This is a genomic window from Micrococcus sp. LASM2_SD2, from assembly GCF_057364565.1.
This window is the reverse complement of sequence record NZ_JBNFOB010000001.1, coordinates 1-44,663: the sequence shown is the minus strand read 5'-3', so window position 1 is coordinate 44,663 and position 44,663 is coordinate 1. Positions and strand designations below refer to the sequence as shown.

Annotated in this window: 47 protein-coding genes and 5 pseudogenes; 46 read left to right on the top strand and 6 right to left on the bottom strand. The window is 69.0% G+C overall.

Going from position 1 to position 44,663, the window contains the following annotated elements:
• From AC2W7A_RS00260 to AC2W7A_RS00250, 3 genes and pseudogenes are all read left to right on the top strand, one after another.
• On the top strand, positions 1-1,132 hold a 1,132-nt coding region (locus AC2W7A_RS00260; RefSeq protein WP_485989588.1), incomplete at its 5' end, for an acyltransferase family protein.
• Between the two features lie 240 nt (positions 1,133-1,372).
• Positions 1,373-4,878: pseudogene (gene rpoB, locus AC2W7A_RS00255) on the top strand (DNA-directed RNA polymerase subunit beta).
• 80 nt (positions 4,879-4,958) lie between these two features.
• Positions 4,959-8,852 carry a DNA-directed RNA polymerase subunit beta' gene (locus tag AC2W7A_RS00250; protein ID WP_485989587.1) on the top strand — a complete coding sequence of 1,298 codons (3,894 nt, stop codon included), beginning with the start codon at positions 4,959-4,961 and terminating at the stop codon, positions 8,850-8,852.
• Positions 8,853-9,145: 293 nt separating this feature from the next.
• Here the strand turns inward: AC2W7A_RS00250 and AC2W7A_RS00245 are convergent, their stop codons facing one another.
• Positions 9,146-10,321 carry a lipid II:glycine glycyltransferase FemX gene (locus tag AC2W7A_RS00245; protein ID WP_485989586.1) on the bottom strand — a complete coding sequence of 392 codons (1,176 nt, stop codon included), beginning with the start codon at positions 10,319-10,321 and terminating at the stop codon, positions 9,146-9,148.
• A 323-nt stretch (positions 10,322-10,644) separates the two neighbouring features.
• Here AC2W7A_RS00245 and rpsL point away from each other — a divergent pair, with 323 nt between their 5' ends.
• The 39 genes and pseudogenes from rpsL (at position 10,645) to rpsI (ending at position 35,898) form a co-directional block, all read left to right on the top strand.
• A complete protein-coding gene (gene rpsL, locus AC2W7A_RS00240; RefSeq protein WP_017487844.1) occupies positions 10,645-11,019 on the top strand; it encodes a 30S ribosomal protein S12 in 375 nt (124 codons plus the stop codon).
• Positions 11,019-11,488, top strand: a pseudogene (gene rpsG, locus AC2W7A_RS00235) (30S ribosomal protein S7). The gene rpsL and the pseudogene rpsG overlap by 1 nt, the downstream one beginning before the upstream one ends.
• A 128-nt stretch (positions 11,489-11,616) precedes the next feature.
• Positions 11,617-13,731, top strand: a complete 2,115-nt coding sequence (gene fusA, locus AC2W7A_RS00230; protein WP_485989585.1) for an elongation factor G — start codon at positions 11,617-11,619, stop codon at positions 13,729-13,731.
• A gap of 290 nt (positions 13,732-14,021) precedes the next feature.
• Positions 14,022-15,210: pseudogene (tuf, locus tag AC2W7A_RS00225) on the top strand (elongation factor Tu).
• Positions 15,211-15,339: 129 nt separating this feature from the next.
• Positions 15,340-15,477 carry a hypothetical protein gene (locus tag AC2W7A_RS00220; protein WP_485989584.1) on the top strand — a complete coding sequence of 46 codons (138 nt, stop codon included), beginning with the start codon at positions 15,340-15,342 and terminating at the stop codon, positions 15,475-15,477.
• Positions 15,474-15,938 (top strand): DUF3817 domain-containing protein, encoded by a 465-nt coding sequence (locus AC2W7A_RS00215; RefSeq protein ID WP_485989583.1) that lies wholly within the window; start codon positions 15,474-15,476, stop codon positions 15,936-15,938. Before AC2W7A_RS00220 ends, AC2W7A_RS00215 begins: the two co-directional genes overlap by 4 nt.
• Before the next feature lie 354 nt (positions 15,939-16,292).
• Positions 16,293-16,601 carry a 30S ribosomal protein S10 gene (gene rpsJ, locus AC2W7A_RS00210; protein ID WP_002857463.1) on the top strand — a complete coding sequence of 103 codons (309 nt, stop codon included), beginning with the start codon at positions 16,293-16,295 and terminating at the stop codon, positions 16,599-16,601.
• A gap of 20 nt (positions 16,602-16,621) precedes the next feature.
• A complete protein-coding gene (gene rplC, locus AC2W7A_RS00205; RefSeq protein WP_485989582.1) occupies positions 16,622-17,272 on the top strand; it encodes a 50S ribosomal protein L3 in 651 nt (216 codons plus the stop codon).
• A 5-nt stretch (positions 17,273-17,277) separates the two neighbouring features.
• A complete protein-coding gene (rplD, locus tag AC2W7A_RS00200) occupies positions 17,278-17,910 on the top strand; it encodes a 50S ribosomal protein L4 (protein WP_485989581.1) in 633 nt (210 codons plus the stop codon).
• A complete protein-coding gene (gene rplW / locus AC2W7A_RS00195; RefSeq protein ID WP_485989580.1) occupies positions 17,907-18,215 on the top strand; it encodes a 50S ribosomal protein L23 in 309 nt (102 codons plus the stop codon). The genes rplD and rplW overlap by 4 nt, the downstream gene beginning before the upstream one ends.
• Before the next feature lie 36 nt (positions 18,216-18,251).
• Positions 18,252-19,091 (top strand): 50S ribosomal protein L2, encoded by an 840-nt coding sequence (rplB, locus tag AC2W7A_RS00190; protein WP_485989579.1) that lies wholly within the window; start codon positions 18,252-18,254, stop codon positions 19,089-19,091.
• 15 nt (positions 19,092-19,106) lie between these two features.
• The gene (gene rpsS, locus AC2W7A_RS00185; protein ID WP_067188440.1) at positions 19,107-19,388 is read left to right on the top strand and encodes a 30S ribosomal protein S19; all 282 of its coding nucleotides are present in this window, start codon (positions 19,107-19,109) and stop codon (positions 19,386-19,388) included.
• 51 nt (positions 19,389-19,439) lie between these two features.
• A complete protein-coding gene (gene rplV / locus AC2W7A_RS00180; RefSeq protein WP_485989578.1) occupies positions 19,440-19,805 on the top strand; it encodes a 50S ribosomal protein L22 in 366 nt (121 codons plus the stop codon).
• Between the two features lie 4 nt (positions 19,806-19,809).
• Positions 19,810-20,607, top strand: a complete 798-nt coding sequence (gene rpsC / locus AC2W7A_RS00175) for a 30S ribosomal protein S3 (protein ID WP_485989577.1) — start codon at positions 19,810-19,812, stop codon at positions 20,605-20,607.
• Positions 20,607-21,023: a 50S ribosomal protein L16 gene (gene rplP / locus AC2W7A_RS00170; RefSeq protein WP_485989576.1), complete on the top strand. Its 417-nt coding sequence runs from the start codon at positions 20,607-20,609 to the stop codon at positions 21,021-21,023. The genes rpsC and rplP overlap by 1 nt, the downstream gene beginning before the upstream one ends.
• 4 nt (positions 21,024-21,027) lie before the next feature.
• Positions 21,028-21,300, top strand: a complete 273-nt coding sequence (gene rpmC / locus AC2W7A_RS00165) for a 50S ribosomal protein L29 (protein ID WP_067188433.1) — start codon at positions 21,028-21,030, stop codon at positions 21,298-21,300.
• A complete protein-coding gene (gene rpsQ / locus AC2W7A_RS00160; RefSeq protein WP_485989575.1) occupies positions 21,297-21,578 on the top strand; it encodes a 30S ribosomal protein S17 in 282 nt (93 codons plus the stop codon). Before rpmC ends, rpsQ begins: the two co-directional genes overlap by 4 nt.
• Positions 21,579-21,916: 338 nt before the next feature.
• Positions 21,917-22,284: pseudogene (rplN, locus tag AC2W7A_RS00155) on the top strand (50S ribosomal protein L14).
• Between the two features lie 4 nt (positions 22,285-22,288).
• Positions 22,289-22,621 (top strand): annotated as a pseudogene (gene rplX / locus AC2W7A_RS00150) (50S ribosomal protein L24); the annotation flags it as partial.
• A gap of 7 nt (positions 22,622-22,628) precedes the next feature.
• Positions 22,629-23,204 (top strand): 50S ribosomal protein L5, encoded by a 576-nt coding sequence (gene rplE, locus AC2W7A_RS00145; RefSeq protein ID WP_485989574.1) that lies wholly within the window; start codon positions 22,629-22,631, stop codon positions 23,202-23,204.
• 73 nt (positions 23,205-23,277) lie between these two features.
• Entirely contained in the window at positions 23,278-23,676 is a 399-nt protein-coding gene (gene rpsH / locus AC2W7A_RS00140; protein ID WP_485989573.1) for a 30S ribosomal protein S8, read from the top strand.
• Positions 23,677-23,706: 30 nt separating this feature from the next.
• Positions 23,707-24,240, top strand: a complete 534-nt coding sequence (gene rplF, locus AC2W7A_RS00135) for a 50S ribosomal protein L6 (RefSeq protein ID WP_485989572.1) — start codon at positions 23,707-23,709, stop codon at positions 24,238-24,240.
• The gene (gene rplR, locus AC2W7A_RS00130) at positions 24,240-24,614 is read left to right on the top strand and encodes a 50S ribosomal protein L18 (RefSeq protein WP_485989571.1); all 375 of its coding nucleotides are present in this window, start codon (positions 24,240-24,242) and stop codon (positions 24,612-24,614) included. The genes rplF and rplR overlap by 1 nt, the downstream gene beginning before the upstream one ends.
• Entirely contained in the window at positions 24,611-25,357 is a 747-nt protein-coding gene (gene rpsE, locus AC2W7A_RS00125; RefSeq protein ID WP_485989570.1) for a 30S ribosomal protein S5, read from the top strand. The genes rplR and rpsE overlap by 4 nt, the downstream gene beginning before the upstream one ends.
• A gap of 3 nt (positions 25,358-25,360) precedes the next feature.
• The gene (rpmD, locus tag AC2W7A_RS00120; protein WP_485989569.1) at positions 25,361-25,585 is read left to right on the top strand and encodes a 50S ribosomal protein L30; all 225 of its coding nucleotides are present in this window, start codon (positions 25,361-25,363) and stop codon (positions 25,583-25,585) included.
• On the top strand, positions 25,578-26,030 hold the full coding sequence (gene rplO, locus AC2W7A_RS00115) for a 50S ribosomal protein L15 (protein WP_485989568.1): 453 nt from the start codon (positions 25,578-25,580) through the stop codon (positions 26,028-26,030). The genes rpmD and rplO overlap by 8 nt, the downstream gene beginning before the upstream one ends.
• Before the next feature lie 159 nt (positions 26,031-26,189).
• Positions 26,190-27,497, top strand: a complete 1,308-nt coding sequence (gene secY / locus AC2W7A_RS00110) for a preprotein translocase subunit SecY (RefSeq protein ID WP_485989567.1) — start codon at positions 26,190-26,192, stop codon at positions 27,495-27,497.
• Positions 27,498-27,546: 49 nt separating this feature from the next.
• On the top strand, positions 27,547-28,167 hold the full coding sequence (locus AC2W7A_RS00105; RefSeq protein ID WP_485989566.1) for an adenylate kinase: 621 nt from the start codon (positions 27,547-27,549) through the stop codon (positions 28,165-28,167).
• A gap of 4 nt (positions 28,168-28,171) precedes the next feature.
• Positions 28,172-29,014 (top strand): type I methionyl aminopeptidase, encoded by an 843-nt coding sequence (gene map / locus AC2W7A_RS00100; RefSeq protein WP_485989565.1) that lies wholly within the window; start codon positions 28,172-28,174, stop codon positions 29,012-29,014.
• A 230-nt stretch (positions 29,015-29,244) separates the two neighbouring features.
• Positions 29,245-29,466 carry a translation initiation factor IF-1 gene (infA, locus tag AC2W7A_RS00095; protein WP_224356596.1) on the top strand — a complete coding sequence of 74 codons (222 nt, stop codon included), beginning with the start codon at positions 29,245-29,247 and terminating at the stop codon, positions 29,464-29,466.
• A 33-nt stretch (positions 29,467-29,499) separates the two neighbouring features.
• A complete protein-coding gene (gene rpmJ, locus AC2W7A_RS00090; RefSeq protein WP_158496587.1) occupies positions 29,500-29,613 on the top strand; it encodes a 50S ribosomal protein L36 in 114 nt (37 codons plus the stop codon).
• Positions 29,614-29,898: 285 nt separating this feature from the next.
• Entirely contained in the window at positions 29,899-30,267 is a 369-nt protein-coding gene (gene rpsM / locus AC2W7A_RS00085; RefSeq protein ID WP_485989564.1) for a 30S ribosomal protein S13, read from the top strand.
• Positions 30,268-30,351: 84 nt separating this feature from the next.
• Complete coding sequence (rpsK, locus tag AC2W7A_RS00080) at positions 30,352-30,753, top strand: 30S ribosomal protein S11 (protein WP_485989563.1); 402 nt, start codon at positions 30,352-30,354, stop codon at positions 30,751-30,753.
• 131 nt (positions 30,754-30,884) lie between these two features.
• Positions 30,885-31,883: a DNA-directed RNA polymerase subunit alpha gene (locus AC2W7A_RS00075; protein ID WP_485989562.1), complete on the top strand. Its 999-nt coding sequence runs from the start codon at positions 30,885-30,887 to the stop codon at positions 31,881-31,883.
• A gap of 69 nt (positions 31,884-31,952) precedes the next feature.
• Complete coding sequence (gene rplQ, locus AC2W7A_RS00070; RefSeq protein ID WP_485989561.1) at positions 31,953-32,696, top strand: 50S ribosomal protein L17, sunset domain variant; 744 nt, start codon at positions 31,953-31,955, stop codon at positions 32,694-32,696.
• 220 nt (positions 32,697-32,916) lie between these two features.
• Positions 32,917-33,714: a CPBP family intramembrane glutamic endopeptidase gene (locus AC2W7A_RS00065; protein ID WP_485989560.1), complete on the top strand. Its 798-nt coding sequence runs from the start codon at positions 32,917-32,919 to the stop codon at positions 33,712-33,714.
• Positions 33,714-34,898 (top strand): tRNA pseudouridine(38-40) synthase TruA, encoded by a 1,185-nt coding sequence (truA, locus tag AC2W7A_RS00060; RefSeq protein WP_485989559.1) that lies wholly within the window; start codon positions 33,714-33,716, stop codon positions 34,896-34,898. Before AC2W7A_RS00065 ends, truA begins: the two co-directional genes overlap by 1 nt.
• 29 nt (positions 34,899-34,927) lie before the next feature.
• On the top strand, positions 34,928-35,371 hold the full coding sequence (gene rplM, locus AC2W7A_RS00055) for a 50S ribosomal protein L13 (RefSeq protein WP_067188578.1): 444 nt from the start codon (positions 34,928-34,930) through the stop codon (positions 35,369-35,371).
• A gap of 38 nt (positions 35,372-35,409) precedes the next feature.
• Positions 35,410-35,898, top strand: a complete 489-nt coding sequence (gene rpsI, locus AC2W7A_RS00050) for a 30S ribosomal protein S9 (protein ID WP_485989558.1) — start codon at positions 35,410-35,412, stop codon at positions 35,896-35,898.
• 171 nt (positions 35,899-36,069) lie between these two features.
• Here the strand turns inward: rpsI and AC2W7A_RS00045 are convergent, their stop codons facing one another.
• Both AC2W7A_RS00045 and AC2W7A_RS00040 read right to left on the bottom strand, forming a co-directional pair.
• Positions 36,070-36,849 (bottom strand): amino acid ABC transporter ATP-binding protein, encoded by a 780-nt coding sequence (locus tag AC2W7A_RS00045; RefSeq protein WP_485989557.1) that lies wholly within the window; start codon positions 36,847-36,849, stop codon positions 36,070-36,072.
• Positions 36,846-38,324 carry an ABC transporter substrate-binding protein/permease gene (locus tag AC2W7A_RS00040; protein ID WP_485989556.1) on the bottom strand — a complete coding sequence of 493 codons (1,479 nt, stop codon included), beginning with the start codon at positions 38,322-38,324 and terminating at the stop codon, positions 36,846-36,848. Before AC2W7A_RS00040 ends, AC2W7A_RS00045 begins: the two co-directional genes overlap by 4 nt.
• A gap of 382 nt (positions 38,325-38,706) precedes the next feature.
• Between AC2W7A_RS00040 and ppk2 the strand changes: the two genes are divergently transcribed.
• Positions 38,707-39,648, top strand: a complete 942-nt coding sequence (gene ppk2 / locus AC2W7A_RS00035) for a polyphosphate kinase 2 (RefSeq protein ID WP_485989590.1) — start codon at positions 38,707-38,709, stop codon at positions 39,646-39,648.
• Between the two features lie 76 nt (positions 39,649-39,724).
• Here ppk2 and AC2W7A_RS00030 read toward each other — a convergent pair whose 3' ends face one another.
• On the bottom strand, positions 39,725-40,558 hold the full coding sequence (locus AC2W7A_RS00030; protein WP_485989555.1) for a peptidoglycan recognition protein family protein: 834 nt from the start codon (positions 40,556-40,558) through the stop codon (positions 39,725-39,727).
• A 245-nt stretch (positions 40,559-40,803) separates the two neighbouring features.
• Here AC2W7A_RS00030 and glmM point away from each other — a divergent pair, with 245 nt between their 5' ends.
• The 3 genes from glmM to AC2W7A_RS00015 all read left to right on the top strand — a co-directional run bounded on the left by glmM (position 40,804) and on the right by AC2W7A_RS00015 (position 43,082).
• On the top strand, positions 40,804-42,159 hold the full coding sequence (gene glmM, locus AC2W7A_RS00025; protein ID WP_485989554.1) for a phosphoglucosamine mutase: 1,356 nt from the start codon (positions 40,804-40,806) through the stop codon (positions 42,157-42,159).
• 1 nt (position 42,160) lies between these two features.
• Positions 42,161-42,385: a hypothetical protein gene (locus AC2W7A_RS00020; RefSeq protein WP_485989553.1), complete on the top strand. Its 225-nt coding sequence runs from the start codon at positions 42,161-42,163 to the stop codon at positions 42,383-42,385.
• A gap of 256 nt (positions 42,386-42,641) precedes the next feature.
• Positions 42,642-43,082 carry a TetR family transcriptional regulator gene (locus tag AC2W7A_RS00015; protein WP_485989552.1) on the top strand — a complete coding sequence of 147 codons (441 nt, stop codon included), beginning with the start codon at positions 42,642-42,644 and terminating at the stop codon, positions 43,080-43,082.
• 212 nt (positions 43,083-43,294) lie between these two features.
• On the opposite strand, the gene mscL is transcribed toward AC2W7A_RS00015, so the two are convergent.
• Together mscL and AC2W7A_RS00005 are read right to left on the bottom strand one after the other, a co-directional pair.
• Entirely contained in the window at positions 43,295-43,717 is a 423-nt protein-coding gene (gene mscL, locus AC2W7A_RS00010) for a large conductance mechanosensitive channel protein MscL (protein WP_485989551.1), read from the bottom strand.
• Between the two features lie 10 nt (positions 43,718-43,727).
• Positions 43,728-44,360 (bottom strand): M15 family metallopeptidase, encoded by a 633-nt coding sequence (locus tag AC2W7A_RS00005; protein WP_485989589.1) that lies wholly within the window; start codon positions 44,358-44,360, stop codon positions 43,728-43,730.
• Positions 44,361-44,663 lie beyond the last annotated feature (303 nt).

Genomic DNA, 44,663 nt, shown 5'->3' with positions numbered 1-44,663 from the left:
GCCGGGCCCGTCGCCCCGGCGCCCCCACGGCTGGCCCCTGCTCGACGTCACCCGACTCGCGGCGGCCCTGTCCGTCGTCCTCTACCACTGGACCGCCTGGCACCACACGCGGTTCAGCACGGACGGGCGCGTGGCGCTCGAGGTGTGGCCGGTGCTGGGGCGTCTCACCGCCCTGGGCGCGCTCGGTGTCCAGCTGTTCTTCCTGGTCTCGGGGCTTGTGATCGTGCTCTCCGTCGTCGGACGGACCCCGGCCCAGTACGTGGGCTCCCGGATCGGACGTCTGTACCCGGCCTACTGGGCCGCCGTCCCGGCGGCGGCACTGCTGGTCTTCGTCCTCTGGCCCGAGGTGGGCGCCGCGCGCAGCCCCGCCGAGATCCTGCCCAACCTGACCATGCTGCAGGGCGGCATGGGCGGTGTGGGCCACCTCGACGGGGTCTACTGGACGCTCTGGGTGGAGCTCAAGTTCTACGCCACCGTGCTCGTGGTCATGCTGCTGCGGTGGACCACGCCCGGCCGCCTGCTGGCCTTCGCGGTGGGGTGGCCGGTGCTGGGCACACTCCTCGCCGGGCTCGCCTCGGCGGTGGGTACGGGGGAGGAGGCGGTCTCGCACGTGCTGTTCCCGGAGTACTCGGCCCTCTTTGCCGCCGGGATCGTGCTGTACCTGCTCCACCGCCGCGGACACACCCCGCCGCGCTGGGCGGCGCTGCTGGTCTGCTCCGGGCTGGCCGCGGCGTGGAGCGCGCCGATCCAGGCGCGGGAGACGCTCGAGACCACGGGCCTGGACGTGTCGGTCCCGCTGGTCGCCGGAGTCGTCCTGGCCATGGTGGCGTGGGTCGCCGTCACGGTGCTGAGCCCCGCGGCCCGGTGGCGCATCCCGGGTGCGAAGGCGGCGGGAGCGCTCACCTACCCGCTCTACCTCTTCCACCAGCTGTGGGGCTGGTGGCTGATCGGTCTGCTGGTGCCCCTGTTCGGCCCCCGCTGGACGATGCCGCTGGTCCTCGCCGTCCTGCTCGCCTGGTCCTGGGCTGTGCACCGGTGGATCGAGCGCCCCCTGGGGCCGGGCCTGCGCGATGCCGTCACCGGCGCCCTCGAGAGGGTGCCGGGCCTGCGGAGGCGCGTGCCGTCGTCGTGAGGGGCGCCGGTGCCACGCGCACCGGTGTGACGCGGACGCGGTGGACAATCGTGGTATGGGGCGATACTCTGGACCTTTGCATCTCCCTGCTTCCGCGCGCCCTGAAGACTGAGCAGTCCACACAGGGACGTCGACGCGGACGAGCGAGGCCTTCATATGGCGGTGGGCCCGCACACGGCGTCTGTGCCGTCCCAGGGAGATCCGAACACGGACCCCCGAAAGCCTGTGGAAGGATCCTACGTGGTCGCCTCGAGCACCTCCAACGAAACCGCTTCCGTCTCCCCGCGTTCCGGCGCATCCGCCGGCCGCATCTCCTTCGCCAAGATCGCCGAGCCGCTGGACGTGCCGGATCTGCTGGCGCTGCAGACCGACTCCTTCGACCGCCTCGTCGGCAACGAGCGCTGGGCCGCCCGCGTCGAGCAGGCCCAGGCCGTCGGCGACCACTCCGTGCCGGTGACCTCCGGGCTCACGGACATCTTCGAGGAGATCTCCCCGATCGAGGACTTCCAGGAGACCATGTCCCTGTCGTTCTCGGACCCGGAGTTCGCGGACGCGAAGATGCCGGAGGAGGAGTGCAAGGAGCGCGACGCCACCTACGCCGCCCCGCTGTACGTCAAGGCCGAGTTCATGAACAACACGACCGGCGAGATCAAGCAGCAGACCGTCTTCATGGGCGACTTCCCGCTCATGACCAAGAACGGCACCTTCATCATCAACGGCACCGAGCGCGTCGTGGTGTCCCAGCTGGTCCGTTCTCCGGGCGCCTACTTCGAGCGCACCCCGGACAAGACCTCGGACAAGGAGATCTTCTCCGCCAAGATCATCCCCTCCCGCGGCGCCTGGTTCGAGCTCGAGGTGGACAAGCGCGACCAGGTGGGCGTCCGCCTGGACCGCAAGCGCAAGCAGCCGGTGACCGTGCTGCTCAAGGCCATGGGCTGGACCGAGTCCCGCATCCTCGAGGAGTTCGGCCAGTACGACTCCATCCGCGCCACCCTGGAGAAGGACGGCACCGCGGACCAGGACGAGGCTCTGCTGGACATCTACCGCAAGCTGCGCCCGGGCGAGCCGGCGGCCGTGGACGCCGCCCAGACCCTCCTGAACAACCTGTACTTCACCCCGAAGCGCTACGACCTGGCGAAGGTGGGCCGCTACAAGCTCAACCGCAAGCTGGGCGTGGACGTGCCGCTGTCCGACCCGCACTCCACCGTGCTCACCGAGGACGACGTGGCCCAGATGGTGCACTTCATCTGCGCCCTGCACGCCGGCGAGGAGACCATCAAGGGCACCCGTGACGGCGAGGACGTGGACGTGCGCGTCGAGATCGACGACATCGACCACTTCGGCAACCGCCGCATCCGCGCCGTGGGCGAGCTGATCGAGAACCAGATCCGCACCGGCCTGTCCCGCATGGAGCGCGTCGTGCGTGAGCGCATGACCACCCAGGACGTGGAGGCGATCACCCCGCAGACCCTGATCAACATCCGCCCGGTCGTGGCGTCGATCAAGGAGTTCTTCGGCACCTCCCAGCTGTCCCAGTTCATGGACCAGAACAACCCGCTGGCCGGCCTGACGCACAAGCGTCGCCTGTCCGCGCTGGGCCCGGGCGGCCTGTCCCGCGACCGCGCCGGCATGGAGGTCCGTGACGTCCACCCGTCGCACTACGGCCGCATGTGCCCGATCGAGACCCCTGAGGGTCCGAACATCGGCCTGATCGGCTCCCTGGCGACCTTCGGCCGCATCAACTCCTTCGGCTTCATCGAGACCCCGTATCGCCGCGTGGTGGACGGCAAGGTCACCGACAAGGTCGACTACCTGACCGCGGACGACGAGCTGGGCTGCCAGATCGCCCAGGCCAACGCCCCGGTGGGCGAGGACGGTCGTTTCGTGGAGGACCTGGTCCTCTGCCGCCAGCGCGGCGGCGGCGGCGAGCCGGTGCTGTCCTCCGTGGACGACATCGACTACATGGACGTGTCCCCGCGCCAGATGGTGTCGGCCGCGACCGCCCTCATCCCGTTCCTCGAGCACGACGACGCGAACCGCGCGCTCATGGGCGCCAACATGCAGCGCCAGGCCGTGCCGCTGCTCCAGTCCGAGGCCCCGTACGTGGGCACCGGCATGGAGAAGTACGTGGCCGTGGACGCCGGCGACTCCGTGACCGCCACCGCGGCCGGCGTCGTCACCGAGGTGGCCGCGGACCTGGTGACCGTCATGAACGACGACGGCACCACCACGCATTACCCGATCATGAAGTTCTCCCGCTCGAACCAGGGCAACGCGTACAACCAGCGCGTGCGGGTGTCCGAGGGCGACCGGGTGGAGCCGCTGAGCATCATCGCGGACGGCCCCGCCACGGACTACGGCGAGCTCGCCCTGGGCAAGAACCTGCTCGTGGCGTTCATGCCGTGGGAGGGCCTCAACTACGAGGACGCCATCATTCTGTCTCAGCGCATGGTCTCCGACGACGTGCTGACCTCGATCCACATCGAGGAGCACGAGGTCGACGCCCGTGACACCAAGCTGGGCGCCGAGGAGATCACCCGCGACATCCCGAACGTGTCCGACGAGGTGCTGTCCCAGCTCGACGAGCGCGGCATCATCACATCGGCGCCGAGGTGGAGGCGGGCGACATCCTGGTCGGCCGCGTCACCCCGAAGGGCGAGACGGAGCTGACCCCGGAGGAGCGCCTGCTGCGCGCCATCTTCGGCGAGAAGTCCCGTGAGGTCCGTGACACCTCCCTGAAGGTGCCCCACGGAGAGTCCGGCACCGTGATCGGCGTGCGCATCTTCGACCGTGACGAGGACGACGACCTGCCCCCGGGCGTGAACCAGCTGGTCCGCGTCTACGTCGCCCAGAAGCGCAAGATCACCGACGGCGACAAGATGGCCGGCCGTCACGGCAACAAGGGCGTGATCTCCAAGATCCTGCCGGTCGAAGACATGCCGTTCCTCGCCGACGGCACCCCGGTGGACGTCATCCTGAACCCGCTCGGCGTGCCGGGCCGCATGAACCTCGGCCAGGTCATGGAGCTCCACCTGGGCTGGGCCGCCTCCCGCGGCTGGGACATCCAGGGGGAGCCGGAGTGGATCAAGGACCTGCCGAACTTCCCGCGCCAGTCCGGTCCGGTGAACGTCGCCACCCCGGTGTTCGACGGTGCCGAGGCCTACGAGATCGAGGGCCTGCTGGGCCACGTCAACGTGACCCGGGACGGCGACCGCCTCATGGGCACGAACGGCAAGACCCAGCTGTTCGACGGTCGCACCGGCGAGCCGTTCCCGGACCCGATCTCGGTCGGCTACATGTACATGCTGAAGCTGCACCACCTGGTGGACGACAAGATCCACGCCCGTTCCACGGGTCCGTACTCGATGATCACGCAGCAGCCGCTGGGCGGCAAGGCCCAGTTCGGCGGTCAGCGCTTCGGCGAGATGGAGGTGTGGGCGCTCGAGGCGTACGGCGCCGCGTTCACCCTCCAGGAGCTGCTGACCATCAAGTCGGACGACATCCACGGTCGTGTGAAGGTGTACGAGGCCATCGTGAAGGGCGAGAACATCCCGGAGCCGGGCGTTCCGGAGTCCTTCAAGGTCCTCATCAAGGAGATGCAGTCCCTGTGCCTGAACGTGGAGGTCCTCTCCGCGGACGGGCAGACCATCGAGATGCGTGACTCGGATGACGAGAGCTTCCGGGCCGCCGAGGAGCTGGGCATCGACCTGTCCCACGCCGAGCCGAGCTCGGTCGAGGAAGTCTGAGCCCCTCGGCTCCCCACCCACAAGACGTCACCTGAGAACCACTGAACTGAGGAGTTCACCGGAACATGACCGTTCACAGCATGTCCACTGACAACTCTTTCGGCCTGATGCGCATCGGCCTGGCCACGGCGGAGGACATCCGCCGCTGGTCCTACGGCGAGGTGAAGAAGCCGGAGACCATCAACTACCGCACCCTGAAGCCGGAGAAGGACGGGCTCTTCTGCGAGCGCATCTTCGGTCCGACCCGTGACTGGGAGTGCGCCTGCGGCAAGTACAAGCGCGTGCGCTTCAAGGGCATCATCTGCGAGCGCTGCGGCGTCGAGGTGACCCGCTCCAAGGTGCGCCGCGACCGGATGGGCCACATCGAGCTCGCCGCTCCCGTGACCCACATCTGGTACTTCAAGGGCGTGCCCTCCCGCCTGGGCTACCTGCTGGACCTGGCCCCGAAGGACCTGGAGAAGGTCATCTACTTCGCGGCCTACATGATCACCTCTGTGGACGAGGAGGCCCGTCACAACGACCTGCCGAACCTGCAGGCCGAGCACGACCAGGAGACCCGTGTCCTGGCCGAGCAGCGCGACGCGGACATCGCCGCGATCGCGGGCGACCTCGAGAAGGACCTGGCGAAGCTGGAGTCCGAGGGCGCCAAGGCCGCGGAGAAGAAGAAGGCCCGTGACGCCGCGGACAAGACCATGGCGCAGATCCGCAAGCGGGCGGACGCGGAGCTGGACCGCAAGGAGCAGGTCTGGGACCGCTTCAAGAACCTCAAGGTCGCCGACCTTGAGGGCGACGAGGGCCTGTACCGCGCCATGCGGGACAAGTTCGGCCAGTACTTCACCGGCGCCATGGGCGCGGAGGCCATCCAGCGCCGCTTGGAGACCTTCGACCTGGACGCCGAGGCCGAGATGCTCCGCGAGACCATCAAGACCGGCAAGGGCCAGCGCAAGACCCGCGCCCTGAAGCGTCTGAAGGTCGTCAACGCGTTCCTGACCACGGACAACTCCCCGGAGGGCATGGTCCTCGACGCGGTCCCGGTGATCCCGCCGGAGCTGCGCCCGATGGTCCAGCTGGACGGCGGCCGCTTCGCGACCTCCGACCTGAACGACCTCTACCGCCGTGTGATCAACCGAAACAACCGCCTGAAGCGCCTGCTGGACCTCGGTGCCCCCGAGATCATCGTGAACAACGAGAAGCGCATGCTCCAGGAGGCCGTGGACTCGCTGTTCGACAACGGCCGGCGCGGCCGTCCGGTCACCGGCCCGGGCAACCGTCCGCTGAAGTCGCTGTCCGACATGCTCAAGGGCAAGCAGGGCCGCTTCCGTCAGAACCTGCTCGGCAAGCGCGTCGACTACTCGGGCCGTTCGGTCATCGTGGTCGGACCTCAGCTGAAGCTGCACCAGTGCGGCCTGCCGAAGCAGATGGCGCTGGAGCTGTTCAAGCCGTTCGTGATGAAGCGCCTCGTGGACCTGAACCACGCGCAGAACATCAAGTCCGCCAAGCGCATGGTGGAGCGCTTCCGCCCGCAGGTGTGGGACGTGCTCGAGGAGGTCATCACCGAGCACCCGGTGCTGCTGAACCGCGCCCCCACCCTGCACCGTCTGGGCATCCAGGCCTTCGAGCCGCAGCTGGTCGAGGGCAAGGCACTCCAGCTGCACCCGCTGGTCTGCTCCGCGTTCAACGCGGACTTCGACGGCGACCAGATGGCGGTCCACCTGCCGCTGTCCCCGGAGGCGCAGGCCGAGGCGCGACTGCTGATGCTGTCCAGCCACAACATCCTGAAGCCCTCGGACGGCCGCGCCGTGGCCGTCCCGGCGCAGGACATGATCATCGGCCTGAACCACCTGACCACCGTCCGTGAGGACGAGGCCGGAGCCGGCCGCGAGTTCTCCTCGGTCGCCGAGGCCATCATGGCCTTCGACGCCGGCGAGCTGCACCTGAACGCGCCTGCGAAGATCGCCATCGAGGGCTTCGTGCCGTCGGCCGCCGTGTCCGCCCCGGAGGGCTGGTCCGAGGGCGAGACCGCCCTGATCGAGACCACCCTGGGCAAGGTCATCTTCAACGACCTGCTCCCGGCGGACTACCCGTGGCTGGACACCCAGGCCACCAAGGGCACCCTCGGCCAGCTGGTCAATGACCTGGCCGAGCGCTACCCGATGGTCGTCACCGCCCAGACGCTGGACAACCTCAAGGACGCCGGCTTCCACTGGGGCACCTGGTCGGGCGTCACCGTGGCCATCTCCGACATCACCTCGGACATGGACAAGGGCGCCATCATGGAGGGCTACGAGGAGCAGGCACGCCGCGTGCAGGCCCAGTACGACAAGGGCCTCATCGCGGACGACGAGCGCCGCTCCGAGCTGATCGACATCTGGAACAAGGCGACCGACGAGGTCGCCGAGGCCATGCGTGCCGGCCTGCCGAAGCTGAACACCATCAACCGCATGGTGACCTCCGGTGCGCGAGGCAACTGGCTCCAGGTGCGCCAGATCGCGGGCATCCGCGGCCTGGTGGCCAACCCGCAGGGCGAGATCATCCCGCGTCCGATCAAGTCCTCGTACCGCGAGGGCCTGTCCGTGCTCGAGTACTTCATCGCGACCCACGGCGCCCGCAAGGGCCTGGCGGACACCGCGCTGAAGACCGCGAACTCGGGCTACCTGACCCGTCGTCTCGTGGACGTCTCCCAGGACGTCATCGTCCGCGAGGAGGACTGCGGCACCGAGCGCGGTCTGGCCGTGACCATCGCCGTGGCCGACGCCAACGGCGAGCTGCGTCAGCACGAGACCGTGGAGAACTCCGCGTTCGCCCGCACCCTGGCGACCGATGTGGAGATCGACGGCAAGGTCGTCGCCAAGGGCGGCGCCGACGTGGGCGACGTCCTGATCGACGAGCTCGTGGCCGCGGGTGTGACCGAGATCAAGGTGCGCTCCGTGCTCACCTGCGAGTCCGCCGTGGGCACCTGCGCCAAGTGCTACGGCCGCTCCATGGCCACCGGACAGCTGGTGGACATCGGCGAGGCCGTCGGCATCATCGCCGCGCAGTCCATCGGCGAGCCGGGCACCCAGCTCACCATGCGTACCTTCCACACCGGCGGTGTGGCCTCCGCGGACGACATCACCCAGGGTCTGCCCCGTATCCAGGAGCTCTTCGAGGCGCGCACCCCGAAGGGTGTGGCCCCGATCTCCGAGGTCGCCGGTCGCGTGGCCATCGAGGACAACGAGTCCTCGATCCGCCTGATCCTGACCCCGGACGACGGCTCCGAGGAGATCGCCTACCCGGTGCTGCGCCGTGCGCGCCTGCTGGTGGAGGACGGCGAGCACGTGGCCGTCGGCACCCAGCTGGTGGCCGGTGCGGTGGACCCGAAGCAGGTCCTGCGCGTGCTCGGCCCGCGTGCCGCCCAGCGCTTCCTGGTGGACGAGGTGCAGGACGTGTACCAGTCCCAGGGTGTGGGCATCCATGACAAGCACGTGGAGGTCATCGTCCGCCAGATGCTGCGTCGCATCACCGTGATCGAGTCCGGTGAGACCGACCTGCTGCCGGGTGAGCTCACCGACCGCGCCCGCTTCGTGGCCGCCAACCGCGCCGCCGTGTCCGAGGGCCACCAGCCGGCCTCCGGCCGCGACGAGCTCATGGGCATCACCAAGGCGTCGCTGGCGACCGACTCGTGGCTGTCCGCCGCGTCCTTCCAGGAGACGACCCGCGTGCTCACGCAGGCCGCCATGGAAGGCAAGGAGGATCCGCTGCTGGGTCTGAAGGAGAACGTGATCATCGGCAAGCTGATCCCGGCCGGCACCGGCCTGGACCGCTACACCAAGACCGTGGTGGAGCCGACCGAGGAGGCGAAGGCGAACCTGTTCACCTCACCCTCGGGCTTCGCGGACTTCGACTACCCGGGCCTGGACCAGTCCATGGGCGGCGGGGAGTTCCACGCCATGAGCCTGGACGACTACGGCCGCGGCGGCGACTTCCGCGCCTGACCCGGCCCGGACCCGGAAGGGTCCGTCCGGACGGCATCGAGGGCCCGTCTCGTCCCCGCACCGCGGGGGCCGGGGCGGGCCCTCCGTCGTGCCTGCCCTGCACGGGGAGGAGCATGGTGGAGGGGGCGCCGTCGTCGTGGTCCGCCGAGACCGCCGATGAGGCGGCGGACCGGTCCGTGGGGAGGTGTGCCGTCGTCGGGAGGCCGGGGGAGCGGGCAACAACGACGACGGCCCGGCGCCTTCCGTGCGGAAGGCGCCGGGCCGTGGGTCCCCTCGGCCGAGGGACGGGGGCGTCAGCGACGCGACATGTACAGGTTGAAGGCCTTGGCCAGCAGCCGGTTGACCGGGAAGTCCCACTCGCCGTGGGTCTGCACCACGTTCGCGCCCTGGGTGGTCTTGAACTCGGTGAGGCCGGTGATCCGGTCCTCATGGTCCACGGAGCCGGGCACGCCGCCCAGGTCCAGCCAGTGGCAGCCGGCCTCGATGCCGGCCTCGATCTGGGTGAGCTGCAGCAGGCGCGGGGCGTCGCGCTTGCGCTCCTTCTGGGACGAGGCGGAGTAGGGGCGATAGCAGACGTGGCCCTGCCGGAAGTGGAAGGCCGCGGCCACCGGCTCGCCCTCGTACTCGGCGAGGTAGTAGGTGACGTCGGCGATCTCCGAGCCGCCCAGCTCCTCGATCACGCGCTGGAAGTACTCCTTGGGGCGGCCGGTGAACTTGTCCCGCTCCGCCGTCTCGTCCTGCAGCGACTCCCACTCGTCCAGGCGCTCCACACCGGCGGTGACGACGTCCAGGTCGTTGCGGGTGGAGCGGCGGGTGCGCTTGCGGGAGGAGCCGGACATGCGCGCGAGCACGCCGTCCACGTCCAGGTCCTTCAGCGGGATGCGGGCCTGGAACATCGGCTGGCCCGCGGAGAAGCCCTCGAGGACCTCGGGCGCCTTCCAGCCGGCCGCGCGCAGCTCGTCCTGCAGCTCGAGCGCGCCGGGGGTGACCTCGCACGGCAGGTCGGTCAGGATCCTGTACTGCGGGTCCGTCAGGGCCTTGCGGACCGTGTCCGCCTCCCAGGTGCGCACGACGCCGGGCGGCCCCATGCGGACCAGGAAGGCGCCCTGGGACTTCAGGAGCTCCACGAGCGGGCCGAGCACGTCCACGAGGCGCACGCCCTCGTCCAGGACCGGTCCCTCGGCGATGTAGGCGAGGAACGCCTTCCCGAGCACCGGCAGGCGGGCGGGCACGGGAAGGGGGCGTGCCAGGACGAGGGCCGCACCCACCAGCTCGGTGCCGCGGAAGACGCCCAGGGACTGGCCGCGCCAGTCGGTCTTCACCTTGGGCCAGCGTGGGTTCTGGAGGAACGAGGCCTCCGGATGGCGCGCGAGGAAGGGGGTGTGCTGGGCCTCGTCGATGGTGCGGACGGACAGGGGACCGGCCGCGGTGGACGGGGTCGTCTGTGCTGCATCAGGTTCGGAAGTCACGGGGCCAGTCTACGGCGGGTGCCCGTCGGGTGCCCCGGGTGCGCGTCGGATGCCCGGGTGTGGTGCCTCCCACCCCGTGTTGGCGCGGAACGGCCCACGTGGTAGCCTAGGTTCGATTGTTTTTCGTGTGGCAGTATGGACGCGGTCCGGGTTGCGGGGAAGTTGCGCAACGAATGCCACACTTTTGCACGCCTGCGGACGTTTGCTCTCGAAGCCCCCACAGGAGAGGCAGAACGAGGAACGAGCAGCCGCCGAACCCGAGGCCAGACGGCCTGTCGGCTCGGCAGATCACGTCAGCGATCACCGAAGAGGAAGACTGAAGAGTGCCTACGATTCAGCAGCTGGTCCGCAAGGGCCGCTCACCGAAGGTCGTCAAGACCAAGGCCCCTGCGCTGCAGGGCAACCCCATGCGTCGTGGCGTGTGCACCCGTGTGTACACCACGACCCCGAAGAAGCCGAACTCCGCGCTGCGCAAGGTCGCCCGTGTCCGCCTCAACGGCGGTATCGAGGTCACCGCGTACATCCCGGGTGAGGGCCACAACCTGCAGGAGCACTCGATCGTGCTCGTCCGCGGCGGTCGTGTGAAGGACCTGCCGGGCGTGCGCTACAAGATCGTGCGCGGCGCCCTCGACACCCAGGGCGTCAAGAACCGCGGCCAGGCCCGCTCCCGCTACGGCGCCAAGAAGGAGAAGAAGTAATGCCTCGTAAGGGTCCCGCGCCGAAGCGCCCCCTCGTCGTCGATCCCGTCTACGGCTCCCCGCTGGTCACCCAGCTGATCAACAAGGTGCTGGTCGACGGCAAGAAGTCCACCGCCGAGCGCATCGTCTACGGTGCCCTCGAGGCGCCCGCCAGAAGACCGGCGGCGATCCGGTGGCCACCCTGAAGAAGGCCATGGACAACATCAAGCCGGCCCTCGAGGTGCGCTCCCGCCGCGTCGGCGGCGCCACCTACCAGGTCCCGGTCGAGGTCAAACCGGGCCGCTCCACGGCCCTGGCCCTGCGCTGGCTGGTCGGCTTCTCGAAGGCCCGCCGCGAGAAGACCATGACCGAGCGCCTGATGAACGAGATCCTCGATGCCTCGAACGGCCTCGGCGGCGCCGTGAAGCGCCGTGAGGACACCCATAAGATGGCCGAGGCCAACAAGGCCTTCGCCCACTACCGCTGGTGACGACCTCGGCCCGGGGCGGGGAGCGATCCTCCGCGCCCCGGGCCCTCCGCCGCCGGGGAGGGATCCCCGTGGCGATCTCCGTATCCATCTGACGAGCCCCCACCCCACCCCGACACAAGGGAGACACCGTGGCACAGGACGTGCTGACCGACCTGAACAAGGTCCGCAACATCGGCATCATGGCGCACATCGATGCCGGCAAGACCACCACCACCGAGCGCATCCTCTTCTACACGGGTGTGAACCACAAGCTCGGCGAGACCCACGACGGTGCGTCGACCACCGACTGGATGGAGCAGGAGAAGGAGCGCGGCATCACCATCACCTCCGCCGCGGTGACCTGCTTCTGGAAGAACACCCAGATCAACATCATCGACACCCCCGGCCACGTGGACTTCACCGTCGAGGTGGAGCGGTCGCTGCGCGTCCTGGACGGCGCCGTGGCCGTGTTCGACGCCAAGGAGGGCGTGGAGCCGCAGTCGGAGACCGTGTGGCGTCAGGCGGACAAGTACAACGTGCCGCGCATCTGCTTCGTCAACAAGATGGACAAGCTCGGTGCCGACTTCTACTTCACCGTGGACACCATCGTGTCCCGCCTCGGCGCCAAGCCGCTGGTGATGCAGCTGCCGATCGGCACCGAGAACGACTTCGTGGGCGTCGTCGACCTGCTGTCCATGCAGGCCTTCGTGTGGCCGGGCGACGCCAAGGGCGACGTGACCATGGGCGCCGAGTACGAGACCCGTGAGATCCCGGAGGACCTGAAGGACAAGGCCGAGGAGTACCGCACCCAGCTGCTCGAGGCCGTCGCCGAGGCCGACGAGGAGCTCATGGAGAAGTACCTCGAGGGCGAGGAGCTCACCCAGGAGGAGATCGTCGCGGGCGTGCGCAAGCTGACCGTGGCCGCCGAGGCCTACCCGGTGTTCTGCGGCTCCGCGTTCAAGAACCGCGGCGTGCAGCCGATGCTCGACGCCGTCGTCGCCTACCTGCCGAACCCGCTGGATGCCGGTGCCGTGATGGGCCACGACGTCAAGGACGAGTCCGTCGAGCTGAGCCGCGAGGCCTCGAAGGAGGAGCCGTTCTCGGCCCTGGCCTTCAAGATCGCCTCGCACCCGTTCTTCGGCACCCTGACCTTCATCCGCGTGTACTCCGGCCGTCTGGAGACCGGTGCGCAGATCCTCAACGCCACCAAGGGCAAGAAGGAGCGCATCGGCAAGCTCTTCCAGATGCACGCCAACAAGGAGAACCCGGTGGACGAGGTCGTCGCCGGCCACATCTACGCGGTGATCGGCCTGAAGGACACCACCACCGGTGACACCCTCTGCAACCCGGACCACCCGATCATCCTCGAGTCCATGTCGTTCCCGGAGCCGGTGATCGCCGTGGCCATCGAGCCGAAGTCGAAGGGCGATCAGGAGAAGCTCTCCACCGCCATCCAGAAGCTCGTCGCCGAGGATCCGACCTTCCGCGTCACCCTCAACGAGGAGACCGGCCAGACCGAGATCGGCGGCATGGGCGAGCTGCACCTCGACGTGTTCGTGGACCGCATGAAGCGTGAGTTCAAGGTCGAGGCCAACGTCGGCAAGCCCCAGGTCGCGTACCGCGAGACCATCAAGCGCACGGTCGACAAGATCGACTACACCCACAAGAAGCAGACCGGCGGCTCCGGCCAGTTCGCGAAGGTCCAGCTCAAGTTCGAGCCGCTGGACACTGCCGAGGGCGAGACCTACGAGTTCGAGAACGCTGTCACCGGCGGTCGCGTGCCCCGCGAGTACATCCCCTCGGTGGACGCGGGCATCCAGGACGCCATGCAGTTCGGCGTGCTGGCCGGTTACCCGATGGTGGGCGTGAAGGCGACCCTCCTCGACGGCGCCTACCACGACGTCGACTCCTCGGAGATGGCCTTCAAGATCGCCGGCTCGCAGGCCTTCAAGGAAGGCGTGCGCAAGGCGAACCCGGTCCTCCTCGAGCCGCTGATGGCCGTCGAGGTCCGCACCCCGGAGGAGTTCATGGGCGACGTCATCGGCGACCTGAACTCCCGCCGCGGCCAGATCCAGTCCATGGAGGACGCCACCGGCGTGAAGGTCGTCAAGGCCCTCGTGCCGCTGTCGGAGATGTTCGGCTACATCGGCGACCTGCGCTCCCGCACCCAGGGCCGCGCGGTGTTCTCGATGACCTTCCACTCCTACTCGGAGGTTCCGAAGGCCGTCGCCGACGAGATCATCCAGAAGTCCCAGGGCGAGTGACCACGGGTCACACACCCTGAAACAGACTTGCTCCCCGCGGCCGCACCCGACTGCGGCCGCGGGGAGCACGGGAGCCGCACCACCCCGGCGATGCGGCCCCGCACAGGACGGGTCAGGTCCGGTCCGCTTCAGGCGGCACTGCTGGCCTGGAACCGGACTGGTCCTTCCATCCGCCGGGATTTCCCCAACACCGCATCGACACGTAGAATCGGGAGAGTTGTCAGCACGCCCTGCGCTGCTGCAAGAGGCTTTCCAGTCTTCGCGAAGATGAACACGTTCTAGGAGGAACTGTGGCAAAGGCAAAGTTCGATCGCACGAAGCCGCACGTCAACATCGGCACCATCGGCCACGTTGACCACGGCAAGACCACCCTGACCGCCGCGATCTCGAAGGTCCTGTACGACCAGTACCCGGACCTGAACGAGGCTCGCGACTTCGCTTCGATCGACTCCGCTCCGGAGGAGCGCCAGCGCGGCATCACCATCAACATCTCCCACGTGGAGTACCAGACCGAGAAGCGTCACTACGCCCACGTGGACGCCCCGGGTCACGCCGACTACATCAAGAACATGATCACCGGCGCCGCCCAGATGGACGGTGCGATCCTCGTGGTCGCCGCCACCGACGGCCCGATGGCCCAGACCCGCGAGCACGTGCTCCTGGCCCGCCAGGTCGGCGTGCCGGCCCTGCTCGTGGCCCTGAACAAGTCCGACATGGTCGAGGACGAGGAGCTCCTCGAGCTCGTCGAGATGGAGGTCCGCGAGCTGCTGTCCTCCCAGGAGTTCGACGGCGACGACGCCCCGGTCGTCAAGGTCTCCGCTCTCAAGGCCTCGAGGCGACGAGAAGTGGGTCAAGTCCGTGCAGGACCTGATGGCCGCCGTGGACGAGTACATCCCGGATCCGGTCCGCGACAAGGACAAGCCGTTCCTGATGCCGATCGAGGACGTGTTCACCATCACCGGCCGCGGCACCGTGGTGACCGGCCGCGCCGAGCGCGGCACCCTGCCGATCAACTCCGAGGTCGAGATCGTGGGCATCCGCGACCTGCAGAAGACCACCGTGACCGGCATCGAGATGTTCCATAAGCAGCTCGAGGAGGCCTGGGCCGGTGAGAACTGCGGTCTCCTGCTCCGCGGTCTGAAGCGTGACGACGTCGAGCGCGGCCAGGTCGTCGTGGCCCCGGGCTCGATCACCCCGCACACCGGCTTCGAGGCCAACGTGTACATCCTGTCCAAGGACGAGGGCGGCCGTCACAACCCGTTCTACTCGAACTACCGCCCGCAGTTCTACTTCCGCACCACCGATGTCACCGGTGTCATCACCCTGCCGGAGGGCACCGAGATGGTCATGCCGGGCGACACCACCGAGATGTCGGTCGAGCTCATCCAGCCGATCGCCATGGAGGAGGGCCTCGGCTTCGCCATCCGCGAGGGTGGCCGCACCGTGGGCTCCGGCCGCGTGACGAAGATCACTAAGTGATCTGACAGGTCGTAGCCGGTCGGTCATCGAGCCGGCCACAGCGACGACGGCCCCTCGCCTCTCCGGAGGCGGGGGGCCTTCCCGTGTCTGCGTCGCGGGCGGCCGTACGGCACGGATACGCTGGTGTGCATGGAAATGCTGATCACCCTGCTGGTCGTCGTCGCGGTCGTGGCCGTCGGCATCGGCCTCTATCGACACTTCAAGCCCGAGATCGACCGCGCCAAGCGCATCCGCCGAGCCAACCGCGGCGGAGAGATCGAGCGGTGAGGGCGGCCGGCCCACGGAGGCTCTTCGGCATCACCGCGGCGGCGGAGATGGTGACGTGGGCCCTGCTGATCCTCGCGATGGTTCTCAAGTACTCGGGCGCGACCGATGCGCTGATGCCGATCGGCGGCGGCGTGCACGGCTTCGTGTTCCTCTGCTACGTGGTGGTGGTCATGGCCGTCTGGATCGACTCCCGGTGGTCCGCCGGCAGGGGCCTGCTGGCCCTCGGCTCGGCGGTGGTCCCGTTCATGACGGTGCCGTTCGAGCGGGCGATGCACCGGCGTGGCGAGCCGGCCGGTCACTGGAGGGTCCTGGACGAGGACGGCCGCACGGGTGCGGCCGCCGGAGCGCTGCGCATGGTGCTGGCCCGCCCGCTCGTGAGTGCGCTGGTCGCCCTGGCCGTCGTGGCCGTGGTGTTCGCCGGCCTGCTGGCCGCGGGACCGCCCACCGAGTGGGGGAGCTGAGGCCTCCCGGCGCCGATGCGTCACGGATCACACACGAGGGCACCGGCCGCCGGTTGGCGGTCGGTGCCGTTGTCTGTCATACTGGATAAGTTGCTCAAGCGCCCCATGCGCTGTCAGCCATGTGTCTCGTGGCCGGCGGCGGGGTCCAGATGCACATTCCCTCCAGTCCCATGCCGGTTCGTCCGCTCCCTCGGGAGTGCGACACGCCCGGCCGCGTGGACCGGAGCCCGACGAGGGTGAGGAACCCGGCCGAGCCGGATTCACCCGCGTGCGGGTCGAGGACAAGAGGCGGGACCCCCAGCGGTCCCGCGCACAGGGACAGGAACAGCTACTCGACGAGAGAGGCGTGACGCCATGGCGGGACAGAAGATCCGCATCCGGCTGAAGTCGTACGACCACGAGGTCATCGACGTCTCGGCCCGCAAGATCGTTGACACGGTCACGCGCGCAGGCGCGACGGTGGTCGGCCCCGTGCCGCTGCCGACGGAGAAGAACGTGTACTGCGTTATCCGTTCTCCGCACAAGTACAAGGATAGCCGTGAGCACTTCGAGATGCGCACCCACAAGCGGCTGATCGACATCATCGACCCGACTCCGAAGGCCGTCGACTCGCTCATGCGACTGGACCTGCCCGCGGACGTCAACATCGAGATCAAGCTCTGAGAGGGAGGTGCTGAGAGACTATGACCAACACCCGTAACGTCAAGGGCTTGCTGGGCACGAAGCTCGGCATGACCCAGGTCTGGGATGAGAACGGAAAGCTCATCCCCGTCACCGTGGTCCAGTCCGACTCCAACGTGGTCACCCAGCTGCGCAACGAGGAGACCGACGGCTACACCGCTGTCCAGATCGCCTACGGCCAGATCGACCCCCGCCGCGTGACCAAGCCGCTGGCCGGTCACTTCGAGAAGGCCGGCGTGACCCCGCGCCGCCACCTGGTGGAGCTGCGCACCGCAGACGCCGCCGAGTACGAGCTCGGCCAGGACCTGTCCGTCGAGGTCTTCGAGGCCGGCCAGAAGGTCGACGTCGTGGGCACCACCAAGGGCAAGGGCTTCGCCGGTGCCATGAAGCGGCACGGCTTCGCCGGCGTGGGCGCCTCCCACGGCCAGCACAAGAACCACCGCAAGCCGGGCTCCGTCGGCGGCGCGGCCACCCCGGGCCGTGTCTTCAAGGGCATGCGCATGGCCGGCCGCATGGGCGCCGTGCGCCAGACCACCCAGAACCTCACGCTCCACGGCATCGACGTGGACAACAACCTGCTGCTGATCAAGGGCGCTGTCCCCGGCCCCAAGGGCCAGGTCGTGCTCGTGCGCAGCGCCGCGAAGGGAGCCTGAGACCCATGGCCAACTCTGTGAAGACCGTCAAGGTCGACCTGCCCGCCGAGATCTTCGACGTGCAGGCGAATGTCCCGCTGATGCACCAGGTCGTCGTGGCCCAGCTCGCCGCCGCCCGTCAGGGCACCCACAAGGCGAAGGACCGCGGCGAGGTGTCGGGTGCCGGCCGCAAGCCGTTCAAGCAGAAGGGCACCGGCCGTGCGCGTCAGGGCTCGATCCGCGCCCCGCACATGACCGGCGGTGGCATCGTCCACGGCCCGACCCCGCGTGATTACTCGCAGCGGACCCCGAAGAAGATGAAGGCCGCCGCCCTCCGCGGTGCCCTGTCCGACCGCGCCCGCAACGGCCGCGTCCACGTGATCGAGGCCCTCGTCACCGGCGAGACCCCGTCCACCAAGGCGGCCAAGGCCGGTCTGGAGTCCCTGAACACCGGCCGCAAGAACGTGCTGGTCGTCATCGACCGCGCCGACGACGTCGCCGCGCTGTCCGTCCGCAACCTGCCCGCCGTGCACACCCTGTACGCGGACCAGCTGAACACCTACGACGTGCTCGTCTCCGACGACGTCGTGTTCACGCAGGCCGCCTACGAGGCGTTCGTGGCGCGGGCCACCGGTGCCAAGAAGGAGGATGCCCAGTGAGCGGCTCCATCAACAAGGATCCCCGCGACGTGATCATCGCTCCCGTCGTGTCGGAGAAGAGCTACGGTCTGATCGACGAGGGCAAGTACACCTTCCTCGTGGACCCGCGCTCCAACAAGACCGAGATCAAGCAGGCCGTCGAGCGCATCTTTGACGTGTCCGTCGCCTCGGTGAACACCCTGAACCGTCCGGGCAAGCGCCGCCGGACCCGCTTCGGCTGGGGCCAGCGCAAGTCCACCAAGCGTGCCATCGTCACGCTGAAGGACGGATCGATCGACATCTTCGGAGGTCCGCTCGCCTCCTGAGGCGACGCGGAGACCACTTAATCGAGGAATAGGTACATGGCTATCCGTAAGTACAAGCCGACCACCCCGGGCCAGCGTGGCTCGTCGGTGGCCGACTTCGCAGAGATCACCCGGTCCACGCCGGAGAAGTCCCTTCTCCGCCCGCTGCACAAGACCGGTGGACGCAACAACACCGGTCGCATCACCACCCGTCACAAGGGCGGTGGCCACAAGCGGCAGTACCGCCTGATCGACTTCCGTCGTCACGACAAGGACGGTGTGCCGGCGAAGGTCGCCCACATCGAGTACGACCCGAACCGCACCGCGCGCATCGCGCTGCTGCACTACGCCGACGGCACCAAGCGCTACATCCTGGCCCCGGCCAAGCTGCAGCAGGGCGCCGTGGTGGAGGCCGGCCCGAACGCCGACATCAAGCCGGGCAACAACCTCCCGCTGCGCAACATCCCGCTGGGCACCGTGATCCACGCGGTGGAGCTGCGCCCGGGCGGCGGTGCCAAGCTGGCCCGATCCGCCGGTGCCGGCATCCAGCTGGTCGCCCGCGAGGGCAAGTACGCTCAGCTGCGCCTGCCGTCCGGTGAGATCCGCAACGTCGACGTGCGCTGCCGCGCCACCGTCGGCGAGGTGGGCAACGCCGAGCAGACCAACATCAACTGGGGCAAGGCCGGCCGCATGCGCTGGAAGGGCGTCCGCCCGACCGTCCGCGGTGTCGTGATGAACCCGGTCGATCACCCGCACGGCGGCGGTGAGGGCAAGACCTCCGGCGGCCGTCACCCGGTCAACCCGAACGGCAAGCCCGAGGGCCGCACCCGCCGTCCGAACAAGGAAAGCGACAAGTACATCGTGCGTCGTCGTCGTTCCGGCAAGAACAAGCGATAAGGGAGCTGAGAAGACATGCCTCGCAGCCTCAAGAAGGGCCCCTTCGTCGATCAGCACCTCTACCTGAAGGTTCTGGCGGAGAACGAGAAGGGCACCAAGAACGTCATCAAGACCTGGTCTCGCCGTTCGATGATCATCCCGGACATGCTCGGCCACACCATCGCGGTGCACGACGGTCGCAAGCACATCCCGGTGTTCGTCACCGAGTCCATGGTGGGCCACAAGCTCGGAGAGTTCGCCCCCACGCGGACGTTCCGCGGTCACGTGAAGGACGACAAGAAGGGCAAGCGCCGCTGAGCCTGACGGTTCGTGGAGCTTGAACTTCGAGAGATTCGAAAGAGAGAAGCAATGGAAGCCAAGGCAATTGCGCGCCACCTGCGCGTGACGCCGATGAAGGCCCGGCGCGTCGTCGACCTGGTCCGTGGCAAGGACACCGTGGAGGCTCTGGCCATCCTGAAGTTCGCCCAGCAGGGCGCTTCGGAGCCGGTCTACAAGATCGTCGCCTCCGCCGTGGCGAACGCCCGGGTCAAGGCCGACCGTGAGGGCCTCGCGTTCGACGAGGGCTCGCTGTACATCAGCGAGGCCTACGTGGACGAGGGACCGACCATGAAGCGGTTCCAGCCGCGTGCCCAGGGCCGCGCCTACCGCATCAACAAGCGCACCAGCCACGTGACCGTGGTTGTCGCCACCAAGGACGAGAAGGGTGGGAACTGAGTAAATGGGCAACAAGATCAACCCGAACGGTTTCCGTCTCGGCGTCACCACCGACCACGTCTCGCACTGGTTCGCTGACTCCCATAAGGACGGTCAGCGGTACAAGGACTTCCTCAAGGAGGACGTCAAGATCCGCGAGCTGATGACCAACGGCATGGAGCGCGCCGGCATCTCCAAGGTGGAGATCGAGCGCACCCGTGACCGCGTGCGGGTGGACATCCACACCGCCCGTCCGGGCATCGTGATCGGTCGTCGCGGCGCCGAGGCCGACCGCATCCGCGGCGAGCTCGAGAAGCTCACCGGCAAGCAGATCCAGCTGAACATCCTCGAGGTCAAGAACCCCGAGACCGATGCCCAGCTGGTCGCCCAGGGCGTTGCGGAGCAGCTGTCTTCGCGCGTGGCGTTCCGCCGCGCGATGAAGAAGGCCATCCAGTCGGCCATGCGTGCCGGCGCCAAGGGCATCAAGATCCAGTGCGCCGGCCGCCTCGGCGGCGCCGAGATGAGCCGTTCCGAGTTCTACCGTGAGGGCCGCGTGCCGCTGCACACCCTCCGCGCGAACGTGGACTACGGCAAGTTCGAGGCCAAGACCACCTTCGGCCGCATCGGCGTGAAGGTCTGGATCTACAAGGGCGATCTCACCGCGAAGGAGCTGGCCGCCAAGGAGGCGGCTCAGCCGTCCGGCCGTGGCCGCGGCGACCGTCGCGGTGGCGAGCGTCGCCGTCGCAACGACCGTGCTGAGCGTGCTCCGCGCCGTGAGAACAACGCTCCGGCCGCCGCTCCCGCTGAAGGAGGAAACGCCTGATGCTGATTCCCCGTCGCGTCAAGCACCGCAAGCAGCACCACCCGAAGCGCTCCGGCGCCGCCAAGGGCGGGACCACCGTGTCCTTCGGCGAGTGGGGCATCCAGGCGCTCACGCCGGCCTATGTGACGAACCGTCAGATCGAGGCCGCGCGTATCGCCATGACCCGTTACATCAAGCGTGGCGGCAAGGTGTGGATCAACATCTACCCGGACCGTCCGCTGACCAAGAAGCCCGCCGAGACCCGCATGGGCTCCGGCAAGGGCTCGCCCGAGTGGTGGGTGGCCAACGTGAAGCCGGGCCGCGTGCTGTTCGAGCTGTCCGGTGTGTCCGAGGAGGTCGCCCGTGAGGCGCTCCGCCTCGCGATCCACAAGCTGCCGCTGAAGGCCCGTGTCATCCGTCGAGAGGGTGGTGAGTGATCCCATGGCCATCGGAACCAAGGATCTGAACGTCGAGTCCCTGGACGGCATGGACAACGGCCGTCTTCAGGAGGCGCTGAAGTCCTCCAAGGAGGAGCTCTTCAACCTGCGCTTCCAGGCTGCCACCGGCCAGCTGGACAACTCCAGCCGGCTGAAGGCCGTCAAGCGTGACATCGCCCGCATCTACACCATCCTGCGTGAGCGCGAGCTCGGCATCCGCGAGGACGTCGTCGCGCCGGGCAAGGCTGACGAGAAGAACGAGGAGGCTGCCAAGTGAGCGAGCAGACCGCCGCCGCCTCCGAGGAGCGCGGCTACCGCAAGTCCGTCCGCGGCGTCGTCGTCTCCGACAAGATGGACAAGACCATCGTCGTCGAGGTCGAGGACCGCAAGAAGCACGCCCTGTACGGCAAGGTCATGCGCACCACCACGCGTGTGAAGGCCCACGACGAGGAGAACACCGCCGGCGTCGGCGACCGTGTCCGCCTCGCCGAGACCCGTCCGCTGTCGGCGTCGAAGCACTTCCGTCTCGTGGAGATCGTCGAGCGCGCCAAGTGACGCGTTCGGTGTGACCTCACACTGACAGGCGAAGGCCCGTCCACTGCCATTGGCAGGGGACGGGCCTTTGCTGTAGGATGTGGTGTTCGTGCGCCCTTTGTTGGCAGGACCATCCATCCTGCGTGCCGAGGGTGTCGCACGAGGATCCCGGAACGCCTCGGCCTTGCCCTGCGTCCGCGCCTGCCCTGATCCTGCGCCGCTGTCTGAAGATGCGGCGGGGGAGAGGTGCGGGTCCGGCCGCGTGAGGGGCAGGGGTAAGCACGCCGGGACCACCGCTTGACCGTTCCGCAAGGCTCGCCCACCGTGGGCGAGAACCGGCGCGACGCTAGGAGAGATAAGTGATTCAGCAGGAGTCGCGGCTGAAGGTCGCCGACAACACCGGTGCGAAGGAGATCCTGACCATCCGTGTTCTCGGTGGCTCGGGACGCCGCTACGCAGGCATCGGCGACACCATCGTCGCCACCGTGAAGGACGCCATCCCCGGCGGCAACGTCAAGAAGGGCGATGTCGTCAAGGCTGTGGTGGTGCGGACTCGCAAGCAGTCCCGCCGTCCGGACGGCTCGTACATCCGCTTCGACGAGAACGCTGCCGTCATCCTCAAGAACGAGAACGAGCCGCGCGCACTCGTATCTTCGGCCCGGTGGGCCGTGAGCTGCGCGACAAGCGCTTCATGAAGATCGTGTCGCTCGCTCCGGAGGTGATCTGACCCCATGGCCAAGATCAAGAAGGATGACCTGGTGCAGGTCATCGCCGGCAAGGATAAGGGCAAGCAGGGCAAGGTCCTGCGCGTGTTCCCGTCGACCGACCGTGTGCTGGTCGAGGGCGTCAACCGCGTGACCAAGCACCTGCGTGCCGGCCAGAACAACAACGGCTCCACCGAGGGCGGCCTGCAGGTCGTCGAGGCCCCGATCCACGTGTCGAACGTGGCCGTGGTGGATCCGGAGACCAAGAAGCCGACCCGCGTGGGCTACCGCTTCGAGACCGTCGAGAAGGACGGCGTGAGCAAGACCGTCAAGGTCCGCTTCGCCAAGGCTCGGGGAAGGAGCTGTGATGACCGAGGTTCAGCAGACCACCAAGGTCACCCCGCGCCTGAAGACCAAGTACCGCGAGGAGATCCGCGCTTCCCTGCAGGAGGAGTTCTCCTACGGCAACGTCATGCAGGTGCCGGGTGTCGTCAAGGTCGTCGTCAACATGGGTGTCGGCGAGGCCGCCAAGGACTCGAAGATCATCGACGGCGCCGTGGCCGACCTGACTCTGATCACCGGCCAGAAGCCGATGATCACCAAGGCCCGCAAGTCCATCGCGCAGTTCAAGCTGCGCGAGGGCATGCCGATCGGCACCCACGCCACCCTCCGTGGCGACCGCATGTGGGAGTTCCTGGATCGCCTGGTCACCTTCGCGCTGCCGCGCATCCGTGACTTCCGCGGCCTGTCCGACCGCCAGTTCGACGGCAACGGCAACTACACCTTCGGCCTGTCCGAGCAGACCGTGTTCCACGAGATCGATCAGGACAAGATCGACCGCGTGCGCGGCATGGACATCACCGTGGTGACCTCCGCCAAGAACGACGACGAGGGCCGCGCGCTGCTGAAGGCGCTGGGCTTCCCGTTCAAGACCGAAAAGTAAGACCTCTACGCCACAGGTCCCCTGCCGGTGAACCGGAGCGGGAAACCACGGCGAGAAAGGGCGTGAAGCCCACATGACCATGACCGATCCCGTCGCAGACATGCTGACGCGTCTGCGCAATGCGAACTCGGCGTACCACGACACCGTGTCCATGCCGTCTTCCAAGATGAAGACCCGTGTGGCCGACATCCTCAAGGCCGAGGGCTACATCGCCGACTGGCGCGAGGAGGAGGCCGAGGTCGGCAAGAAGCTGACCATCGACCTGAAGTTCGGACCGCAGCGCGAGCGTGCCATCGCCGGCCTGCGCCGCATCTCCAAGCCGGGTCTGCGCGTGTACGCGAAGTCCACCAACCTCCCGCACGTGCTGGGCGGCCTGGGCATCGCCATCCTGTCCACCTCCTCCGGTCTCCTGACCGACCGGCAGGCCGCCAAGAAGGGCGTCGGCGGCGAAGTCGTCGCCTACGTCTGGTGACGGACGAGACCGAAGAAAGGCTGTATTGACATGTCGCGAATCGGACGTCTGCCGATCACCATCCCCAGCGGCGTCGATGTCTCCATCGACGGCGCCCGTGTCACCGTGAAGGGCCCGAAGGGCCAGCTGGAGCACACCGTCGCCTCCCCGATCACGGTCACCCTCGAGGACGGGCAGGTCACCGTGGCCCGTCCCGACGACGAGCGTGAGTCCCGTTCCCTGCACGGACTGTCCCGCACCCTGATCAACAACATGATCCTGGGCGTGACCGAGGGCTTCTCCAAGCAGCTCGAGGTCGTTGGCACCGGCTACCGCGTGCTGGCCAAGGGCCAGGACCTGGAGTTCGCCCTGGGCTACTCTCACCCGGTCCCGGTGAAGTGCCCGGAGGGCATCTCCTTCGCCGTCGAGGGCAACAAGGTCACCGTCTCCGGTATCGACAAGCAGAAGGTCGGCGAGACCGCCGCCAACATCCGCAAGCTGCGCCGTCCCGACCCGTACAAGGGCAAGGGCGTGCGCTACGCCGGCGAGCAGATCCGCCGCAAGGCCGGAAAGGCAGGTAAGTGATGTCTACTCTGAAGGTGAAGGGCAAGGGCAAGTTCAACGCCCGTACCCGCCGCCACCTCCGTGTCCGCAAGCGGATCTCCGGCACCACCGCCCGTCCGCGCCTGGTCGTCAACCGCTCTGCACGCCACATGTTCGTGCAGGTCGTGGACGACACCCAGAGCCGCACCCTGGCCTACGCCTCCACCATGGAGGCCGACCTGCGTGCGTTCGACGGTGACAAGACCGCCAAGGCCAAGCGCGTCGGCGAGCTCGTCGCCGAGCGTGCCAAGGCCGCGGGCATCGAGGCCGTGGTGTTCGACCGCGGTGGCAACAAGTACCACGGCCGCGTGGCCGCCGTCGCCGACGGCGCCCGAGAGGGTGGGCTGCAGCTGTGACCGAGACCAACAACCAGAAGGACACCCAGGTGACCGAGAACTCCGAGACCGCTGTCGCCGAGACCGCTGCCGGCTCGGCCAGCCAGTCCACCGAGCGTTCCGGCGGCCGTGGTGGTCGTGACGGCGGCCGTGGCGGCCGCGACGACCGCCGTGGCGGCCGTCGCGACGACCGCAACCGTCGTGGCGCCCAGGACGAGGACAAGGACGCGTTCCTCGAGCGCGTCGTCGCCATCAACCGTGTGGCGAAGGTCGTCAAGGGCGGCCGTCGCTTCAGCTTCACCGCCCTGGTCGTCGTCGGCGACGGCAACGGCATGGTCGGTGTGGGCTACGGCAAGGCGAAGGAGGTCCCCGCCGCGATCCAGAAGGCCGTGGAGGAGGCCAAGAAGTCCTTCATCCGCGTGCCGCGCGTCGGCTCCACCATCCCGCACCTGGTGCAGGGTGAGGATGCCGCCGGCGTCGTGCTGCTCCGCCCGGCCTCCCCGGGTACCGGCGTGATCGCCGGCGGTCCGGTGCGTGCCGTGCTGGAGTGCGCCGGCATCCATGACGTGCTGTCCAAGTCCATGGGCTCCGTGAACGCCATCAACATCGTGCGTGGAACCGTGGACGCCCTCAAGAAGCTCGAGGAGCCCCAGGCCGTGGCCGCCCGCCGCGGCAAGGCCCTGGACGAGATCGCGCCCCATGCCATGCTCCGCACCATGGAGGCCGACCGCGCCAAGAAGAGCACCGAGAAGGCAGGTGCCTGAGCCATGTTTGAGCCCACTCGTAAGAACATCCAGCCCTCGGACGCCACTCTGGTCATCACCCAGACCCGCGGCGTCACGGGCGCGAAGCAGAACCAGCGCGACACCCTGCGCTCGCTCGGTCTGAAGCGGATCGGCCACCAGGTCACCCGCAAGGCCGACGCGGCGACCGTGGGCATGGTCAACACCGTGCCGCACCTGGTGTCCGTGGAGGAGGTCAACAATGGCTGACAACGACGCCATCCGTATCCACGACCTGCGTCCGGCCCCGGGTGCCAAGACCGCGAAGACCCGTGTGGGTCGCGGTGAGGCCTCGAAGGGCAAGACCGCCGGTCGCGGCACCAAGGGCACCAAGGCCCGCTACCAGGTGCGTCCGGGCTTTGAGGGCGGCCAGCTTCCGCTGCAGATGCGTCTGCCGAAGCTGCGCGGCTTCAAGAACCCGTTCCGCACCGAGTACCAGGTCGTGAACCTGGACAAGCTGAACACCGCCTTCCCGGAGGGCGGCGAGGTGTCCGTGGACGCGCTCGTCGCCAAGGGCCTGGTCCGCAAGGACCAGCCCGTGAAGGTGCTCGGCACCGGTGAGATCTCCGTCGCCGTGCAGGTGAAGGCCCACGCCTTCTCCGCCTCGGCCGTCGAGAAGATCGCCGCCGCGGGCGGGTCCACCGAGACCCTCTGACCGCTCGGTCGCACGAGCCCCCGACTCCCAGGTCCGCCTGGGGGCCGGGGGCCTCTTGCGTACCCGTGTAGACTGCCCTGGTGGTCCGCGTGGGCGGCGCCACAGCCCGTCGCCGTCGCGAGACGGGGACCACCACACCGACCGCACACAGGAGGACGCGTGTTCAAGGCCATCGGCCGGATCTTCCGGACGCCAGACCTGCAGCGCAAGATCTGGTTCACGCTGGGCATCATCGCCATCTACCGGCTGGGCGCGTTCATCCCGTCCCCGGGCGTGGACTACCAGAACGTGCAGATGTGTCTGGCCGAGGGCAACGCCTCCGGCGGCCTGTACTCGTTCGTGAACATGTTCTCCGGCGGTGCCCTGTTGCAGGTCTCGATCTTCGCGCTGGGCATCATGCCCTACATCACGGCGTCGATCATCGTGCAGCTGCTCCGCGTGGTCATCCCGCGCTTCGAGCAGCTCCACCAGGAGGGTCCCCAGGGACAGGCGAAGCTGACCCAGTACACCCGCTACCTGACGCTCGCTCTGGCGCTGCTGCAGTCCACCACCATGGCCTCCCTGGCGCGGACCGGTGCGCTCCTGAACTGCCAGCTGCCGCTGCTGACGGACGACTCGATCGTGACGGTCCTGATGGTGGTGCTGGTGCTGACCACGGGCACCGTGCTGGTGATGTGGATGGGCGAGCAGATCACGGAGCGAGGCGTCGGCAACGGCATGTCCCTGCTGATCTTCGCGTCCATCGCCGCGGGCTTCCCGGCGGGCATCGGCCAGGTCTGGCAGACCCAGGGCGTGCGCACCTTCCTCATCGTCATGGCGATCGGCCTGCTGACCATGCTCGCGGTCGTCTTCGTGGAGGAGTCCCAGCGTCGCGTGCCGGTGCAGTACGCCAAGCGCCAGATCGGCTCCCGCACCCTGTCCGGCCACTCCACGTTCATCCCGATCAAGGTGAACATGGCCGGCGTGATCCCGGTGATCTTCGCGTCCTCGGTGCTGACGCTGCCGGGCATCCTGGTGCAGTTCAACACCCCGCAGGACGGCTCGAACCCGCCGGGGTGGGTGACGTTCCTGTCCGAGTACTTCACCGGCGGGGACCATCCGGTCTACATGGCCCTGTACCTGCTGCTGATCGTGGGCTTCACCTACTTCTACGTGTCCATCACCTTCAATCCGAAGGAGATCTCGGACAACATGAAGCGCTACGGCGGCTTCATCCCGGGCGTCCGTGCGGGCCGTCCCACCGAGCGGTACCTTGAGTATGTGATCAGCCGCATCACCTTCCCGGGCGCGCTGTACCTGGGAGTGGTCGCGATGATCCCGCTGATCGCCTTCGTGCTGATCAACGCCAACCAGAACTTCCCGTTCGGCGGCACCTCGATCCTCATCATGGTGGGCGTCGGCCTGCAGACCGTGAAGCAGATCAACGCCCAGATGGAGCAGCGCCACTACGAAGGCCTGCTCCGCTGACCCGGACCCACGGACCCCCTCCACCGCTCTCGACAGTGAGGAACAAGAAATGACTCGCATGCTGATCATGGGCCCTCCCGGCTCCGGCAAGGGCACCCAGGCCTCCCGGATCGCCGACAAGCTGGGGATCGTTCCGATCTCCACGGGCGACATCTTCCGCTACAACGTCAAGGAGATGACCCCGCTCGGTGTGGAGGCCAAGCGGTACATCGACAACGGCGACTTCGTCCCGGACGAGGTGACCAACCGCATGGTGGCCGACCGCATCGCCCAGCCGGACGCGGCATCCGGCTTCCTGCTGGACGGCTACCCGCGCACCGCCGGCCAGGTCGAGGCGCTGGACGCCATGCTCAAGGAGTCCGGCCACGCCCTGTCGGCCGTCGTCGAGCTGACCGTGCCGGACGAGGAGCTCCTCGCCCGCCTGCTCAAGCGCGCCGAGATCGAGGGGCGCGCGGACGACACCGAGGACGTCATCAAGCACCGCCTCGACCTGTACCACCAGGAGACCGCGGCGGTCATCGAGAACTACCAGGACCGCGGCATCGTGACCCGTGTGGACGGCACCGGCCAGGTGGACGACGTGACCGAGCGCCTGCTGCAGGCGATCTACTCCGTGCGCGCCGCCACCGGCACCCTGCCGGTCGTGGACCGGGGCACCGAGGAGGCCTGATCGGGTGTTCGCCCGTCGTTCCCTCGAGTTGAAGACCACCTCCGAGCTGCAGACCATGCAGCGGGCGGGGGTGGTCCTCTCGTCCGCCCTCGACGCCGCGATCGGCGCGGCCGCCCCCGGGGTGACCACCGCGGAGCTGGACCAGGTGTTCCGTGCCGTCCTGGACGAGCACGGCGCCACGTCCAACTTCCTCGGTTACTACGGGTTCCCGGCCACGATCTGCACCTCAGTGAACGAGGAGGTCGTCCACGGCATCCCGGGCGAACGGGTCCTGCAGGCCGGTGACGTCCTGAAGATCGACGGCGGTGCGATCGTGGACGGCTGGCATGCGGACTCTGCGCGGACGACGATCCTCGGCTCGTCGGAGGCCGGCACGGCCGACCCGGAGGACGAGCGCCTGTCCGAGATCACCCGTGAGGCGCTCTGGGCCGGCATCGCCGCCTTCGCCACGGCGAAGAACGTGGGCGAGGTCGGCGACGCCATCGACGACTTCGTGTCCGAGCAGCCGGGTGCCCCGCTGGGCATCCTGGAGGACTACGTCGGCCACGGCATCGGTTCGAAGATGCACATGCCGCCGGACGTCTTCAACTACCGGACCGGCCACCGGGGCCCGAGGGTCCAACCGGGCATGGCGCTGGCGATCGAGCCGATGCTCGTGCGCGGCGGCATCGAGACCGTCACCTTGGAGGACGACTGGACGGTCGTCACCGCGGACGGCGGCCGGGCCAGCCAGTGGGAGCACAGCGTCTGCCGCCACCGAGGCGGGGTCTGGGTCCTGACCGCCCCGGACGGAGGCGCCGCCGAGCTCGCCCGGTTCGGGGTCACCCCGGTCCCGCCGGGGGAGTGAGCCCGTCGCAGTCGGCACCACGACGACGGACCGTCGCCTCCCGCGGGACGGTCCGTCGTCGTCTCCCCACCCGTTCGATGTTCGCGGTTGGAAACGGTCCGGACATGCGGTAGAGTAGGGCGCTGACTGTGCCTCTGCCTGTCCAGGTCGAGGCGGGTCGCAACCATTCCTGTCCCGTCTCGCGGGGGCCTCGTGTCCGCGCGGGGAGGGACCCAACGATTGTGGAGGACATGGCTAAGAAGGAAGGTGTCATCGAGGTCGAGGGCACGGTCACCGAGGCATTGCCGAACGCGATGTTCCGGGTCCGCCTGCAGAACGAGCACGTCGTGCTCGCGACGATCTCCGGCAAGATGCGTCAGCACTACATCCGCATCCTCCCCGAGGACCGGGTCGTGGTGGAGCTTAGCCCGTACGACCTCAACCGGGGTCGCATCGTGTACCGCTACAAGTAAACCGTCCGACAAGCGAGCGCAAGAGGAGGAACCGTGAAGGTTCAGCCGAGCGTGAAGCGGATTTGCGACAAGTGCCAGGTCGTGCGCCGTCAGGGCCGCGTGCTGGTGATCTGCTCGAACCCGCGCCACAAGCAGCGCCAGGGCTGAGTGCCCGCCCCGGTCCGGGGCGGCGCCGCCTGAGTGCACATCACCCATATTCACATCGGCCATCAGGGCCGAGACACCAGGACAGCGTCCACCGCCTGCGGGCAGACCAGCGGACGCAACCTCCGGTCGCAGGGGCCGGAGACCGCCACGCGGCGAGGCCGCCGGCACGGGTCCACACCGGAATCTTCCCCGGTGCCGTGCATCGGGTCACGCGGGCCGCAGGCCACGCGGGCGGGAGGTCACTGGTGCAGACCCCTGCTGCAGAAGGAACAGGAGGACGGCCATATGGCTCGTCTTGCAGGCGTTGACATCCCGCGCGAGAAGCGCGTGATCATCGCACTCACGTACATCTACGGTGTGGGCAAGACCCGCGCCGAGGAGACCCTGGCGGCGACGGGCGTCGACCCGAACATCCGCGTGAAGGACCTCTCGGACGAGCAGCTGGTGAAGCTGCGCGACCACATCGAGGGCACCTACAAGGTCGAAGGCGACCTCCGCCGCGAGGTCGCCGCCGACATCCGCCGCAAGGTCGAGATCGGCTCCTACGAGGGCCTGCGTCATCGCCGCGGCCTGCCCGTGCGCGGCCAGCGCACCAAGACCAACGCCCGTACCCGCAAGGGCCCGAAGAAGACGGTCGCCGGCAAGAAGAAGTGATCCCCGGCGCCACGATCCCCGCCGCACAGGACGGACCGAGGCGCCGCAGGCAGATCCGCCCCAGCTTTCCCGTAGGAGATATCCATGCCCCCGAAGACTCGCGCAGCGGTCCGCAAGCCGCGTCGCAAGGCAAACAAGAACATCGCCGTGGGCCAGGCCCACATCAAGAGCACGTTCAACAACACCATCGTGTCCATCACCGACACCACCGGCGCCGTGATCGCCTGGGCCTCGTCCGGCGAGGTCGGCTTCAAGGGTTCCCGCAAGTCGACTCCGTACGCCGCGCAGATGGCCGCTGAGCAGGCCGCCAAGCGTGCCCAGGAGCACGGCATGCGCAAGGTCGACGTGTTCGTGAAGGGCCCGGGCTCCGGTCGCGAGACCGCGATCCGCTCCCTGCAGGCCGCCGGCCTCGAGGTGGGCTCCATCCAGGACGTCACCCCGATGGCGCACAACGGCGCCCGCCCGGCCAAGCGCCGTCGCGTCTGACACCTGCCCCAGTCCCCGCGGCCCTCGCCTGAGCGCCGCGGGGACAGGTCCACGGACCTGTCCCACCCGTAGAACTCGTTTCCACCCCCTGCGTGCGTCATATGGCGGACGCTCGCCGAAAGGAAATGTCCGTGCTCATTGCACAGCGCCCCACGCTGACCGAAGAGGTTGTCTCCGAGCGTCGCTCCCGGTTCGTCATCGAGCCCCTGGAGCCCGGCTTCGGCTACACCCTCGGCAACTCCCTGCGCCGCACTCTGCTGTCCTCCATCCCCGGTGCTGCCGTGACCAGCATCCGCGTGGACGGTGTGCTGCACGAGTTCAGCACCATCAACGGCGTCAAGGAGGATGTCACCGAGGTCATCCTCAACATCAAGAAGCTCTCGGTCTCCTCGGAGAACGACGAGCCGGTCGTCGCCTACCTGCGCAAGCAGGGTGCGGGCGTCGTCACCGCCGCCGACATCACCGCGCCGGCCGGCGTGGAGATCCACAACCCGGACCTGCACATCGCGACGCTGAACGCGAAGGGCAAGTTCGAGATGGAGCTGACCATCGAGCGCGGCCGCGGCTACGTGACCGCCGCCCAGAACAAGCTCGCGGACTCCGAGATCGGCCGCATGCCCGTCGACTCGATCTACTCGCCGGTCCTGAAGGTCACCTTCAAGGTGGAGGCCACCCGTGTGGAGCAGCGCACGGACTTCGACCGCCTCATCCTGGACGTGGAGACCAAGGAGTCCATGCTTCCGCGTGACGCCGTGGCCTCCGCCGGCTCCACCCTGGTCGAGCTGTTCGGCCTGGCCCGCGAGCTCAACGTCGAGGCCGAGGGCATCGACCTGGGCGAGGCCCCGGCCGACGCCGCCGTGTCCGCGGACCTGGCGCAGCCGATCGAGGAGCTGGAGCTCACCGTGCGCTCCTACAACTGCCTCAAGCGCGAGGGCATCCACTCCGTGGGTGAGCTCGTGGCCCGCTCCGAGGCCGACCTGATGGACATCCGCAACTTCGGTGCAAAGTCCATCGACGAGGTCAAGGAGAAGCTCGACGAGCTTGGCCTGTCCCTCAAGGACTCGCCGGCCGGCTACGACCCGCAGGCCCATGCCGCGCAGATGGACGACGACCCGTTCTCCGAGTACTGAGCTCGACGCACCACACACACCTGTCCGCCGATCCCGTGAGGGATCGGGGAACACCTGAGGAGAAACACCATGCCTACCCCCACCAAGGGTCCGCGCCTGGGCGGCAGCCCGGCCCACGAGCGCATCATGCTGGCCAACATGTCGGCCCAGCTCTTCGAGCACAAGTCGATCACCACGACGCTCACCCGCGCCAAGCGCCTGCGCCCGTTCGCCGAGCGCCTGATCACCTTTGCGAAGAAGGGCGACCTGCCGGCCCGCCGCAAGGTCCAGGGCATCATCGCCGCGAAGAACCGCACGAACAAGACGATCGTGCATGAGCTCTTCACCGTGATCGCCCCGGCCATGGCCGAGCGCAACGGCGGCTACACCCGCATCACCAAGATCGGCAACCGCAACGGCGACAACGCTCCGATGGCCGTCATCGAGCTGGTCATGGACCCGGTGTCCGCCAAGCAGGCCGTCGTGAAGGAGGCCGAGCAGGCCAAGGCCGCCCCGGCCGCCTCCGCCCCGGCCGAGGCTCCTGCCGAGCCCGAGGTCGAGGCCGTGGACCCGGCCGCCACCGATGAGGTGTCGCTCGAGAAGTCCGAGGCCGTGGCCGCCGAGACCGCCGGCGCCATCCCCGCGAACGAGGACGGCTCCGCCCCGGAGGGCGCCTCCATCAAGGGCAACTCCGACTCGATGAAGTACCACGTCCCCGGTTCGCGCTGGTACGACCAGACGACCGCCGAGGTCTGGTTCGCCTCCGTCGAGGACGCGAAGGCCGCGGGCTACGCCCCGGCCGGCGGCGAGGCCGCCCAGAAGGTCTCCGAGTGACCTGAGCGCCGGCCCGCCGACGCCGGCACCCGCGCAAGGGGTCGTCCCCTCCGTCATGGAGTGGGGCGGCCCCTTCGCCGTGCCCGGAGCCTCGACGGCCGGGAACCCGGACCGCGCCGGGTCCGGTGCCGTCGTGGTCGTCCGTGACCACCCCGGTGACCGGGAACCCGGACCGCGCCGGGTCCGGTGCGGGGTCCGCTCGGCTCGATAGACTGCCGGGGTGTTCGGCGACCCCTCCCTCGACAGCCTGGCGGCCTACCTGACCGACGTGGCCCCGGGCCTGCTGCTCGTGGTCGCAGCCCTGGCCCTCGTCCCTGCCCGCATGGTCGCCGCCCGCGTCCTCGTCGCAGTCCTCGGCTTCGTGCTGGTCCGTGACACCATGACCCGGCACGACCTCTGGACCTTCGGGACGGTGGGGGAGCGTTCCACCCTGTGGCTGCGGTTCACCTCGGACCCGATCCTGCTCGTGAGCATGGCGGTGCTCTCGCTCCTGCTCGTCGGTGCCCTCGTGGCCGTGTTCCGGCAGCGCTCGCGCGGGATGCGCTGGGCCGCAGACCGAGCCTGGCTCTCCGTGCCCGTGGGCCTGCTCGGCGCCGGCGTGATCGTGCTGCCGATGGCCCTCTGGTACGGCTCGCTGGGCGGCCTGTCCGCCGGACTCGGCCTGCCCGAGGTGCCCCTGGACGCTCGCGGTGGGGCGGTGGCGGCAGGCATCCTCGTGCCGCTGCTGGTGTTCGCCCTCTGCGGCAATCTGCTGGAGGAGGTCCTCTTCCGCGGCCTGCTGCAGTCCGAGCTGGAGCATCACACGAGCGTGGTGCGAGCCGCCCTGTCCTCCGCGGTCCTGTTCGCCGCCTGCCACGTGTTCCTCGCCTCCACGGTGACCCAGGTCGGCTGGCCGCTGCTGGCGTTCGTGCTGTTCGAGGGGCTGGTGTGCGCCGTCATCGCCGTCCGCTTCGGCGTCCTCGGCGCGACCGTCGCCCACGGCGGTGCGATCTTCCTCCTCGCCTCGGGGCTGGTCTGATGCGCGAGGACCACCTTCCCACGTCGCCTGCCGTGCCCACCGCCGCCGCGGAGCCCCGCCTCGTCCGCGTTCGCCTCGACCTCGCCTACGACGGCACCGACTTCCGCGGCTGGGCCGCCCAGCCGGGGCTGACCACCGTGCAGGGCACCCTGGAGGAGGGCCTGGAGACGATCCTGCGCCGCCCGGTCCGCACCGTGGTGGCCGGCCGCACGGACGCTGGCGTCCACGCGGCGCACCAGGTAGTGCACCTGGACCTCTCCGAGGCCGAGTGGGCGGGCCTGTCCCGGGGCCGCGTGGGACTGGAGCCGGGGGAGAGTCTCGTCCGGCGGCTGCACGGCGTCCTGCGCAGGGCCTCGGACGCGCTCGTGGTCCGGACCGCCGTCCGGGCCCCCGAGGGCTTCGACGCCCGCTTCTCCGCGCTCTGGCGCTCCTACCGCTATCGGATCAGCGATCACCCCGGGACCCGGGACCCGCTGCGCCGTCGGGACACGTACTGGCATCGCGAGCGACTCGACGAGGCGAGGATGCAGGCGGAGGCGAGCTCCGTCGTCGGGCTCCACGACTTCCTGAGCTACTGCAGGCCGCGGCCGGAGGGGACCACCATCCGCGAGCTGCAGGCCTTCACGGTGGAGCGCGGGCCGGACGGGGTAATCGAGTGCCGGCTGCGCGCGGACGCCTTCTGCCACCACATGGTGCGCGCGCTGGTGGCCGGTGCGGTCGCCGTGGGGGAGGGGCGGCAGGAGCCGGGCTGGATGGCGCAGCGCCTGCAGGCGCAGGTCCGGGACTCCCTGTCCCGCCTGGCGCCGCCGCACGCCCTGGTCCTGGACCACGTAGAGTACCCCGACGACGCTCGCTCGCCTCCGCGCGAGGGGACCCGGGCGCGGCGCACCCCGTCCGACGTGGACGGCGCCGCACGCCGTGGTCAAGACCACGACGGTGAGGACCGCCACCGGCCTGCGGTGGCGGTCCGGGGCCGGAACCGATATGATGTGATGTCGTTGCGCATGTCCGCATCCGGATTCAGGTGCGCCGCGAGAGGCTCAGTTGCATGGCCGCGATCTCGCCGGCGCCCGACGGATGTTCAGGGCCCGGATGCACGCCAGTCCTCACCTGGCGCCCGGTGCGCGCGGAGAACTGACAGCCGTACCGCGGCCGGACTCACGCCCGGCCTGGCGCGGCTGTGACCGAACTACCGACCATGAAGGCAGACAACGTGCGTACGTACACTCCCAAGCCCGGTGACGCCGACCGTCAGTGGCACGTCATCGACGCCACCGACGTGGTGCTCGGCCGCCTGGCCTCGCAGACCGCGATCCTGCTGCGCGGCAAGCACAAGCCGACTTTCGCCCCCCACATGGACATGGGCGACCACGTCATCATCATCAACGCCGAGAAGGTGGCCCTGACCGGCGCCAAGCTCGAGAAGAAGCGCGCCTACCGCCACTCGGGCTACCCGGGCGGCCTCAAGTCCGTCTCCTACGAGGAGCTCCTGGAGAAGAACCCGGTGCGCGCCGTGGAGAAGGCCGTCAAGGGCATGCTCCCCAAGAACTCCCTGGCTGCCCAGCAGCTGTCCAAGCTGAAGGTGTACCGCGGTGCCGAGCACCCGCACGCCGCCCAGCAGCCCAAGACCTTCGAGATCGGCCAGGTCGCCCAGTAATCGGCGCCCGCCCTTCGAGACCTCTTCAAGGAGACCCCATGACCATCAATGAGAACGAGGGCGTGGAGCTGACCAGCTACACCTCCGAGTCCGCTCAGACCTCCGAGGCCCCGGCCGCCACCGAGCGCCCGGCCCTGACCGTCGCCGGCTCCGCCGTGGGCCGCCGCAAGGAGGCCGTGGCCCGCGTCCGCGTCGTCCCGGGCTCCGGCCAGTGGACCATCAACGGCCGCACCCTGGACAACTACTTCCCGAACAAGCTGCACCAGCAGGAGGTCAACGACCCCTTCGCGCTGCTGGAGCTCGAAGGCGCCTACGACGTGATCGCCCGCATCAGCGGCGGCGGCCCGTCCGGCCAGGCCGGCGCGCTCCGCCTGGGCATCTCCCGCGCCCTGAACGAGATCGATCGCGAGCACAACCGCCCGGCCCTGAAGAAGGCCGGCTTCCTGACCCGCGACGCCCGCATCATCGAGCGCAAGAAGGCCGGCCTGAAGAAGGCCCGCAAGGCCCCGCAGTACTCGAAGCGCTGATCCTCGCCGCCGCGAGGCCCCGGTCCGGTTCTCCGCGACGGACCTGCGCACCTCGCCGCGCCGACGCACCTGTGGCCGGTCACCCCGCGAAGGGGTGGCCGGCCACGGTCGTGTCCGGGGCTACCGGACCCGTCCCGCGCGGGCACGGGCGGCGCCGGCGCGGGACGGAGGTCAGAGGACCTTCGAGAGGAACTCCTGGAGGCGGGGCGTCTGCGGCGCGTCGAAGATGCGCTCGGGGACGTCCTGCTCCATGATCCGGCCGTCCGCCATGAACAGCACGCGGTCCGCGACTTCGCGGGCGAAGCCCATCTCGTGCGTCACCAGCACCATGGTCATCCCCTCCTCCGCCAGGTCGCGGATCACCTGGAGGACCTCGCCGACCATCTCGGGGTCCAGCGCGGAGGTGGCCTCGTCGAAGAGCATCACCTCCGGGTTCATGGCCAGGGCCCGGGCGATGGCCACACGCTGCTTCTGACCGCCGGACAGCGACCTCGGCGAGGCGCCGGCCCTGTCCGCCAGGCCTACGCGCTCCAGGAGCCGGTGGGCTGTGCTGCGCGCCTCCTGCGGGGAGAGCAGTCCGAGCTCGACCGGCGCGAGCGTGATGTTCTCCTCCACCGTGAGGTGGGGGAACAGGTTGAAGTGCTGGAAGACCATCCCGATCCGGCGGCGGACGCCGTTGATGTCCACGCCGGGGTCGGCGAGGTCGGTGTCCCCGACCCGGACCGACCCAGAGGTCAGGTCCTCGAGCCGGTTGAGGCAGCGCAGGAAGGTGGACTTGCCGGAGCCGGAGGGGCCGATCACGCAGACGACCTCCCCCTCGGCGATCCGGGTGTCGATGCCCTTGAGGACCTCGTTCTCCCCGAAGTGCTTGTGGAGGTCCTCCACGACGATCTTCGGCGCGGGATGCGTGGACCCCGCGGGTGCGGCGGTCCGGTTCTCGGGAGTGCTCACTTGTTGATCTTCCTCTCCACGACGTTGGCGAGCTGGGTCAGGAGCCAGATCGCGGCGAAGTAGATGGCCGCGACGATGAGGAGCACCTCGGTGACCCTGAAGTTGGACGCGTAGACCTGCTGGGCCTGGTACAGCAGCTCGGTGAAGCCGATCGCCAGCAGCAGGGACGAGTCCTTCAGCATGATGATCAGCTGGTTGATGAGGGACGGCGTCATGATGGTGAACGCCTGGGGCAGCACCACACGGCGCATGGTGGCGCTGTAGCCGAGTCCCAGCGAGCGGGCGGCCTCGGACTGGCCTGTGTCCACGGACTGGATGCCGCCGCGCACGATCTCGGCGATGTAGGCGGCGCCGTTGAGGGCCAGCGTCAGCACGCCGGCGACCCAGATGTTCACGGAGACGCCGATCAGACCCGGCAGGCCGAAGTAGAAGAAGAAGGCCCAGACGAGCAGGGGCGTGCCGCGGAACACGTTGATGAACACGTTCGCGATGCCACGGAGCAGCACGTTGCCGGAGATCTTCATGAAGCCGACCGCCAGGCCGAGGAGCATGGCGACCATGAACGCGATGCCCGTCACCAGCAGGGTGTTCTGCAGGCCCTTGAGCAGGGCGGGCATGATCTGGCCCAGCATCTCGAAGAACGAGGGAGGCTCCGGGGTGCCCTCGCCGGAGGCGTCGCCCAGGTACTCGGCGACGATCTCGTCGTACTCGCCGGACTCCTTCAGCTCGGCGAGTCCGGCGTCGAACTCGGAGAGCAGCTCGCCGTTCATGTCCTTGTTCACGGCGAAGCCGTAGTCGCCGGTGTCGATCGGCTCGGCCACGAGCTTCAGCCCTGAGCCCTGCGTGACGCCGTAGGCGAGTACGGGGCGGTCGTCCATGAGGGCGTCCGCGTTGCCGCTCTTCACGGTCTGCACCATCGTGGTGCTCTGGTCGAGCGAGGTGATCTCGAAGTCGATCTCCTCCTGTTTCTTCTTCGCCTCGTCCTCGGAGAGCGATCCGGACTTCACCGCGACCGTCTTGCCCTCGAGGTCCTCCCACGAGGCGATCTCGTCGTCGGCCTCGGGCACCGCCAGCTGGAGCTCGGAGGTGAAGTACGGGTCGGAGAAGTCGTAGATCTGACGACGTTCGTCGGTGATGCCCATGCCGGCGATGACGCCGTCGACCTGGTCCGAGGACAGTGCCTGCAGGGCCGCGTTGAATCCGATGGACTCCCATTCGACCTCGAAGCCGCGCCGGTCTGCGATGGCCTCCATGAGGTCGACGTCGATGCCGGTGAGCTCGCCGTCGGGTCCGCGGAACTCGAACGGGGCGAAGGTGGAGTCCGTGCCGATCGTGTAGGTCGGGCGCTCGCCGTCGGATGCGCCGGCCGCGGCTGCGGTGCCCGCGCCGAACAGGACCGCGACCAGCAGTCCCAACAGGGCGAGCAGCGCCGCAGGCCTGCGGCGTCGGGAGGGAGGTGGTGTGGTCGGGGCCATGACTCTCCTGGGTCGGGTGCGGGAGATCGGGGCTGCCCCGCCGGACGAGGCGGCCGCCGGTCCGGCCACGCTATCGGGATGCATTCAGAATCTCGAAAGATGACGCACATGAGCGCCTGCGGTCCCGGGGCCGTGGGCGGCGCCACAGGGTTCTCACACGTGGGGCCCGGAGAGAGTAAAATGGAGGCCGTCGCGGCACCGTCGCCGCGACGGGGCGATCGCGTCCGGGCAGCGCGCACCGGTCGGTGCGGGGTGAGGAAGGCGCGCCCCTGCCGACTGCAGCACCGAGGAGCCGCCCGTGGCCGAGAACAGCACGCCCACCCCGAAGCCGTCCGAGGCGGGCGAGGCCGAGAACAAGGACGTCGTCGCAGGCGGCCATCAGATGGAGTCCGAGCAGGACCGTCAGGCCTACTCCGTGACCAAGGACTACGCCGCAGAGGTCGACGAGCTGTCCGAGCTGGAGCGCAAGCTCGACCCCAGGCACGCCCTGCCGCAGCTGGACAAGGACGCCTGGCGCGAGGGCTACCCCTACGAACGCAAGCTCGACCGCAAGACCTACGAGAAGCGCAAGCGCGCCCTGCAGATCGAGCTGCTGAAGATGCAGCTCTGGGTCAAGGAGACCGGTCAGAAGGTCCTCATCATCTTCGAGGGCCGTGACGCCGCGGGCAAGGGCGGTGCGATCAAGCGGTTCAACGAGCACCTCAACCCCCGCGGTGCCCGCACGGTCGCCCTGGAGAAGCCCACCGACGCCGAGGCCTCGCAGTGGTACTTCCAGCGCTACATCCAGCACCTGCCCTCCGGTGGCGAGATCGTGATGATGGACCGCTCCTGGTACAACCGTGCCGGCGTGGAGCGCGTGATGGGCTACTGCACCGCCCAGCAGTACCTCGAGTTCATGCGTGAGGCCCCGGAGCTGGAGCGCATGCTGGTGAACTCCGGCATCCACATCATCAAGTTCTGGTTCTCCGTGTCCCGGAACGAGCAGCTGAACCGCTTCGCCACCCGTGAGACCGACCCGGTCCGCCGTTGGAAGCTGTCCCCGACCGACCTCGCCTCCCTGGACAAGTGGGACGACTACACCACGGCGAAGGAGGCCATGTTCTTCTACACGCACACCGCGGACGCCCCATGGACCGTCGTGAAGTCGAATGACAAGAAGCGTGCCCGCCTCGAGGCCATCCGGCACGTGCTGCACACCCTCCCGTACCCGAACAAGGACACGTCGATCGTCCACGCTCCGGACCCGCTCATCTGCGGCCCGGCCACCGCCCTCTCCGAGCTGGGCGAGGACACCGGCAGCGGCTCCTTCCCGCGCGTGCGCTGACCAACGACGCACAGTCGACGGCGCCCCCTTCCCCGATCCGGGGGAGGGGGCGCCGGTCGTGAGGTGCGGGCTCCGCTCAGAGGCCGTCCAGGTACTCCTGGTTCACGTGGGCGTCGTCCAGCAGGTTGTCCGCACCGAAGCCCTCCGAGACGTGGTACTCGCCGGTCTCGAGGGACTTGCGGACGTCCTCGCGCAGGATCGGGAGCTTGGCGTAGAACGCGTCGCCGCAGCAGCTCGTCTTGACCAGGTCGCGGTGCCCGATGATGCGCTTGGGCGGCAGGTCGTACTGCTGGCAGATGAATGCGCAGAGGTGGACCAGGCCCTGGTAGAGGCTCTGGGGCGGCGGGTTGACCATGTAGATGCCCTCGCACTCGATGCCGAGGGCGTAGGCGTTGAAGCCGAGGGCGTGGATGCCGAGCATGAACGTCTCGCCGGTCTCCAGCGCGTTCTTCGAGCCGTGGCGGGCCTCGAGGATGTGGCCGCCGCGGGACATCGTGAAGTGTTGGCCGGAGTCGCCCCAGCCCTGGCCCACGTGTCCGTTCTGCACCCGTCGGGCCAGGTCGATCGCGGCCTCGCGTGAGCCGTCGGTGACGTTCGGGGTGGTCGTGTGATGGATGACCAGGTACGAGGGGTGCTCGTTGATCGTCTGCAGGTGGGCCCGCGGCTGGGTGGCGCCCCAGTCGGCGGTGGAGATGATCGTCGGCTCCGGGAGTCGGGGACTCTCCTGGGAGGTCGTCGTCCCGCCGCCGGCCTCACCGCCGGCCTCACCGCCGGCCGTGGCGCCGGGCTCCGCGGAGCCGTCTCCGTCTGTGCACGCGGCCAGCGTGCCGGCCAGGGCCAGCCCGGTGGTGCCGAGCACCGTCCTCCGCCGCCAGGGGCGCTCGGTGGTGCTCTCGCGGTCCTCCGCCATGTGATCGGTGCCTTCCGGAAGGGGAACGGGACGGGTCGCTGACGTGCAGAGGGATGGTCCACGCCGCACGGACGACCTGATTCAACCGACCATGCTACCGCCTCACCCGCGGCCACGTCCGGGAGCCGGGCGGGAGGGGACGTGAAAAGCGCGACGTCGCGGGCGAGAGGGATTCGCAGACAGGCGGCATCCTCGTCGGGTGTTCCGGAGCCAGCGGCGGACGGAGACGTAGACTGCTGTCCATCATGAGTAGATTGTTCGGAACCGACGGTGTCCGTGGCCTGGCCAACGAGACCCTCACCGTGGAACTGTCCATGCGCCTGGCCCAGGCGGCGGCCCCCGTACTGGGCGGCGACGCCTTCGAGGACGGCCGGCGCCCCACCGCCGTGGTGGCCCGCGACCCCCGGATCAGCGGAGAGTTCATCAACGCCGCCGTGGTGGCCGGACTCGCCTCCTCCGGCGTGGACGTCTGGGACGCCGGCGTGTTGCCCACCCCCGCCGCCGCGTACCTGGTGGCGGACCTGGGGGCGGACTTCGGCGTCATGATCTCCGCGTCCCACAACCCGGCCCCGGACAACGGCATCAAGTTCCTGGCCCGCGGCGGCGAGAAGCTCTCGGACGAGGAGGAGGACGCCATCCAGCATCGTCTGGAGCAGGAGGAGCCCCTCCGGCCCGTCGGCGCCGAGGTCGGCCGGGTGCGTCGCTTCTCCGACGCCGAGGACCGCTACGTCCTCCACCTCCTCAAGTCCCTGCCGAACCGCCTGGACGGACTCAAGGTCGTCCTCGACTGCGCCCACGGGGCGGCCTCCGGCTGTTCGCCCGAGGCGTTCAAGGACGCCGGTGCCGACGTGGTGGTCATCGGCGCGGAGCCGGACGGCGTGAACATCAACGACGGCTGCGGCTCGACGCACCTGGAGTCCCTGCAGGCCGCGGTGAAGGAGCACGGCGCCGACCTCGGCATCGCCCACGACGGCGACGCCGACCGCTGCCTCGCGGTGGACGAGAACGGCGAGGTCGTGGACGGCGACCAGATCATGGGCATCATGGCGCTGGCCCTCAAGGACCGCGGCGAGCTCAAGGACGACACCCTCGTGGTCACGGTCATGTCCAACCTGGGCCTGAAGCTCGCCATGCGGGAGGCCGGCGTGCGGGTCGTGGAGACCCGCGTCGGGGACCGCTACGTCCTGGCCGGCATGAAGCACGGCAGGTACTCGCTCGGCGGCGAGCAGTCCGGTCACGTGATCTTCGCCGACCATGCCACCACCGGCGACGGGGTCCTCACCGGCCTCCACATCGCGGCGCGTGTGGCGGGGACGGGCAGGCGCCTGTCCGAGCTCGCGACCGTGATGGAGCACATGCCCCAGGTGCTGATCAACGTGACCGGGGTGGACAAGACCCGCACGGCCGAGGACCCGGAGGTCCAGGCCGCGGTCTCCACCGCCATGGCGCGTCTCGGGTCCGAGGGCCGTGTCCTGCTGCGTCCCTCCGGCACCGAGCCGGTCGTCCGCGTGATGGTGGAGGCGCCGGACCAGGAGACCGCACGCCGCGAGGCCGAGGAGCTGGCCGAGGTCGTCAAGCGCGAGCTCGCCCTGCACGGCTGACGTGACTCCCGAACAGGCCGGCGGCGACGAGGTCCCGGTGGTCCCGGACGGGCCGCCGCACCGCTGGACCCTGCTCATCGTGCTGACCCTCGTGGTCGCCGCCATGCTCGTGGCCGCCTTCGCCGTGACGGAGCTGCCGCAGTGCGAGGACGAGGCCCGCTTCTCCTGGGCCCCGTGCCTGGACCGCGGGAACGAGCCCCGGGGGCAGACCCCCGCGGAAGACTGAACGCCGTTGCCGCCCGAACCCGGCGGGAGGCCACGCCGCGCCCCGGCGCCCGGAGGAGGGCCCGGACGGCGCACGTCGTCCGGGCCCTTCCTCTTGTCATCGGCACCTGGCCGTCGGCGCCGGTGGGGTACGGCAGCGGACCGCCGTCCTGCCCCGCGTTGCGACACGGTGTCCGCTCTCCGGGCCGCACCGCCCGGCTGTGCGGGGCGGGCAGGCAGGATCGAAGATGGAGGCAGGGCGAGGAGCAGGAGGAAGCATGCCGAGGGTCACGGCGTCGACCGTCGCCGAGCACCGAGGCGTCCAGGTGCGCGCCACCCTGGACGCGGCCCATGCCCTGATCGGCGAGGACGGCCGGCTCCCGGCCATGGGCCGGATCGCCGAACGGACGGTACTGGCCCGACCGAGCCTCTACCTGTACTTCCCCTCGCGCGGGGACCTGCTCCTGGCCCTGGCCGCGGACGCGACGCCGCGCTGGCTCGATGCGGTCCGTGCCGCGATGGACGAGCACACCGATCCGGTGGACCGCGTCCAGGCCTACTTCGGGACGAACCTGTCCCTCGTCCTCGAGGGCGCCCATACGGCCGGTGAGCTCCTGGCCGCACAGGCGCGGCGGCTGCATGCCGAGGCCGCGGCCCCGCTCCGTGCCGAGCTCCGCGCGCTCGGGGCGCAGGACGCGCAGCGGCCGCCTTCCTGCTGAGCGCCTCCCTGCATGCGGTGGGCCCCTGCTCGGCGAGGGCATGGACCTCGAGGCCGCGCTGGAGGTGCTGCGCAGCGTCACCGAGCCGTATCTGCGTACCCTGCCGGGGCCCGCTGACCGCAGTGCGGGCCGTCGGGGCCGGACAAGCGAGGAGACCCGGTCGATCCGTGCGGATCGACCGGGCCTCGCGGTGTCGGTGGGGAAGGGGTGTATCAGAGACGCGGCTCGCCGTTGACGGAGCCGCCGCGCTGGGTGGCCAGCAGGTCGCGGATCTCGGTGAGCAGGGCCTGGTCGGCGGTGAGCTCCTCGGCGTCCGGGTCGATGCCCAGGCGGCGGTTGCGGAGCTCGATCATCTTGTTCATCGGCAGGACGATGACGAAGTAGATGGCGGCGGCGATGAGGAGGAAGTTGACGATGGCGGTGAGCAGCACGCCGAACTTGACCAGCACGCCGTTGATGTCGAGAACGAGGAAGCTGTCGAAGTTCGGCATCTTGAACAGTGCGGCGATGAGCGGCATGAGCACCGCCTCGACGAGCGCGTTCACGACCGCGCCGAACGCGCCGCCCATGACGACGGCCACGGCAAGGTCGATGACGTTGCCCTTCATGATGAAGTCCTTGAAACCCTGAAGCATGAAAAGTACTCTAAGCCGCCGCCCAGGGGCCGGGGAGAGGAAATCGTGTGTCCCTGGACACATTCAACCCCTGAGCGACGCGATGTTTGTCACACCGGCGCAGGAGCGGGTCCCTCGGTGCGCCGCAACCGGCGTCGGTGGGGTGGGGTCGGTCGCCCGCGGGCCTCGGGCGGTCCGTCCCATCCGGGTGGTCGTCCGTGCTCACCCGGGGGTAGTCCGGGGGCGGCCGGCAGCCCGAAGGCGGTCTCCACCACGCCGCCTGCCGTGCGCACCTCGGCGGCGGCCTCCGGTCCGAGCCAGCGCAGGTGCCAGGGCTCCGCGGAGAACCCGGTGACGGCTTCCGCGCGGCCGGGTAGCGGATGACGAAGCCGTACTCGTGGGCGTGCGCGGCGACCCAGCGCCCGGCCGAGGTCTGGCCGAAGCAGGCGGCGAGGTCGCAGTCGGGTGTGGCCGCGTCCCCCACGTCCACGGCCAGTCCCGTCTGGTGTTCGGAGTGGCCGGGGCGGGCAGACACCCGGTCTGCGGCCGCCGTGCCCCCGTGGCGATCGACCCAGTCGGCGTAGACGTCGCGTTGGCGCGGGTAGGAGCGGTAGCCGCTGAGGACGGTGAGGTCGTGGCCGGCGGCGGCGGCCTCGGCACGCAGGCCTCGAGGGCGCGGCGGCCTCGGCCCGCAGCTGCACCCCGGCCACGGTCCGCAGCGGGTCCGGTGCGTAGTCCACCGGGTCCAGGGGCCGGGCCTTGTTCACGACGACGGTCGGTGAGTCTGCGCTGTCCAGGTCGCGTTCCGCTGTGGTCGTCTCCGGCGTGCCCCCGGCGGGCGGGGACGCCTCGGCCGACTCGTCGGCGGAGCCTGACGTGGAGGCGCCGTGGGCGCGGTCGAGGACGGCGACCGGTCGCCGGGGTCAGTGGAGGCGGGGGGTCGCCGTCGGCACGGAACGCGGACGGT

Bases quoted from the DNA above. Each gene is read 5' to 3' on its own strand.
- rpsH (WP_485989573.1), top strand. From the start codon at position 23,278: ATGACCATGACCGATCCCGTCGCAGACATGCTGACGCGTCTGCGCAAT.
- mscL (WP_485989551.1), bottom strand. From the start codon at position 43,717: ATGCTTCAGGGTTTCAAGGACTTCATCATGAAGGGCAACGTCATCGAC.
- rpmD (WP_485989569.1), top strand. From the start codon at position 25,361: ATGTTTGAGCCCACTCGTAAGAACATCCAGCCCTCGGACGCCACTCTG.
- rplB (WP_485989579.1), top strand. From the start codon at position 18,252: ATGGCTATCCGTAAGTACAAGCCGACCACCCCGGGCCAGCGTGGCTCG.
- truA (WP_485989559.1), top strand. From the start codon at position 33,714: ATGCGCGAGGACCACCTTCCCACGTCGCCTGCCGTGCCCACCGCCGCC.
- glmM (WP_485989554.1), top strand. From the start codon at position 40,804: ATGAGTAGATTGTTCGGAACCGACGGTGTCCGTGGCCTGGCCAACGAG.
- rplO (WP_485989568.1), top strand. From the start codon at position 25,578: ATGGCTGACAACGACGCCATCCGTATCCACGACCTGCGTCCGGCCCCG.
- rpsJ (WP_002857463.1), top strand. From the start codon at position 16,293: ATGGCGGGACAGAAGATCCGCATCCGGCTGAAGTCGTACGACCACGAG.
- AC2W7A_RS00030 (WP_485989555.1), bottom strand. From the start codon at position 40,558: ATGGCGGAGGACCGCGAGAGCACCACCGAGCGCCCCTGGCGGCGGAGG.
- AC2W7A_RS00015 (WP_485989552.1), top strand. From the start codon at position 42,642: ATGCCGAGGGTCACGGCGTCGACCGTCGCCGAGCACCGAGGCGTCCAG.
- rplQ (WP_485989561.1), top strand. From the start codon at position 31,953: ATGCCTACCCCCACCAAGGGTCCGCGCCTGGGCGGCAGCCCGGCCCAC.
- rpsS (WP_067188440.1), top strand. From the start codon at position 19,107: ATGCCTCGCAGCCTCAAGAAGGGCCCCTTCGTCGATCAGCACCTCTAC.
- infA (WP_224356596.1), top strand. From the start codon at position 29,245: ATGGCTAAGAAGGAAGGTGTCATCGAGGTCGAGGGCACGGTCACCGAG.
- rpsM (WP_485989564.1), top strand. From the start codon at position 29,899: ATGGCTCGTCTTGCAGGCGTTGACATCCCGCGCGAGAAGCGCGTGATC.
- ppk2 (WP_485989590.1), top strand. From the start codon at position 38,707: ATGGAGTCCGAGCAGGACCGTCAGGCCTACTCCGTGACCAAGGACTAC.
- rpsK (WP_485989563.1), top strand. From the start codon at position 30,352: ATGCCCCCGAAGACTCGCGCAGCGGTCCGCAAGCCGCGTCGCAAGGCA.
- AC2W7A_RS00250 (WP_485989587.1), top strand. From the start codon at position 4,959: ATGTCCACTGACAACTCTTTCGGCCTGATGCGCATCGGCCTGGCCACG.
- rplV (WP_485989578.1), top strand. From the start codon at position 19,440: ATGGAAGCCAAGGCAATTGCGCGCCACCTGCGCGTGACGCCGATGAAG.
- rplF (WP_485989572.1), top strand. From the start codon at position 23,707: ATGTCGCGAATCGGACGTCTGCCGATCACCATCCCCAGCGGCGTCGAT.
- AC2W7A_RS00220 (WP_485989584.1), top strand. From the start codon at position 15,340: ATGGAAATGCTGATCACCCTGCTGGTCGTCGTCGCGGTCGTGGCCGTC.
- rpsI (WP_485989558.1), top strand. From the start codon at position 35,410: ATGACCATCAATGAGAACGAGGGCGTGGAGCTGACCAGCTACACCTCC.
- rplP (WP_485989576.1), top strand. From the start codon at position 20,607: ATGCTGATTCCCCGTCGCGTCAAGCACCGCAAGCAGCACCACCCGAAG.
- AC2W7A_RS00105 (WP_485989566.1), top strand. From the start codon at position 27,547: ATGACTCGCATGCTGATCATGGGCCCTCCCGGCTCCGGCAAGGGCACC.
- rplE (WP_485989574.1), top strand. From the start codon at position 22,629: ATGACCGAGGTTCAGCAGACCACCAAGGTCACCCCGCGCCTGAAGACC.
- rplR (WP_485989571.1), top strand. From the start codon at position 24,240: ATGTCTACTCTGAAGGTGAAGGGCAAGGGCAAGTTCAACGCCCGTACC.
- AC2W7A_RS00040 (WP_485989556.1), bottom strand. From the start codon at position 38,324: ATGGCCCCGACCACACCACCTCCCTCCCGACGCCGCAGGCCTGCGGCG.
- rplD (WP_485989581.1), top strand. From the start codon at position 17,278: ATGGCCAACTCTGTGAAGACCGTCAAGGTCGACCTGCCCGCCGAGATC.
- rpsC (WP_485989577.1), top strand. From the start codon at position 19,810: ATGGGCAACAAGATCAACCCGAACGGTTTCCGTCTCGGCGTCACCACC.
- rplC (WP_485989582.1), top strand. From the start codon at position 16,622: ATGACCAACACCCGTAACGTCAAGGGCTTGCTGGGCACGAAGCTCGGC.
- rpmC (WP_067188433.1), top strand. From the start codon at position 21,028: ATGGCCATCGGAACCAAGGATCTGAACGTCGAGTCCCTGGACGGCATG.